At 72.5% G+C, this 55,387-nt stretch carries 52 protein-coding genes (2 of these 52 cut by a window edge); 28 read left to right on the forward strand and 24 right to left on the reverse strand.

Annotation, left to right across the window (positions count from 1 at the left end; translation table 11 throughout):
- The 4 genes from efeO to ACIRPK_RS17455 form a co-directional block, all read left to right on the forward strand.
- Window positions 1–231 carry the final stretch of an iron uptake system protein EfeO gene (efeO, locus tag ACIRPK_RS17440; protein WP_403039316.1) on the forward strand. It extends 909 nt beyond the left edge of the window, so only the last 231 of its 1,140 coding nucleotides appear in the window; its start codon lies off the left edge, out of view; it ends in the stop codon at window positions 229–231.
- A 16-nt stretch (window positions 232–247) separates the two neighbouring features.
- Window positions 248–1,534, forward strand: a complete 1,287-nt coding sequence (efeB, locus tag ACIRPK_RS17445) for an iron uptake transporter deferrochelatase/peroxidase subunit (protein ID WP_403039319.1) — start codon at window positions 248–250, stop codon at window positions 1,532–1,534.
- 37 nt (window positions 1,535–1,571) lie between these two features.
- Window positions 1,572–2,417, forward strand: coding sequence for an iron uptake transporter permease EfeU (gene efeU, locus ACIRPK_RS17450; RefSeq protein ID WP_403039322.1), 846 nt, complete (start codon window positions 1,572–1,574; stop codon window positions 2,415–2,417).
- A 77-nt stretch (window positions 2,418–2,494) separates the two neighbouring features.
- The gene (locus tag ACIRPK_RS17455) at window positions 2,495–3,652 is read left to right on the forward strand and encodes a magnesium and cobalt transport protein CorA (RefSeq protein WP_403039325.1); all 1,158 of its coding nucleotides are present in this window, start codon (window positions 2,495–2,497) and stop codon (window positions 3,650–3,652) included.
- Here ACIRPK_RS17455 and ACIRPK_RS17460 read toward each other — a convergent pair.
- The gene (locus ACIRPK_RS17460; protein ID WP_403039328.1) at window positions 3,619–3,933 is read right to left on the reverse strand and encodes an anthrone oxygenase family protein; all 315 of its coding nucleotides are present in this window, start codon (window positions 3,931–3,933) and stop codon (window positions 3,619–3,621) included. The genes ACIRPK_RS17455 and ACIRPK_RS17460 overlap by 34 nt on opposite strands.
- A 124-nt stretch (window positions 3,934–4,057) precedes the next feature.
- Here ACIRPK_RS17460 and ACIRPK_RS17465 point away from each other — a divergent pair, with 124 nt between their 5' ends.
- Together ACIRPK_RS17465 and ACIRPK_RS17470 are read left to right on the forward strand one after the other, a co-directional pair.
- Window positions 4,058–4,810, forward strand: coding sequence for a GntR family transcriptional regulator (locus tag ACIRPK_RS17465; protein ID WP_403039330.1), 753 nt, complete (start codon window positions 4,058–4,060; stop codon window positions 4,808–4,810).
- Window positions 4,811–4,985: 175 nt separating this feature from the next.
- Window positions 4,986–6,479, forward strand: a complete 1,494-nt coding sequence (locus tag ACIRPK_RS17470; protein WP_403039333.1) for an alkaline phosphatase family protein — start codon at window positions 4,986–4,988, stop codon at window positions 6,477–6,479.
- A gap of 48 nt (window positions 6,480–6,527) precedes the next feature.
- Here the strand turns inward: ACIRPK_RS17470 and ACIRPK_RS17475 are convergent, their stop codons facing one another.
- Window positions 6,528–8,009 (reverse strand): M1 family metallopeptidase, encoded by a 1,482-nt coding sequence (locus tag ACIRPK_RS17475; RefSeq protein ID WP_403039335.1) that lies wholly within the window; start codon window positions 8,007–8,009, stop codon window positions 6,528–6,530.
- Window positions 8,010–8,110: 101 nt separating this feature from the next.
- Window positions 8,111–8,620 (reverse strand): hypothetical protein, encoded by a 510-nt coding sequence (locus ACIRPK_RS17480; protein WP_403039338.1) that lies wholly within the window; start codon window positions 8,618–8,620, stop codon window positions 8,111–8,113.
- 320 nt (window positions 8,621–8,940) lie between these two features.
- Here ACIRPK_RS17480 and ACIRPK_RS17485 point away from each other — a divergent pair, with 320 nt between their 5' ends.
- Window positions 8,941–11,496, forward strand: a complete 2,556-nt coding sequence (locus ACIRPK_RS17485) for a collagenase (RefSeq protein ID WP_403039341.1) — start codon at window positions 8,941–8,943, stop codon at window positions 11,494–11,496.
- Window positions 11,497–11,715: 219 nt separating this feature from the next.
- Window positions 11,716–12,312, forward strand: coding sequence for an RICIN domain-containing protein (locus tag ACIRPK_RS17490; RefSeq protein ID WP_403039344.1), 597 nt, complete (start codon window positions 11,716–11,718; stop codon window positions 12,310–12,312).
- Between the two features lie 91 nt (window positions 12,313–12,403).
- Here ACIRPK_RS17490 and ACIRPK_RS17495 read toward each other — a convergent pair whose 3' ends face one another.
- The gene (locus tag ACIRPK_RS17495) at window positions 12,404–13,594 is read right to left on the reverse strand and encodes a PLP-dependent aminotransferase family protein (RefSeq protein WP_403039347.1); all 1,191 of its coding nucleotides are present in this window, start codon (window positions 13,592–13,594) and stop codon (window positions 12,404–12,406) included.
- 60 nt (window positions 13,595–13,654) lie between these two features.
- Window positions 13,655–14,701, reverse strand: a complete 1,047-nt coding sequence (locus tag ACIRPK_RS17500) for a phosphatidylinositol-specific phospholipase C domain-containing protein (protein WP_403039350.1) — start codon at window positions 14,699–14,701, stop codon at window positions 13,655–13,657.
- 207 nt (window positions 14,702–14,908) lie between these two features.
- Between ACIRPK_RS17500 and ACIRPK_RS17505 the strand changes: the two genes are divergently transcribed.
- Entirely contained in the window at window positions 14,909–16,255 is a 1,347-nt protein-coding gene (locus ACIRPK_RS17505) for a M14 family metallopeptidase (protein WP_403039353.1), read from the forward strand.
- A gap of 46 nt (window positions 16,256–16,301) precedes the next feature.
- Here ACIRPK_RS17505 and ACIRPK_RS17510 read toward each other — a convergent pair whose 3' ends face one another.
- Complete coding sequence (locus ACIRPK_RS17510; protein ID WP_403039355.1) at window positions 16,302–17,153, reverse strand: helix-turn-helix transcriptional regulator; 852 nt, start codon at window positions 17,151–17,153, stop codon at window positions 16,302–16,304.
- 136 nt (window positions 17,154–17,289) lie between these two features.
- On the opposite strand from ACIRPK_RS17510, the gene ACIRPK_RS17515 reads away from it, so the two are divergent.
- Both ACIRPK_RS17515 and ACIRPK_RS17520 read left to right on the forward strand, forming a co-directional pair.
- Entirely contained in the window at window positions 17,290–18,327 is a 1,038-nt protein-coding gene (locus ACIRPK_RS17515) for an NAD(P)-dependent alcohol dehydrogenase (protein ID WP_403039606.1), read from the forward strand.
- Window positions 18,328–18,337: 10 nt separating this feature from the next.
- Window positions 18,338–18,607 carry a putative quinol monooxygenase gene (locus tag ACIRPK_RS17520; protein WP_403039358.1) on the forward strand — a complete coding sequence of 90 codons (270 nt, stop codon included), beginning with the start codon at window positions 18,338–18,340 and terminating at the stop codon, window positions 18,605–18,607.
- Between the two features lie 4 nt (window positions 18,608–18,611).
- Here the strand turns inward: ACIRPK_RS17520 and ACIRPK_RS17525 are convergent, their stop codons facing one another.
- Window positions 18,612–19,481 (reverse strand): Fpg/Nei family DNA glycosylase, encoded by an 870-nt coding sequence (locus ACIRPK_RS17525; protein WP_403039361.1) that lies wholly within the window; start codon window positions 19,479–19,481, stop codon window positions 18,612–18,614.
- Between the two features lie 10 nt (window positions 19,482–19,491).
- Window positions 19,492–20,946, reverse strand: a complete 1,455-nt coding sequence (locus ACIRPK_RS17530) for a PLP-dependent aminotransferase family protein (protein ID WP_403039364.1) — start codon at window positions 20,944–20,946, stop codon at window positions 19,492–19,494.
- Between ACIRPK_RS17530 and ACIRPK_RS17535 the strand changes: the two genes are divergently transcribed.
- The gene (locus ACIRPK_RS17535) at window positions 20,945–21,841 is read left to right on the forward strand and encodes a DMT family transporter (RefSeq protein WP_403039367.1); all 897 of its coding nucleotides are present in this window, start codon (window positions 20,945–20,947) and stop codon (window positions 21,839–21,841) included. The two genes, ACIRPK_RS17530 and ACIRPK_RS17535, sit on opposite strands and share 2 nt — an antisense overlap.
- A 193-nt stretch (window positions 21,842–22,034) precedes the next feature.
- Here ACIRPK_RS17535 and ACIRPK_RS17540 read toward each other — a convergent pair whose 3' ends face one another.
- Together ACIRPK_RS17540 and ACIRPK_RS17545 are read right to left on the reverse strand one after the other, a co-directional pair.
- The gene (locus ACIRPK_RS17540) at window positions 22,035–23,117 is read right to left on the reverse strand and encodes a sugar ABC transporter substrate-binding protein (protein WP_403039369.1); all 1,083 of its coding nucleotides are present in this window, start codon (window positions 23,115–23,117) and stop codon (window positions 22,035–22,037) included.
- 206 nt (window positions 23,118–23,323) lie between these two features.
- Entirely contained in the window at window positions 23,324–24,277 is a 954-nt protein-coding gene (locus ACIRPK_RS17545) for an EamA family transporter (protein ID WP_403039372.1), read from the reverse strand.
- Between the two features lie 221 nt (window positions 24,278–24,498).
- On the opposite strand from ACIRPK_RS17545, the gene ACIRPK_RS17550 reads away from it, so the two are divergent.
- Together ACIRPK_RS17550 and ACIRPK_RS17555 are read left to right on the forward strand one after the other, a co-directional pair.
- Complete coding sequence (locus tag ACIRPK_RS17550) at window positions 24,499–25,926, forward strand: lipase maturation factor family protein (RefSeq protein WP_403039375.1); 1,428 nt, start codon at window positions 24,499–24,501, stop codon at window positions 25,924–25,926.
- Between the two features lie 170 nt (window positions 25,927–26,096).
- Window positions 26,097–27,632, forward strand: coding sequence for a hypothetical protein (locus ACIRPK_RS17555; RefSeq protein WP_403039378.1), 1,536 nt, complete (start codon window positions 26,097–26,099; stop codon window positions 27,630–27,632).
- Between the two features lie 76 nt (window positions 27,633–27,708).
- On the opposite strand, the gene ACIRPK_RS17560 is transcribed toward ACIRPK_RS17555, so the two are convergent.
- Window positions 27,709–28,197, reverse strand: a complete 489-nt coding sequence (locus ACIRPK_RS17560; protein ID WP_403039381.1) for a cupin domain-containing protein — start codon at window positions 28,195–28,197, stop codon at window positions 27,709–27,711.
- 139 nt (window positions 28,198–28,336) lie between these two features.
- On the opposite strand from ACIRPK_RS17560, the gene ACIRPK_RS17565 reads away from it, so the two are divergent.
- The 6 genes from ACIRPK_RS17565 to ACIRPK_RS17590 all read left to right on the forward strand — a co-directional run bounded on the left by ACIRPK_RS17565 (window position 28,337) and on the right by ACIRPK_RS17590 (window position 33,701).
- Window positions 28,337–28,738 carry a PPOX class F420-dependent oxidoreductase gene (locus ACIRPK_RS17565; protein ID WP_403039384.1) on the forward strand — a complete coding sequence of 134 codons (402 nt, stop codon included), beginning with the start codon at window positions 28,337–28,339 and terminating at the stop codon, window positions 28,736–28,738.
- Between the two features lie 171 nt (window positions 28,739–28,909).
- Window positions 28,910–30,439 (forward strand): alkaline phosphatase, encoded by a 1,530-nt coding sequence (locus ACIRPK_RS17570; RefSeq protein ID WP_403039387.1) that lies wholly within the window; start codon window positions 28,910–28,912, stop codon window positions 30,437–30,439.
- 105 nt (window positions 30,440–30,544) lie between these two features.
- Complete coding sequence (locus tag ACIRPK_RS17575; RefSeq protein ID WP_403039390.1) at window positions 30,545–31,063, forward strand: hypothetical protein; 519 nt, start codon at window positions 30,545–30,547, stop codon at window positions 31,061–31,063.
- A gap of 27 nt (window positions 31,064–31,090) precedes the next feature.
- Window positions 31,091–31,876 (forward strand): EI24 domain-containing protein, encoded by a 786-nt coding sequence (locus ACIRPK_RS17580; protein WP_403039393.1) that lies wholly within the window; start codon window positions 31,091–31,093, stop codon window positions 31,874–31,876.
- A 62-nt stretch (window positions 31,877–31,938) separates the two neighbouring features.
- Window positions 31,939–33,210: a cytochrome P450 gene (locus tag ACIRPK_RS17585; protein ID WP_403039396.1), complete on the forward strand. Its 1,272-nt coding sequence runs from the start codon at window positions 31,939–31,941 to the stop codon at window positions 33,208–33,210.
- A 23-nt stretch (window positions 33,211–33,233) separates the two neighbouring features.
- A complete protein-coding gene (locus ACIRPK_RS17590; RefSeq protein ID WP_403039398.1) occupies window positions 33,234–33,701 on the forward strand; it encodes a GNAT family N-acetyltransferase in 468 nt (155 codons plus the stop codon).
- A gap of 42 nt (window positions 33,702–33,743) precedes the next feature.
- Here the strand turns inward: ACIRPK_RS17590 and ACIRPK_RS17595 are convergent, their stop codons facing one another.
- Window positions 33,744–34,715, reverse strand: a complete 972-nt coding sequence (locus ACIRPK_RS17595) for an RICIN domain-containing protein (protein ID WP_403039401.1) — start codon at window positions 34,713–34,715, stop codon at window positions 33,744–33,746.
- Between the two features lie 295 nt (window positions 34,716–35,010).
- Between ACIRPK_RS17595 and ACIRPK_RS17600 the strand changes: the two genes are divergently transcribed.
- Window positions 35,011–36,276: an ATP-binding protein gene (locus ACIRPK_RS17600; RefSeq protein WP_403039404.1), complete on the forward strand. Its 1,266-nt coding sequence runs from the start codon at window positions 35,011–35,013 to the stop codon at window positions 36,274–36,276.
- Here the strand turns inward: ACIRPK_RS17600 and ACIRPK_RS17605 are convergent.
- Window positions 36,254–36,532: a Prokaryotic metallothionein gene (locus tag ACIRPK_RS17605; RefSeq protein WP_403039407.1), complete on the reverse strand. Its 279-nt coding sequence runs from the start codon at window positions 36,530–36,532 to the stop codon at window positions 36,254–36,256. The genes ACIRPK_RS17600 and ACIRPK_RS17605 overlap by 23 nt on opposite strands.
- Window positions 36,533–36,660: 128 nt before the next feature.
- On the opposite strand from ACIRPK_RS17605, the gene ACIRPK_RS17610 reads away from it, so the two are divergent.
- The gene (locus tag ACIRPK_RS17610; RefSeq protein WP_403039410.1) at window positions 36,661–37,011 is read left to right on the forward strand and encodes an antibiotic biosynthesis monooxygenase family protein; all 351 of its coding nucleotides are present in this window, start codon (window positions 36,661–36,663) and stop codon (window positions 37,009–37,011) included.
- On the opposite strand, the gene ACIRPK_RS17615 is transcribed toward ACIRPK_RS17610, so the two are convergent.
- Window positions 36,975–37,445 carry an Lrp/AsnC family transcriptional regulator gene (locus ACIRPK_RS17615; RefSeq protein WP_403039412.1) on the reverse strand — a complete coding sequence of 157 codons (471 nt, stop codon included), beginning with the start codon at window positions 37,443–37,445 and terminating at the stop codon, window positions 36,975–36,977. The genes ACIRPK_RS17610 and ACIRPK_RS17615 overlap by 37 nt on opposite strands.
- A gap of 118 nt (window positions 37,446–37,563) precedes the next feature.
- Between ACIRPK_RS17615 and ACIRPK_RS17620 the strand changes: the two genes are divergently transcribed.
- Together ACIRPK_RS17620 and ACIRPK_RS17625 are read left to right on the forward strand one after the other, a co-directional pair.
- Window positions 37,564–38,187 carry a LysE family translocator gene (locus ACIRPK_RS17620; protein ID WP_403039415.1) on the forward strand — a complete coding sequence of 208 codons (624 nt, stop codon included), beginning with the start codon at window positions 37,564–37,566 and terminating at the stop codon, window positions 38,185–38,187.
- 131 nt (window positions 38,188–38,318) lie between these two features.
- Complete coding sequence (locus tag ACIRPK_RS17625) at window positions 38,319–39,284, forward strand: hypothetical protein (RefSeq protein WP_403039418.1); 966 nt, start codon at window positions 38,319–38,321, stop codon at window positions 39,282–39,284.
- Between the two features lie 9 nt (window positions 39,285–39,293).
- On the opposite strand, the gene ACIRPK_RS17630 is transcribed toward ACIRPK_RS17625, so the two are convergent.
- Complete coding sequence (locus ACIRPK_RS17630; protein WP_403039421.1) at window positions 39,294–39,938, reverse strand: HdeD family acid-resistance protein; 645 nt, start codon at window positions 39,936–39,938, stop codon at window positions 39,294–39,296.
- Window positions 39,939–40,096: 158 nt separating this feature from the next.
- On the opposite strand from ACIRPK_RS17630, the gene ACIRPK_RS17635 reads away from it, so the two are divergent.
- A complete protein-coding gene (locus ACIRPK_RS17635) occupies window positions 40,097–41,833 on the forward strand; it encodes an NAD-binding protein (RefSeq protein ID WP_403039424.1) in 1,737 nt (578 codons plus the stop codon).
- A 70-nt stretch (window positions 41,834–41,903) separates the two neighbouring features.
- On the forward strand, window positions 41,904–43,307 hold the full coding sequence (locus ACIRPK_RS17640; RefSeq protein ID WP_403039426.1) for an amidase: 1,404 nt from the start codon (window positions 41,904–41,906) through the stop codon (window positions 43,305–43,307).
- Between the two features lie 66 nt (window positions 43,308–43,373).
- Here ACIRPK_RS17640 and ACIRPK_RS17645 read toward each other — a convergent pair whose 3' ends face one another.
- The 3 genes from ACIRPK_RS17645 to ACIRPK_RS17655 form a co-directional block, all read right to left on the reverse strand.
- Window positions 43,374–44,150, reverse strand: a complete 777-nt coding sequence (locus ACIRPK_RS17645) for an enoyl-CoA hydratase (protein WP_403039429.1) — start codon at window positions 44,148–44,150, stop codon at window positions 43,374–43,376.
- 94 nt (window positions 44,151–44,244) lie between these two features.
- Window positions 44,245–45,084: a hypothetical protein gene (locus ACIRPK_RS17650; protein ID WP_403039432.1), complete on the reverse strand. Its 840-nt coding sequence runs from the start codon at window positions 45,082–45,084 to the stop codon at window positions 44,245–44,247.
- A 97-nt stretch (window positions 45,085–45,181) separates the two neighbouring features.
- On the reverse strand, window positions 45,182–45,751 hold the full coding sequence (locus tag ACIRPK_RS17655) for a TetR/AcrR family transcriptional regulator (protein ID WP_403039435.1): 570 nt from the start codon (window positions 45,749–45,751) through the stop codon (window positions 45,182–45,184).
- A 70-nt stretch (window positions 45,752–45,821) separates the two neighbouring features.
- Here ACIRPK_RS17655 and ACIRPK_RS17660 point away from each other — a divergent pair, with 70 nt between their 5' ends.
- A complete protein-coding gene (locus tag ACIRPK_RS17660) occupies window positions 45,822–46,313 on the forward strand; it encodes an FBP domain-containing protein (RefSeq protein WP_403039438.1) in 492 nt (163 codons plus the stop codon).
- 13 nt (window positions 46,314–46,326) lie between these two features.
- Here the strand turns inward: ACIRPK_RS17660 and ACIRPK_RS17665 are convergent, their stop codons facing one another.
- On the reverse strand, window positions 46,327–47,364 hold the full coding sequence (locus ACIRPK_RS17665) for an enoyl-CoA hydratase/isomerase family protein (RefSeq protein WP_403039441.1): 1,038 nt from the start codon (window positions 47,362–47,364) through the stop codon (window positions 46,327–46,329).
- Window positions 47,365–47,436: 72 nt separating this feature from the next.
- Window positions 47,437–50,202, reverse strand: a complete 2,766-nt coding sequence (locus ACIRPK_RS17670; RefSeq protein WP_403039444.1) for a discoidin domain-containing protein — start codon at window positions 50,200–50,202, stop codon at window positions 47,437–47,439.
- A gap of 161 nt (window positions 50,203–50,363) precedes the next feature.
- Between ACIRPK_RS17670 and ACIRPK_RS17675 the strand changes: the two genes are divergently transcribed.
- Window positions 50,364–52,112 (forward strand): P-loop NTPase fold protein, encoded by a 1,749-nt coding sequence (locus tag ACIRPK_RS17675; RefSeq protein ID WP_403039447.1) that lies wholly within the window; start codon window positions 50,364–50,366, stop codon window positions 52,110–52,112.
- A gap of 56 nt (window positions 52,113–52,168) precedes the next feature.
- On the opposite strand, the gene fahA is transcribed toward ACIRPK_RS17675, so the two are convergent.
- The 4 genes in view from fahA to hppD are tightly spaced (at most 24 nt apart) and all read right to left on the reverse strand, a layout consistent with a single transcriptional unit that may run on beyond the window.
- Window positions 52,169–53,383: a fumarylacetoacetase gene (fahA, locus tag ACIRPK_RS17680; protein WP_403039450.1), complete on the reverse strand. Its 1,215-nt coding sequence runs from the start codon at window positions 53,381–53,383 to the stop codon at window positions 52,169–52,171.
- Entirely contained in the window at window positions 53,380–54,153 is a 774-nt protein-coding gene (locus ACIRPK_RS17685; RefSeq protein ID WP_403039453.1) for a hypothetical protein, read from the reverse strand. Before ACIRPK_RS17685 ends, fahA begins: the two co-directional genes overlap by 4 nt.
- Window positions 54,150–55,346: a homogentisate 1,2-dioxygenase gene (locus tag ACIRPK_RS17690; protein WP_403039456.1), complete on the reverse strand. Its 1,197-nt coding sequence runs from the start codon at window positions 55,344–55,346 to the stop codon at window positions 54,150–54,152. Before ACIRPK_RS17690 ends, ACIRPK_RS17685 begins: the two co-directional genes overlap by 4 nt.
- A 24-nt stretch (window positions 55,347–55,370) precedes the next feature.
- Window positions 55,371–55,387 carry the end of a 4-hydroxyphenylpyruvate dioxygenase gene (gene hppD / locus ACIRPK_RS17695; protein WP_369824411.1) on the reverse strand. 1,120 nt of this gene lie beyond the right edge of the window, so the window shows 17 of its 1,137 coding nt (coding positions 1,121–1,137); its start codon lies beyond the right edge, outside the window; it ends in the stop codon at window positions 55,371–55,373.

The raw sequence follows: 55,387 nt of genomic DNA on the forward strand, positions 1-55,387 counted from the left end.
GCGTACGAGCTGCTCAAGCCGGTCGCCGCCGAGAAGGACCCGGAGCTGGCCAAGACCCTGGAACAGGAGTTCGCCGCGCTGCAGGCCGTCGCCGCCAAGTACAAGCAGGCCGACGGCAGCTACACCTCGTACGACAAGGTCACCGAGCCGGAGCGGAAGACCTTCTCGGACGCGGTCAACGCGCTCGCCGAGCCGCTCTCCAAGCTCGCCGCCGCCGTCGTGGTCAAGTAAGACCTGAGGGAGAGTCATGGTCGAGCAGACGCAGGAGACCGGCGCGGAGCAGGGCCCGGAGCCGAAGGGCGCGGTCAGCCGACGCGCCGTCATCGGCTGGGCCGGGGCCGGGGTGGCGCTCGGCGCCGCCGCGGTCGGCACGGTGGCCGCGGCCACCCGCAGCTCCGACGAGGAGGCCGAGGCCGCCCTCAAGGCGGTCCCGGACATCGAGTTCTACGGCGAGCACCAGGCGGGCATCGCCACCCCGGTCCAGGACCGGCTGCACTTCGCCGCCTTCGACGTCTCCACCACCAGCCGGGACGCCCTGATCCGGGTGCTCAAGGAGTGGACCAAGGCGGCGGCCGTGATGACCGGCGGCCGCGAGGTCGGCACCGGGGCGACCGGCCTGGCCGAGGCCCCGCCGGACGACACCGGCGAGGCGCTGGGCCTGCCCGCGTCCCGGCTGACCCTGACCATCGGCTTCGGCCCGACCCTGTTCGAGAAGGACGGCAAGGACCGGTTCGGCCTCAAGGCCAAGCGGCCCGAGGGCCTGATCGACCTGCCCGCCTTCCCGCACGACAACCTGGACCCGGCCCGCAGCGGCGGCGACCTCTGCGTGCAGGCGTGCGCGGACGACCCGCAGGTGGCGGTGCACGCGATCCGCAACCTGGCCCGGATCGGGATGGGCGTGGTCACCGTGCGCTGGTCCCAGCTCGGCTTCGGCAAGACCTCCTCCACCACCCCGGAGGCGCAGACCCCGCGCAACCTGATGGGCTTCAAGGACGGCACCCACAACGTCTCGGGCCAGGACACCGCGACCCTGGACGAGCACATCTGGGCGGCGCCCGGCGACGGCCCGGAGTGGATGACCGGCGGCTCGTACCTGGTGGCCCGGCGGATCCGGATGCACATCGAGACCTGGGACCGCACCCCGCTCAAGGAGCAGGAGGACATCTTCGGGCGGACCAAGCGCGAGGGTGCCCCGTTCGGCAAGCAGAAGGAGCACGACGCTCCGGACCTGGCGGCGATGCCGAAGGACTCGCACGTCCGGCTGGCCCACCCCGACAGCAATAGCGGGGCCAAGCTGCTCCGCCGGGGCTTCTCCTTCACCGACGGCTCGGACGGTCTCGGCCGGCTGGAGGCCGGGCTGTTCTTCCTGGCGTACCAGCGCGACACCCGCAAGGCGTTCGTGCCGGTGCAGCGCAAGCTGGCCGCCACCGACGCCCTCAACGAGTACATCCAGCATGTCGGTTCGGCGCACTTCGCCTGCCCGCCGGGGGTCCGCAAGCCCGGCGAGTGGTGGGGTCAGTCGCTCTTCGGCTGACCTGCCCCGATCCCACAAGTACTGGAAGGACACCGCCGTGTTCGGCAATTACCTGATCGGCCTGCGCGAGGGGCTCGAAGCCAGCCTGGTGGTCTGCATCCTGATCGCCTACCTGGTCAAGACCGAGCGCCGGCAGGCGCTCGCCCCGGTCTGGACCGGCATCGGAGTGGCGGTCGCGCTGAGCATGGCGTTCGGCGCCGTGCTCCAGTTCGGCTCCAACCAGCTCACCTTCCAGGCCCAGGAGACCCTCGGCGGCACGCTGTCGATCATCGCGGTCGGGCTGGTCACCTGGATGGTGTTCTGGATGCGCCGGACGGCCCGTCACCTGAAGACCGAGCTGCACGGCAAGCTGGACGCGGCGGTCGCGATGGGCACCGGCGCGCTGGTGTTCACCGCCTTCCTGGCGGTCGGCCGGGAGGGCCTGGAGACCGCGCTGTTCATCTGGGCGGCGGTGCAGGCCACCAGCGACGGCGTCCGGCCGCTGGTCGGCGCCTGCCTGGGGCTGCTCACCGCGGTCTTCCTCGGCTGGCTGTTCTACCGGGGTGCCCTGAAGATCAACCTGGCCAAGTTCTTCACCTGGACCGGCGCGATGCTGGTCGTGGTGGCCGCCGGGGTGCTGGCCTACGGGTTGCACGACCTCCAGGAGGCCGACATCCTGCCGGGCCTGGCGAACCGCGCGTTCGACATCAGCAGCACCGTCCCCCGGGACAGCTGGTACGGCACCCTGCTCAAGGGCGTCTTCAACTTCCAGCCCGACCCGACGGTGCTCCAGGTCTCGGCCTGGACGCTGTACGTGGTGCCCACGCTGTTCCTGTTCCTGCGTCAGCCCGGCAAGGTGGCCGTGCCGCCGGCCCCCGCGAAGGCCCCGGCCGACGCGAGCTGACGCTCCGCCACCCGCCGCGTGTCCCTGGGTGCGCGGCGGGTCACCCGGCGGGAGACTGGGCGGCGGAGGTGCCTCCCATGTCCGACTGGCGTTCCCGCGCGGCCCGCGCGAGCAGGCGTCCGTTCGCCCGCCCGACGGGTCAGCAGCCCGATCCCGCCCCCGAACACTCGATGGACCCCCGCGCCGAGCTGCTGGACGACGGGGTGCGGCTGGAGCGCTCGGTGGTGGACGCCGCCGTGTACCGGGGCGGCCACCGGATCGCCGGTGCCGACAGCCTGGCCGAGGTGTACCGGCAGGTGCCCGGCGAGCCCGGCACGATGGCCTGGATCGGCCTCTACCGCCCGGCCGAGGAACAGCTGCTGGAGGCCGCCGAGCGGTTCGGCCTGCACGAGCTCGCGGTCGAGGACGCCATCGTCGCCCACCAGCGGCCCAAGCTGGAGCGCTACGGCGCCACCCTGTTCGTGGTGCTCCGGGCGGCCCGCTACCTGGACGAGAGCGAACAGGTCGACTTCGGCGAGATCCACCTCTTCGTCGGCCCGCAGTTCGTCCTGACGGTGCGCCACTCGCAGTCCCCGGACCTCTCGGTGGTCCGTCGCCGGCTGGAGGCCGACTCCGAGCTGCTGGCGCTCGGCCCGGAGGCGGTGCTGTACGCCGTGCTGGACGCGGTGGTGGACGGCTACGCTCCCGTGATCGCCGGGCTCCAGCACGACATCGACGAGATCGAGACCGAGGTCTTCAGCGGCGACCCGAAGGTCTCCCGACGGATCTACGAGCTCTCCCGCGAGGTGATCGAGTTCCAGCGCTCGACCCGCCCGCTGCTGCAGATCATGGCCAGCCTGGAGGCCGGCTTCGGCAAGTACGGCACCGACGAGGAGCTCCAGCGCAACCTGCGCGACGTGGCCGACCACGCCACCACCGCCGCCGAACGGGTGGACGGCTTCCGGCAGATGCTGCAGAACATCCTCACCGTCAACGCCACCCTGGTCTCGCAGGCGCAGAACGAGGAGATGAAGCAGCTCGCCGAGGCCGGGCACGCCCAGAACAACGAGATCAAGAAGATCTCCTCCTGGGCCGCCATCCTGTTCGCGCCGACCCTGATCGGCACCGTCTACGGGATGAACTTCGCCCACATGCCGGAGCTCGGCTGGGTGTTCGGCTACCCGTTCGCGATCGGGCTGATGGCGCTGGTCTGCGGCGGGCTCTACCTGGTCTTCAAGCGCCGGGACTGGCTCTGAGCTGGTGATCCGGCCGACAGGGCGAGCGCGATCAGCAGCGCGAACGCGAGGACGGCGGTGAACGTGCGCAGGTCGTTGAACAGCTCCCAGCGGTGCAGGACCTCCGCGTGGTCGGCCGGGGCCGAGGTGCGGGCCCACTCCTTGATCCGGCCGTTGACCGGTACGTGGCCGAACCGGGTGGTCAGGAACGGGACCAGGGTCAGCGCTCCCGCCGCGCCCGCGAGCAGCCGGGCCCGGCCCCGGGACAGCAGCGCGAGTCCGTGGAGGAGTCGGGTGCGCATGGTGGTGGCTCCAGTACGTGGGTGCGGGTGGGTGCGGTGGGTCGTCGGTCCGACGACGCGGGCCCGCGAGATGTGAGGCCGGGCCGCCCGGACGGGCCGCCGACCGGGCTGGGAGGATGGCGGGGTGAACGACGTCCCAGGCTCCCCGATCCGGTCCGGCATTCCCGAGCACGGCCGGGTGCCCAAGTACTACGCGGTGAAGGCGGAGCTGGAAGCCCTGCTGGACGAGCTCGGCGAGGGCGGTGCGCTGCCCACCGAACGGGAGTTGGCGGCCAGGTACGAGGTGTCCCGGGAGACCCTCCGGCAGGCGCTGCGCGACCTGCTGATCCAGGGCCGGGTCCGGCGCCGGGGCCGCAGCACGGTGGCGGCGGGCCCGAAGCTGGAACAGCCGCTCTCGCTGGCCAGCTACACCGAGGGCGTCCGCCGGCAGGGCCGGGTGCCGGGCCGGACCCTGATCGGCCTCGAACAGCTCGGCGCGGACGGACAGTTGGCGGACCAGCTGCGGCTGCCGGCCGGGGCGCCGGTCTGGCACCTGGAGCGGGTGCTGCTCGCCGACGGCGAGCGGGTCGGCCTGGAGAGCACCTATCTCGCGGTGGCCCGGATCCCTTCCCTGGAGCGGGAGTTCGACCCGGGGGCGTCGCTCTACGCCTTCCTGACCGAGAAGCTCGGCATCGGGTTCGGCGCGGCCGACGAACGGATCGAGACCGTGCTCGCCACCCCCCGGGAGGCCCTGCTGATCGGCACCCCGCCGGCCCTCCCGATGCTCCTGCTGCACCGGCTCACCCGGGACACCACCGGCACTCCGCTGGAGCGGGTCCGCTCGCTCTACCGGGGTGACCGCTTCAGCTTCACCACCCGCCTGGCGCCCGATTCCTGACTGCACGAAGGGCGTTCGGCCCGGGTGGGCTTTGGCCACGGAACGGTAACGGGTCTGGACCGAAGTTCGGACGCTGTTCACGCCGGGTACCGCAGCCGGGGGAGCTCGCGCCACCGGACGGCCCGAGTGTGGTCCGCGCCCCGCTCCAGCTCTGACGCTTCCTCAGGAGGACGACGTGACCGCAGGACTCCCCAGGCGCAGCCTGCTCCTCGGCACCGCCGCAGCCGCTCTCGTGACCGGCCCGCTCGCCCGCACCGCGCTCGCCGCCGCCGCCCGGACCCCCAAGGTGCTGGTGATCGGTCTGGACGGCACCATGCTCAACCGGATCAAGGACGCCGACGCGCCGAACCTGGACGCCCTGATGGCCGGCGGGCTGACCGCCGCGAGCAGCCTGTACGCCAACCCGATGGCCGAGACCTCCTCGGGTCCGGGCTGGACCACCATCGCCACCGGCGTCTGGCCGGACAAGCACAACGTCAAGGACAACAACTTCACCGCGCCCAACCTGGCCGCCTACCCGGACTGGCTGACCCGGGTGGAGCGGGCCGACTCGGCGCTCTCCACCTACGTGGTGGCCTCCTGGGCGTCGATCCCGAACACCATCTACTCGGCGACCGTGGACACCCGGGTGGCCACCCCGAGCGCCGAGTACGACGCCGGCACCACCTCCCGCGCGGTGGCCAGGCTGCGGGACGGCAACCCGGACGCGGTCTTCGTCCAGCTCGACAACGTCGACCACGCGGGTCACGCGAGCGGCTCGGCCAGCCAGGCGTACCTGGACGCGATCAAGGGCGTGGACGGCCAGGTCGGCCAGATCGTCGCGGCGGTCCGGGGCCGGGCCACCTACGCCCAGGAGGACTGGCTGATCATGGTGACGGCCGACCACGGCCACACCCCGACCGGCGGCCACGGCGGCTCGACCTGGGAGGAGCGGCAGACCTTCGTGATCGCCAACGGCGCTGGTCTGGTGGCGGGTTCGGTCCGCTATGACGTGCGGATGGTGGACATCGCGCCGACCGCGCTGGCCCACCTGGGCATCGCGATCGACCCGGCCTGGAGCCTGGACGGCGCCCCGATCGCGGGCCTCACCCCGGACGCCTTCGACGCGCTGCGTCCGCAGCTGACCGGCCGGGTGGACGAGACCGGCATCGCGGCGTGCGTGCTCGGATTCACCCACACCGCGCCGAGCGGCTGGTCGGTGGACAACTCGGCGATGGGCACCGGCGGGGTCACCGAGTGGCGCGGCTGGTCGTTCACCACCGACGAGTTCTGGACGAGGACCCAGCGCGACCAGTACCGCGAGCTCAACGTGCGCTCCCGGAACGTCTTCGCGGTCGCCGACTCCGACGAGTGGGCCGACAAGTCCTTCTCGGGCACCTACGACACCACCCTGGTCAGCCCGGCCTACCCGGTCTCCGGCCTGGCCACCGTCAAGGTCGAGTACACCAGCTACTACCAGCAGGACGGTGCCCAGACCGCCAAGGTGCTGGCCTCCTGGAACGGTGGCACGCCGGTCCAGCTGGCCTCGTACAGCAGCCTGGTGAACGGCCGTCAGACCCACACCCTGACCGTCCCGGCCGGCGCCGGCACCCTCCAACTGCGGTTCCGCTACACCGGCAGCAACAACTGGTACTGGGTGGTCGACAACGTCCGGGTCTACGGCGTCTGATGCCCGCCCGGGTGGCCCGCCGATCCGGCGGGCCACCCGGGGCCGGGGTCAGTGGGTGTCGTGCGCGCTGTCGGTGGCCTTGATCTCCGACCAGGACTTCGGCTCCTGAACGGCCTTGGCCCGCACGGCGGGTGAGGTACCGGCAGCCGGCTTGCCGCTGGTGTAGAGCCAGGTCTGCAGCAGGTCGCCGAGCGGCTTGCCGGAGACCCGCTCGGCGTACCGACGGAAGTCCGCGATGGAGGCGTTGCCGTACTTGCGCTCGGCCGGCCAGCCGCGCAGGATCGCGAAGAACGCCTGGTCGCCGACCGTGTTGCGGAGGGCCTGGACGGCGAGCGCGCCGCGGTCGTACACGGCGGCGTGGAACTGGTTGTCCGGGCCCGGATCGCCGGGCAGCACGGTCCAGAACGGGTCCTCGGCGGGCTTGCTCGCGTACGTCCAGTCCGCCAGCTCCTGGGCGGTGCCCTCGTTCTCGTGCTCGGACCAGAGCCACTGGGCGTACCGGGCGAAGCCCTCGTTCAGCCAGATCTCGCTCCAGTGGTCGAGCGAGACGCTGTCGCCGTACCACTGGTGCGCCAACTCGTGGACGACGATCGAGGTGTTGGAGCCGGCCGCGAAGATCCGCGGGCTGTAGTAAATCTGGCTCTGGGTCTCCAGGGCGTAGCCGGGGCGGGTGTTGGGGACGTAACCGCCGACGGTGTCGAAGGGGTACGGGCCGAGCAGGGTGCTGAGCCAGTCGGTGAGCTCGCCGGTCCGCTCCAGGCTGGCGCGGGCGGCGCCGGCGTTGGCGCCGAGGTCGCGGCTGTAGGCGGTGAACACCGGGATGCCGCCCGCGGTGACCGAGGTGCCGATCTCGAACCGGCCGACCGCCAGGGTGGCCAGGTAGGTGGCCTGCGGCTTGGTCTGCCGCCAGTTCCACCGGGTCCAGCCGAGGCGCGAACTCTGGGACACCAGGGCGCCGTTGCTGATCGCCTGGGTCCCGTCGGGGACCAGGACGGAGACGTCGAAGGTGGCCTTGTCGGAGGGGTGGTCGTTGCTCGGGAACCACCACCAGGCGGACTCCGGCTCGTTGGCGGCCACCCCGCCGTCCGGGGTGCGCTGCCAGGAGGTGAAGCCGTACGCCGTGACGGCGGACGGCACGCCGGAGTAGCGGACCACCACGGTGGCGTGCTCGCCCTTGCCGAGCGGGGTGGCCGGGGTGATCTCCAGTTCGTGCTCGCCGGTCCGGGCGAAGCCCGCCTTCCGCCCGTTGACCTGCACCTCCTCGACGGTGAGCGCGAAGTCGAGGTTGAACCGGGACAGCGCGGCCGTGGTGGTGGTCAGCAGCGTCGCGGTGCCTTCGAGCCGGTCGGTGGCGGGCTGGTACTTCAGGCGCAGGTCGTAGTGCGAGACCTGGTAGCCGCCGTTGCCGTACTGCGGGTAGTAGGAGTCGCCGAGGCCGGACGCGCCGACGGCGCCGGTGGCGGCGCCGGCCGGATCGGTCAGCAGCAGGGCGGCGGTCAGCGCCGCGGAGATGGTCAGCCTTTTGCGCACGGGTCCTCCGAAGTACCGGGGCGGTGAGCGGACTGATCGACCGTAGGACGCGCGGCGGGCCGCCGGGGGTGTCCCGGGGCAGCTGTTATGAAATGTTCACGCTAAGAAACGCCGGGCACCTGGGCCCGGGTCTCGGCCTGCGGGCGCCGGACGGGCTGCGGCGCCAGGCGCCGACGCACGGGCGGGTGCGGCAGCAGTCCGAGCACCCGGGTGACGGTGGCCCGGCCGGGCCGGAGCAGCAGGGTGCAGAGCACGGCGGCCAGCAGGTGGGCCAGGGCCAGCGCGACCGAGGGGCTGGGGACCGGCAGGCCCGGGTCGGTCAGGCCGAGCAGGTGGCTGGGCCGGGGGATCGGGGCGGGGGTGGCCGTGGTCCGGGCGAACAGGACGTAGAGGGCGATCTGAGTGGCCGTCATCCAGGCGCCGGTCAGGCCCAGGCCCGGGGTGCCCCGGGCCAGCAGCCCGTTGCAGAGGGTGGTGCCGGCCACGGCCAGGGCCAGTGCCGGGAGGTGCGGCCGGGCGCCTTCGAGGGCGAGGTGGGCGGTGGCGGTGAGGGCCACACAGAGGACGGACGGGACGGCGACGCGGAGGGTGCGGAGCTGCCAGGTCTTCACAGTCGGTCACTGTGACATCACCGCCTTGTGGCGGGCTTGGGCCACCGGATCACCGTCGGGCCCCGGGGGTGGCCGGCCGACGGACACCAACCAGCCAACCACCCGCTGGCCGAACCGGCCTGACGGTCGCTCAGTTCGAGTCATTGGGGCCGGACCTCTTCCCCAGCCATGTGATGTATGCAATGGTACATGTCACACTCCCCACCGTGTTCACGACAGAACCGGGTCCGAGCTCGACTCCCGGCGCTGCCACGGTCCGCAATCCCCCACTGTCGCGTGTCCCCAACACGCGGCCGCAGACCGGCCCGGAGGCCACCTTCATGCGTAGTTCCCCCACGACGAAAGACGTCGTCCGGCTGCTGATAGCCGCCCTGATCTGCTGTCTCGGGCTGACCCTGCTCGCGCCGGCCGGCCACGCCGCGGCCGTCGGCGCCAAGGGCCCGCAGCCCACCCCGGCCAACGCGCCGAGGTCCGGCCCGGCCCCGCAGCCGGCCACCGTGGTGGCCGCCGCTGACCTGCCCGCCGAGGAGAGCAAGCAGCCCGTCGCGATCTCCGAGCGCGCCCCGCTGCGGGCGGTCAAGGACAAGACGCAGCACGTCCCGAACCTCGCCAAGTCGCAGGCGGCGCCCGGTGCGGCCGGTGCCACGGCCACCTGCAACGTCGCCGACTTCACCTCGAAGACCGGCGCCGCGCTGGTCCAGCAGATCAAGGGCTCGGACCTGACCTGCGTGAACACGCTGTTCGGCCTGACCGGCCCGAACGCGCAGGCGCTGTTCCGCGAGGCGCAGATGGTCACGGTCTCCGACGCGCTGCGCAGCGCCGCGGCCAACTACCCGGGTGACAACAGCACTTCGACCGGGCAGCTGGTGCTGTTCCTGCGCGCCGGGTACTTCGTGCAGTGGTACAACGCGTCCACCGTCGGCAGCTACGGCCCGGCGCTGAAGAGCTCGATCCAGGGCGCCCTGGACACCTTCTTCGCCGCCCCGCGCGCCGCCGACGTCAACGACGCCAACGGCACCACGCTGTCCGAGGCGGTCATCCTGGTCGACAGCGCCCAGGAGAACGCCCGCTACCTGGGCCTGGTCAAGCGGCTGCTGACCAACTACAACAGCTCGTACGACAGTTCGTACTACATGGTGGCGGCGGTCAACAACGCCTACACCATCCTGTTCCGTGGCCACCAGACGGACGAGTTCCTGCCCGCCGTGCAGGCGGACCCGAGCATCCTCACCGTGCTGCGCGACTTCGCGGTCGCCCACGACAACCTGCTCGGCACCGACAAGTCCTACCTGACCGCGAACGCGGGTCGCGAGCTCGGCCGCTTCCTGGTCCACCCGGAGCTGAAGTCGGCCGTCAGCCCGCTGCTCAAGCAGCTGCTGGACCGGACCACGATGACCGGCCGGACCGCGTCCATCTGGGTCCCGATGGCGGACATGACCGCCGAGTACGACGCGGCCAACTGCGCGTACTACGGCACCTGCGACCTGTCGAACCGGGTGCGCGCCGCCGTGCTGACGATCAACCACACCTGCAGCCCGAGCATCAGGATCGTGGCCCAGGCGATGACCGCGGCCGACCTGGCCGCCACCTGCACCAGCCTGAACAACCAGGACGCCTACTTCCACGGCGTGGTCAAGGACACCGGGGCGGTGGCGAACGACAACAACAGCACCATCGAGGTCAACGCCTTCGACTCCAGCGCCGACTACCAGACCTACGCCGGCGTGATCTTCGGGATCAGCACCAACAACGGCGGCATGTACCTGGAGGGCAACCCGGCCGCCGCCGGGAACCAGCCGCGGTTCATCGCCTACGAGGCCGAGTGGGTGCGTCCGGACTTCCAGATCTGGAACCTCAACCACGAGTACACCCACTACCTCGACGGCCGGTTCGACATGTTCGGCGACTTCAACGCCGGCATGACCACCCCGACCGTGATGTGGGTCGAGGGCTTCGCCGAGTACATCTCCTACTCGTACCGGAACGTCACGTACACCGCCGCGCTGACCGAGGCGGGCAAGAACACCTACAAGCTCAGCACGCTGTTCGACACCACCTACGACAACGCGGACTCCACCCGGGTCTACAACTGGGGCTACCTGGCGGTCCGTTACCTGATCCAGCAGCACCCGGCGGACGTCACCACGCTGCTCGGGTACTACCGGGCCGGCAACTGGGCGGCCGCCCGCACCCTGCTCACCTCCACCATCGGCACCCGCTACGACGCGGACTTCGCCGCCTGGCTGGCGCGCTGCTCGACGGGAAGCTGCGACCCGACGCCGCCCGCCAACAAGCCGCCGGTGGCGGGCTTCACCGCGCTGGTGACCGGCCTCGCGGTGAACTTCACCGATGTCTCCACCGACCCGGACGGCACCATCGCCGCCCGCGCCTGGAACTTCGGTGACGGCACCACCTCGACCGCCGCCAACCCGGCCAAGACCTTCGCCGCGGCGGGCACCTACAGCGTCAAGCTCACGGTGACGGACGACAAGGGCGCCACCGCGACCACCACCCAGCCGATCACGGTGGCCGTGGCCGGCCTGCCGGAGTGCGCCCCGGCCGACGACACCCGGGTGCTCGGCAAGAACTGCCGCCGCACCAACGTGTCCAACACCGTGGCGAACTACAGCTACTTCTACCTGAACGTGCCGGCCGGCACCGCCTCGATCAAGGTCACCGTCGCCGGTGGCACGGGCAACGCCGACCTGTACTACAGCCCGACCAGCTGGGCCACCACCACCAACTTCACCCAGCGTTCGGTGAAGAACGGCAACAGCGAGACCCTGACCATCAAGAAGCCCCCGGCGGGCTACGTCTACCTGAGCCTGTTCGCCGCGGCCAACTTCGACAAGGTCAGCATCACGACCGAGTTCTGAGCCGTCCGATCCACGGGCCGCCGCACCTCTCCGGGGGTGCGGCGGTTCCGGCTTTTCCGGGCCGGAAGTGCGGGGCCGGGAATGCGCGGCCGGTTCACCACCGTACGCCGCTGATATCTGCTCCGATCACGAACTACCTTGATGGAGAACCCGACGGTCGGTCGGGTTCGGTCATGCGGTATTGGTGCGATATTTCAGTGCAGATGAAGTGAGGCGCAGATGAGCAGGTCCCGAATCGCTCTCGGTATCGCGACGGGTGCGAGTGTCCTCTCGCTGGCCCTGTCGGCCGGCACCACCGCCGGGGCGGTCGCCCCGACGGCCACCGACGGCCTCCGGGCGGTCAAGGCGGCACCGCCGGGCGTGGGCGCCCAGGCCGCGCCGTCGCTCGCCGCCAGCTACCGCACCACCCGCTTCACCAGCGGCCACGGCGGCCGGTGTCTGGACGCGGACCTCAACACCATCAACGGCAACGGCACCAAGGTGCAGCTCTGGGACTGTAACGGCTGGTCGAACCAGACCTGGATCTGGACCCCGGCACCAGGCCAGCCGGTCGGCTACTACAAGATCCAGACCGAGAAGAACTACCGGTGTCTGGACGCGGACCTGAACACCATCAACGGCAACGGCACCAAGGTGCAGCTCTGGGACTGCAACGGCTGGGACAACCAGATCTGGATCTGGGACGGCCAGACCCTGCAGACCAAGAAGAACGCCCGGGTCCTGGACGCGGACCTGAACACCATCAACGGCAACGGCACCAGGGTGCAGCTCTGGGACCGCAACGGCTGGGACAACCAGCGGTGGATCTTCGGCTGACGCACCGACCCCTGACCCACCGTCCCCTGACCCACCGTCGGTGAGCGGCCCGGCCCCACCCGTCCCCGGACGGGTGGGGCCGGTGCCGTGGTCAGCCCTCGGCGAAGGCGTCGGCCAGCCGGCGCAGGCCCTCGCCGATCTCCTCGGGGCCGTGCGTGGTGAAGGACATCCGCAGCGTCCGCCCGTCCGGCTCGGCGGCGTAGAACGGCGCGCCGGGGACGTACGCGACGTCGTGCCGGACGGCGGTCCGCAGCAGGGCGGTCGCGTCGTGGCCGTCCGGCAGCCGGACCCAGAGGAACATGCCCCCGGCCGGGTGGTTCCACCGGCTGCCCGCCGGCAGGGCCTTGGGCAGACCGGCGAGCAGCGCGTCCCGCCGCTCGCGGTAGGCGGTCCTGATCCGTCCGAGGTGCCCGTCCAGGTCGGCGTCGCGCAGGTAGCGGGCGGCGGCGGCCTGGTCGACGGTCGAGGTGTGCAGGTCGACCGACTGCTTGACGATCACACAGGCGCGGCGCAGCGCGGCGGGCGCGCGCAGGAAGCCCAGCCGCAGGCCGGGAGCGAGGATCTTCGAGAACGAGCCGAGCAGCACGGTCCGGTCGGCGGCCGCCGGGAGCCCGGCGATCCACGGCTCGGCCTCGCCGTCGTAGCGCAACTCGCCGTACGGGTCGTCCTCGACGATCCAGAAGCCGTGCCGTTCGGCGAGTTCGGCCACCGCCCGGCGGCGGGCGGTGGCCAGCGTGCGACCCGTCGGGTTCTGGAAGGTGGGCACCAGGTAGAGCAGCTTCGGCCGCTCGGTGGTTACCAACTCGGCCAGCGCGTCCGGGATCAGGCCGCCGTCGTCGGTCGGCACCGGCACCACCCGGGCGCCCGCCAGGGCGAAGCACTGCAGCGCGGCCAGGTAGCCAGGGTCCTCCACCAGCACCACGTCGCCGGGCTCCAGCAGTGCGGTGGCGAGCAGGGTCAGCCCCTGCTGGGAGCCGGTGGTGACCAGCAACCCGTCCGGCCCGGTGGCCAGTCCACGGCCCGTCAGCCGTTCGGCGATCGCGGTGCGCAGCTCAGGGTCGCCCTCGGTGGTGGAGTACTGCAGGGCCCGCTCCGGGATCTCGGTGAGCACCCGGTGATAGGCGGCCCGCAGGCCGGCCGCGTCGAAGAGTTCGGGAGCGGGCAGGCCGCCCGCGAACGAGATCACCTCGGGCCGTGCGGTCAGCGCGAGGATCTCCCGTACGGCGGACGGCCCGACGGTGGCGGCACGGGCGGCGAGGGGCGGCAGTTCGGCTCGGGTCATGGCCGGAGCCTACGAGCAGAGGGGCCGCCCGATCGAGCCCCTTCCACCATGTGACCGGGGTCAGCCCCGGGGCAGCACCAGGGACTGGATCTCCGGCAGCGAACGCCAGTCGCTGGTGGCGATGCTGGCGTGGGCGGCGGCCAGCTGGGTGACCCTGGCCCGGGCCTGGTCGGCGGTGGGGGCGGTGCCGGAGATGGCCGGGGCGACGTTGTGCGCGTCCGTCATCACCAGCAGGTAGTGCCGGGCCTGGTACCAGGAGGTGTCGATGTTCCCGGCCAGGTAGGCGGCGGCGTCGCCGTCGAAGACCACGAACCACGGGCGCAGGTCGGCCTCGCCGTACCTGCCCCGGGGGTCGCCCGCGGCCGCGCCGTGCACCACCGGGAAGACCTGGGCCTGGCCGACCCGGCCGGCCGCCGCCAGGTCGCGCAGGTAGCGTCCGTACTCGACGTCGGTGTGCAGGGTGTCGAACGGGTTCTGCTCCTCGACGGTGCCGGGGATGACGTCGACCAGTACCCGCCCGGCCAGTGCCGACCGGCTCGGCCAGTTGCCGGCCCGGGCGGCGTCGTCCAGGGTGGCGTACGAGCCCAGCAGGTCGGCCGGGCGGAACACCCGGCTGCCGAGGTGGGCGGCGATCAGCGCGTCGAGCTGGGCCGGGCCCATGCCCCGGTTCGCGGCGAAGCCGCCCTTCAGCTCCAACTTGACCACCAGCGGCCCGGACCGGGGGTGTGCGCCGAGCCAGAGCCGGATGTCGTCCAGGCAGTGTTCGAGGTTCTTGTTGGTGCCGCCGCCGTACAGCTGGGAGGCGTCGGTGGCCGCGACACAGTTGTTGCTGTTGCCCAGCGGGTTGGAGTGGCTGACCTTCCACTCCTTGGTGACGGTGTCGGTCCAGGCGTCCAGCTCGATCAGGCTGGTACCGGTGTCCAGCGAGCGGGCCAACTGGGCGAAGGCGGCCGGGTCGTAGGTGTTGTGCAGGCCGACCGTGGTGGACCCGGCGAACGGGAGGTCGGTGGTGGCGGCTGCCTGTGCCGGGGCGGTCGGCAGCAGGGTGGCGACTGCGACGGCGACGGTGGTGGCGAGCAGGGCGGCGGCGGTCCGGCGAAGGCTCAACGGTCTCTCCTGGTCGGGGGGTTGGCGGGGTGGCCAGCATCGGACAGTCGAGCGGACGTCAGGTGACATGACAAGTACATCTGGCAGAAGAGTTCGTCACGGATGGGCTTGACCCACGCATGACAGTGCCGCCACCATCGTGCTTGGCGCGCGCCGCAGTTCCTCCCGCCATCCGTCCTACCGGACAACCCCCACAGGAGGACAGTCATGCGACTGCTCAGTCGCGGAAGGCCCGCTGCGGCCGTTGCCGCCCTGCTCGCGATAGCGCTGGCGATGCCGCTGGCGTCCGAGGCCAGCGCCAAACCCGCACCGGCGAACGAGAGTTCGTCCGCCACCCTGGACGAGGCGATCGTCCAGTACGCCATCGACGGCCCGCGCACGCCGGCCGAGCGCACCGCCATCGCCGCCGTCGGCGTCTCGATCGACGAGGTGGACGCCCAGTCGGTGGTGGTCTCCGCCACCGCCGCCGAGGCCCGCCGACTCCGGTTCCAGGGCTGGAAGTTGACCGCCCTGCCCGGCCCGGAGCCGGAGACCGGACTGGGGGTCACGATCAACGACTTCCCGTCCAAGGACTCGATGTACCACAACTACGCCGAGGCCACCGCCGAGATCAACGCCGTGGTGGCGGCGCACCCGGCCATCATGAGCAAGCAGGTGATCGGCAAGTCCTACGAGGGCCGGGACCTGTTCGCGATCAAGATCAGCGACAACGTCGGCACCGACGAGGCCGAGCCCGAGGTGCTGTTCACCCACCACCAGCACGCCCGGGAGCACCTCACCGTCGAGATGGCGCTCTACCTGCTGCACGAGTTCGGTGACAAGTACGCCACCGACAGCCGGATCGCCGGGGTGGTGAACAGCCGGGAGATCTGGATCGTGCCGGACGTCAACCCGGACGGCGGCGAGTACGACGTGGCCACCGGCAACTACCGCAGCTGGCGGAAGAACCGGCAGCCCAACGCCGGCTCCAGCTACGTCGGCACCGACCAGAACCGCAACTGGGACTTCAAGTTCGGCTGCTGCGGCGGCTCTTCGGGCTCCACCTCCAGCGAGACCTACCGGGGCAGCGCCGCGGAGTCCGCCAAGGAGGTCAAGGTGGTGGCCGACTTCGTCCGCAGCCGGATCGTCGGCGGCAAGCAGCAGATCACCGCCGCGATCGACTTCCACACCTACAGCGAGCTGGTGCTCTGGCCGTTCGGCTGGACGTACAACAACACCGCCACCGGCATGACGGCGGACGAGTACAACACCTTCGCCACCTTCGGGAAGACCATGGCGAACAGCAACGGCTACACCCCCGAGCAGTCCAGTGACCTGTACATCACCGACGGGACGATCGACGACTGGCTGTGGGGCACCCAGCGGGTCTTCGCGTACACCTTCGAGATGTACCCGTCCGAGAGCGGCGGCGGGGGCGGGTTCTACCCGCCCGACGAGGTGATCGCCCGGGAGACCAGCCGGAACCGCGACGCCGTGCTGCGGCTGCTGGAGAACGCGGACTGCATGTACCGCGCGATCGGCAAGCAGCAGCAGTACTGCGGGATCGCGTCCTGAGCGCGCTCCGTCGGCCGGGCCTGCCCGGGTCCCGGCCGACGGAGCGTCAGAACCGGCCCGGGGCCGCCCCGGCCCGGGCGCCGTCCACCACCGCGCGGAGCGCGGGCTCGGCGGGCGAGCCGGCCTCGGCGGTGTAGACGACCAGCGCCTGGTCCGGGTCGTCCGGCAGCCGCAGGGTCTCGTAGGCGAGGGTGAAGGTGCCGGCCGCGGGGTGCCACACGGTGTACTCGCCGTGGGTCTTCTCACGGACCTCCTGGTTCTCCCAGAGCCGGGCGAACTCCGGGCTCCGGTCGGCCAGTCGGGCCACCAGGTCGGTGTACCCGGGGTCGCACTGGTGCCGGCCGAGGTCCATCCGCAGGATCGCCACCAGGTCGCGGGCCTTGCACTCCCAGTCCAGGTACCGGCTGCGCATCCGCTCGTCGCAGAAGTGCAGCCAGGTGAGGTTCCGCTGCTCCGGCGGCAGCCCGGCCAGGTCCACCAGCATCAGCGCGGCGAGCGCCTCGTTCCAGGCCAGCACGTCCGTCCGCCGTCCGACCACCAGGGCGGGGGTGTCCGGCATCGAGTCGAGCAGCCGCAGCAGCCCCGGGCGGACCTGCTGTGCGGGCCGGCGGCCGGTGGGGTCGGGGCGGACCAGGTGCAGCAGGTGCTGCCGCTCGGCCGGGTCGAGCCGCAGGGCGGTGGCCACCGCGTCGATCACGCTGTCCGAGACGTTCTCCGCCCGGCCCTGCTCGAACCGCACGTAGTAGTCGACGCTGACCCCGGCCAGCTGGGCCAGCTCCTCCCGGCGCAGGCCCGGCACCCGGCGGCGCTCGCCGTACTGCTGCAACCCGGCGTCGGCCGGCTGCAGCCGGGCCCGTCGTGACCGCAGGAAGGTCCCCAGTTCACCCTTTTTGCCCATGCCCCGATCCTAAGGGTGGTTCTCGCAGACCCAGGTCCGGTTGTTCCCAGGTGGCGTGGAGTGCTGGGTAACCCGTCCCGGCCCCGGCAGGATCGGTGCTGACAGCACGCCGGACCGAAAGGCACCGCTCATGAGCATCACCACCGTCGCCGCCTACGCCGCCCCCGCCCCGAAGGCCCCGCTGGAGCGCATCACCGTGCCGCGCCGCCCGGTCGGCGAGCACGACGTCCTGATCGACATCAAGTTCTCCGGCATCTGCCACTCCGACATCCACCAGGTCAACGAGGACTGGGGCCAGGCCCCGTTCCCGATGGTGCCGGGCCACGAGATCGCGGGCGTGGTCTCCGAGGTCGGCCCCGGGGTCACCCGGTACGCGGTCGGCGACCGGGTCGGGGTCGGCTGCTTCGTGGACTCCTGCCGGGAGTGCGACAACTGCCTGGCCGGGCACGAGCAGTACTGCACCGGCGGGCTGACCTTCACCTACCCGGCGGGCCCGGACGGGCAGCCCACCTACGGCGGCTACAGCACCCACGTCGTGGTGGACGAGAACTACGTGCTGGGCATCCCGGAGGGCATCGGCCTGGCCGAGGCGGCCCCGCTGCTCTGCGCCGGGATCACCCTCTACTCGCCGCTCAGCCACTGGGAGGCCGGCCCGGGCAAGAAGGTCGCCATCGTCGGCCTGGGCGGTCTCGGGCACATGGGCGTCAAGATCGCCCACGCGATGGGCGCCGAGGTCACCGTGCTCAGCCAGTCGCTGCGCAAGCAGGAGGACGGCCTGCGGCTGGGCGCGGACCACTTCCACGCCACCGCCGACCCGGCCACCTTCACCGAGCTGGCCGGCACCTTCGACCTGATCGTGAACACCGTCTCGGCCAACCTGCCGCTGGACGACTACCTCGGCCTGCTCCGCACCGGCGGCACCCTGGTCAACGTCGGCGCCCCGGCCGAGCCCGCCCCGGTCAACATGTTCTCGCTGATCGGCGGCCGCAAGCAGCTGGCAGGATCGATGATCGGCGGCATCCGGGAGACCCAGGAGATGCTGGACTTCTGCGCCCGGCACGGCCTCGGCGCGGAGATCGAGACCATCGCGGTGGACCAGATCAACGAGGCGTACGCCCGGGTGCTGGCCAGCGACGTGCGGTACCGCTTCGTCATCGACACCGGCACGTTCTGACGGTGCCCGAGTGCTCACCGTACTGGTCGGGTACGAGGCGGCCCCGGGCCGGCAGGACGAGCTGCGGACGGAGCTGGAGGCCCAGTTGGAACCGGCCGCCGAGCTGCCCGGCTGCCTGGCCTTCGAGCTCTACATCGACCCGAACTGCCGGGACCGGATGCTGACGGTGGAGCAGTGGACCTCGTTGGCCGGCTGGCGCCACCACCGGCCGGCGCGGCTCGGGCAGCTCGCTGAGCTGCTCGCCCGCCCAGCCACCGTCCGCTGCCTGACGGTGAGTTGAGCCGTCACTTGAGCAGTCTGGACAACCGGCGGTCGGCCAGCACCCGGCCGCCGGTCTGGCAGCTCGGGCAGTACTGCAGCGAGGAGTCGGCGAAGTTCACCGAGCGGACGGTGTCCCCACAGCGCGGGCAGCGTTCGCCGGCCCGGCCGTGCACCGCCAGGCCCGCCTTCTTCTCCGCCTTGAGCGCGTCGGCGGTGGTGGCGCGGGCCCGCTCGACCGCCGAGTCCAGCACCTGCCGGGTGGCGGCGTACAGCCGCCCGAGCTGCTCCCGGTCCAGCGCCGGGGCCAGCGCGTACGGGGAGAGCCGGGCCTCGTGCAGGATCTCGTCGGAGTAGGCGTTGCCGATGCCGGCCAGCCCGGTCTGGTCGGTGAGGAAGGTCTTCAGCCGGTGGCGCCGCGCGGCCGCCAGCTCGGCCAACCGCTGCTCGGTGAACTCCGGGCCGAGCGGGTCCAGCCCGAGCCGGGCGATGCCGGGCACCAGCTGAGGGTCGGTCACCACGTAGGCGGCCAGCCGCTTGGTGGTGCCCTGCTCGGTGACGTCGAAGCCGGAACCGTCGTCCAGCACCAGCCGCAACGCCCCTGGACCCCGGCCGGGGCGGGCGCCGCCCGGGCGGTCGGCGAAGGCGGCGCGGTGCCTGATCCAGCCCGCCCTGGCCAGGTGCAGCACCAGGTGCGGGCCGTCCCCGGCCAGCAGGTCGAGGAACTTCCCGTGCCGGGTGACCGAGCTGACGGGCTGTCCGTGCAGGGCGGTCACCGGCGGGTCGAAGGTCTTCAGCACCTGGATCGACAGCACGTCCACCCGCTCGACGGTCCGCCCCTCGGACGCCTCGGCGATCCGTTCGGCGAGCGCCTGAACTTCCGGCAATTCGGGCATACCGTCCAGTCTAGGCACTGTCGGGAGCGGGCCGTTCGTCCATGGTGCGGGCCAGCCGGGTGATGCCCTCGGTGAGATCGGCGAGATTGCGGGAGGCGGCGTAGCTGAGCCGCAGGTGCGGGGCGGGCGGCTCGGCGGCGAAGTACGGGCGGCCCGGGGTGACCGCCACCCCGTTGCGGCGGGCGGCGGCGACCAGTTCGCGGTCGTCGGTGCCGTCCGGCAGCCGCAGCCAGAGGTGGTAGCCGCCGGTCGGGATCCGCTCGCCGAGCAGCTCCGGCCGCAGCCGGGCCAGCGTGGCGACCGCCGACCGCCGACGCTCCGCCAGGGCGGCCGAGATGTCCCGGAGTTGGCGGGGCCAGGAGGGCGAGCCGACCAGTTCGAGGGCGGTCTCCTGGAGCGGCCGGGGGACGAAGAAGCTGTCCACCGCCTGCATCGCCCGCAGCCGCTCGAAGGCCGGGCCGCGGGCGGTCAGCCCGCCGATCCGCAGGCTCGGCGAGGTGGCCTTGGTCAGCGAGCGGACGTGCACCACCACCCCGTCCGGGTCGTCCGCCGCCAGTGCCGGGGCCGCCGGCGGGGCGTCGGCGTGCACCAGCAGCCGGGCGAAGTCGTCCTCCACCACGAACGCCCCGGCCGCCCGGGCGATCCGCAGCACCTCGGGCCGCCGCTCGGCGGAGAGCGCCGCGCCGGTCGGGTTGTGGAACAGCGGCTGGCAGACGAAGGCCCTGGCCCGGGTCGCGGCGAAGGCCGCAGCCAGCAGGTCGGTCCGTACCCCGTCCTGGTCGACCGGCACCGGGACCGGCCGCAGCCCGGCTCCCCGGGCCACCGCCAGGATGCCCGGGTAGCTCGGGGACTCCACCAGCACCGGCGCGCCGGGGGCGACCAGCGAACGCAGTGCGGTGCTCAGCCCGCCCTGCCCGCCCGCCGTGACCAGCACGTCCGAGGCGCTCAGCGTGCCGTCGGGGCCGCCGATCTCGCGGGCGAACCAGGCCCGCAGCTCAGGCAGTCCGGCCACCGGCGGACGGCCCCAGGCGCCCGGCCGCCGGCCGGCCCTGGCCAGCGCGGCGGCCAGCGCCCGCTCGGGCTGGAGCGAGGGGTGCAGGTAGCCGCTGTTCAGGTCCAGCACGTCGGCGGGCTGCATGGCGAGGGCGCCGAGCACCCCGCTGGCGTCGGTGCGCCGGTCCTGCCCGCCGAAGGTCTCGGCGCTCAGCGCCAGCTCCTGCCAGGAGACGTCCCCGGGCCGGGCCGGAGCCGCCCGCCGCTCGGCCCGGTACACCCCCGCGCCCGGCCGGGACACCACCAGGCCCTCCGCCACCAGTACGGCGATCGCCCGGGAGACGGTCACCGGGCTCACCTGGTGCCGCTCCACCAGGGCCCGGCTGGACGGCAGCTTCTCATGTGGTGAGTAGCGGTTCAGCTCGCTCCGGAGGATGGCGGCCAGCTCGGCCACACTGCTACGCTCGGTCATGACAGCGAACAATAGCGCTATCCGATCCAGCACGATAGCGGTCGGCGGTGGGACGGCCCTGGCCGCGCTGGCCGTGGTCTCCTTCTCGCTCAGCTTCCCGGCCACCGTCTGGGCGCTCGGCGGCTTCGGCCCCTGGACCTCCACCGGCCTGCGCGGGGTGCTCGCGGCGGTGGTCGCCGCGATCGCGCTGACCGTCGCCCGGGCCCCGCTGCCCGCCCGTCGGCACTGGCCCGGGCTGCTGGTGGTGGCGGGCGGCTGCGTGCTCGGCTTCCCGTTGCTCACCACGCTCGCGCTGGGCATCTCGTCCACCGCGCACACCGCCGTGGTGGTCGGGCTGCTGCCGCTGGCCACGGCCGGCTGCGCGGCGCTGCGCTCGGGCAACCGCCCGTCCCGGACCTTCTGGTACGCCGCGCTGGCCGGGGCGTCGGTGGTGCTCGGCTTCACCCTGCAGCAGAGCGGCGGGGCGCTGACCCTGGCGGACCTCTACCTGCTCGGTGCGCTGGCGGTCTGCGCGGCCGGGTACGCGGAGGGCGGGCGGCTGGCCCGGGAACTGCCCGGCTGGCAGGTGATCGCCTGGGGCGTACTGGCGGCCGCGCCCGTGATGGTGGTGACGGCGGCTGTCGCGGTGAGCTTCGAACCGATGCAGCTGACGGTCCGTTCGCTGACCGGGCTGGCCTACATCGCGGCGGTCTCGCAGTTCGGCGGCTTCGTGCTCTGGTACCGGGGGATGGCCGAGATCGGCATCCCGAAGGCCAGCCAACTGCAGCTCGCCCAGCCGCTGCTGACCCTCGGCTGGGCGGTCCTGCTGCTCGGCGAGACCCCGAGCCCGGCCGCCCCGCTGGCCGCGGTCGGAGTGCTCGCCTGCATCGCCGTCACCCAGCGGGCCCGGAGCTAGGGCCTGTCGTCAGACTCCCGCCTGCCCCACGACGCCCGGCACGCACCCTCGCCGCACCGGACGAAAGCCCAGGTACGACCCAGTACGAGGGCTCCCACCCGGCACGCCGGGCGCACGCACCGGACGCCGCAGGGCCGCCCTCCGGGCGACGCGGGAGTTCGACCACAGCCCCTGGGGCCGGGCCCGGTCGGTGCTACCTGACCCCGGCGTCCGCGCAGGCGGCCGCGTGCGCGGCGTCGCAGATCTCCTCGGCGGTGTACAGGCCGCCGGCCACGATGGTGTCGGCGACCTTGGCCTTGGTCACCACGATCGGGCTGAGCAGCATCGAGGGGATCTGCTCGCCGCCGCTGTCGGTCACCGAGGTGGCCACCGAGGTGATGCCGATGCCCTTGAGCAGGTAGACCGCGATGCTGGCGGCCGCGTCGGCCTCCGGGCGGTACGGCTTGTAGATGGTGTACGCCTGCTCGCCGGTCAGCAGGCGGCGGACGGCGTCGATCGAGGCGTCCTGGCCGCCGACCGGGACGTTCTTCATCCCGGCGGCCTTCAGGGTGGCGATGATCGAGGTGGCCATGCCGTCGTTGGCCGAGTAGACCGCCTGGATGTTGTCCTTGCCGAGGCTCTGGATCGCCTCGGTGGTCTTCTGGGCGGCGGTCTCGGGCTTCCACTCGCCGGACTGCTCGTAGCCGATCCGCTTGACCTTGCCGTCCAGCACCTTGTGCGCGCCGGCCTTGAACATCGCGGCGTTCGGGTCGGAGTCGGCGCCGTTGATCATCGCCACGGTGGCCTGCGCGGCCTTCGGGCCGAGCGCCTGGAGCAGCGCCTCGCCCTGGAGCTCACCGGTGCGCTGGTTGTCGAAGGAGACGTACGCGGTCACCTTGCCCGCCGCCAGCCGGTCGTACGCGATCACCTTCGCGCCCTGCTTGTCGGCCTGGTCGACCCAGTCCGCGGTGACCTTGGAGTTCACCGGGTCGAGCAGGATCACCTTGACGCCCTTGCCCAGCAGCTGGTCGAACTGCTGCCGCTGGAGGGTCTCGTCGCCGTCGGCGTTGGCGTAGTCCACCGTGCACTTGGTGCACAGGGCGGTGATCGCCGACTCGATCATCGGCTTGTCGAAGGTCTCGTACCGGGTGGACGAACTGCGCTCCGGCAGCAGCAGACCGACGGTCTTGCTGCCGGTCGAGTCGGAGCTCGGCGTGCCGTCCTGGCCACAGGCGGCCAGTGACAGCGTCATCGACACGGCGACCGCGGCGAGGAGGGTGCGGCGCGTTGCGTTCATGGTGGGTGGTGCCTCCCTGACTGCGTGCCGCAGCTTTGCGGCAGCGGGGGGAGTCAAGCTGTCGAGCCGATGTAACGTCAAGAATTTAACCATGGGGATGGCACAGGTATGCCAATCGTTACTTTCCCGAATCGAGCTGTCCCCCTTTGCTCGGTATATGCCAAGGGCCCGCCTTCAGAAAATGGCGGGCCCCGGCTGACGTTCGGTCACCGTTCCTTGCGCACCACCAGGCAGACGGCGGCGACCACGATCGCGCCGCCCAGCACGATCGGCCAGCTGAGCGGTTCGGCCAGGATCAGCCAGCCCAGCAGGACGGCCACCACCGGGTTCACGTAGGCGTAGGTGGCGACCAGCGGCAGCGGGGCGTTCTGCAGCAGCCAGGCGTACGCGGTGAAGGCGACCAGCGAGCCGAACACCACCAGCGCGGCCAGCGCGACCCAGGAGCGGGTGGAGACGGTGGCCAGGTCCAGGGCCTGCGGTTCGCCCCGGAGCGCGGCGACCGCCAGGCAGCCCAGGCCGCCGACGATCATCTCGTAGGCGCTGGTGGCGAAGACGTTCTCCGGCATCGGCAGCCGGGAGGTGAGGAAGGAGCCACCGGCCCAGGAGAGCGTCCCGACGATCACCAGCAGCACGCCGGCCAGCTTGACGTCACCGCTCAGCCCCGGCACCGTCAGCACCCCGAGCCCGGCCAGGCCGAGCAGCACGCCGGCCAGCCCCGCCTTCGAGGTCCGCTGCCCGGAGCCCGCCCGGAGCAGCACCAGCCAGAGCGGCACGGTGGCGACCAGCAGCGCGGCCAGCCCGGACGGGACGTCCTGCTCGGCCAGCACCACCATGCCGTTCCCGCCGAGCAGCAGCATCAGCCCGACCAGCCCGGCCGAGGCGAGCTGACGCCGGGTCACCTTCAACGCGGCCGGGCCCTGCCGCCAGGCCACCAGCCCGGCCAGCAACAGCCCGGCGGTGATGAAGCGGGTGGCGGCGGAGAGGAACGGCGGCATGGTCTCGACCGCGATCCGGATGCCCAGGTAGGTGGACCCCCAGACCACGTAGACGATGGCGAGCGCGCCCCAGACGGCGGGCGTGCTCCGGCCCGGACCGGTGCCGGGGACAAAGTCGTGGGGCGGTCGGGTCTTCGGCCGGCGGGACTGCTGAGGCGCGGTCATGGGTGTCTCCCGAGTTTGGTGCTGTCAGGCGAATGCCACCACATCGGGCCGGATCGCGCGAGCGCCTTTGCTGCCAACCACGGTCAACTTGCCGTCAGGGTCGGCCGAGTGGCTGACCCCGCCGGTGGTGTCGTCCGGGCACCGGCGCTTCCGGCGGCTTCGGTGGTAGGCATGGACGGTCCGGCGGGGGAGGAGCGACCCGGTGGGAGGAGCGGTCCGGCGTGGAGTGGTTCGCGGCACCCGAGTACTGGTGGGGTCGGCTGGTGTTCCAACGGCTGGTCGCCGCCGTGTACTTGCTCGCCTTCCTGGCGGCCGCCCGGCAGTTCCGGGCCCTGCTGGGCGAACACGGCATGCTGCCGGTGCCCCGGTTCCTCGCCCGGACCGACTGGCGGCAGGCGCCCAGCCTGTTCCGTTGGCACTACTCGGACCGGGCGTTCGCGGCCCTCGCCCGGACCGGCGCGCTGCTGGCCGCCGCCCTGCTGGCCGGCGTGGGTGAACTCATCCCGCTCTGGGCCGCGATGCTCGGCTGGGGCCTGCTCTGGCTGCTCTACCTCTCGATCGTCAACGTGGGCCAGACCTGGTACGCCTTCGGCTGGGAGTCGCTGCTGCTGGAGTCCGGCCTGCTGGCCGGCTTCCTCGGTAACGGCGAGGTGGCCCCGGCCGTGCCACTGCTCTGGCTGCTCCGCTGGCTGCTGTTCCGGGTCGAGTTCGGCGCCGGGCTGATCAAGCTCCGCGGCGACCGCTGCTGGCGCGAACTGACCTGCCTGCGCTACCACCACGAGACCCAGCCGATGCCCGGGCCGCTCAGCTGGTTCTTCCACCACCTGCCCGCCCCGCTGCACAAGGTCGAGGCGGCGGCCAACCACCTGGTCCAACTGGTGGTCCCGATCGGCCTGTTCCTGCCCCAGCCGGTGGCCGGGGGCTGCGCGGCGCTGATCCTGCTGACCCAGCTCTGGCTGGTGCTGTCCGGCAACTTCGCCTGGCTGAACTGGCTCACCGTCGCGCTGGCCTGCTCGGTCCTGCCGCTCGGCGGGGGCAGCCCGGCGACCGGGCCGTCCTGGTACCTCGGCCTGGTGGCGGCCTTCACCCTGCTGGTCCTGGCGCTGAGTTACCGCCCCGCCCGGAACCTGTTCTCGCACCACCAGGTGATGAACCGTTCGTTCGACCGGCTGCACCTGGTGAACGCCTACGGCGCGTTCGGCTCGGTCAACCGGCTCCGACTGGAGGTGGTGGTGCAGGGCACCGTGGACCGCCGGGTGACCGCGCGGTCGGCCTGGCAGGAGTACGGATTCCATGGCAAACCCGGTGAACTGCACCGGATGCCGCGTCAGTTTGCCCCCTACCACCTGCGGCTGGACTGGCTGATGTGGTTCGCCGGGATCTCCCCGGCGTACGCGCGGCCCTGGTTCAGGCCGTTCGTCCACCGGCTGCTCGCGGGGGACCGGGACACCCTGCGGCTGCTCCGGCACAACCCGTTCCCGGACGCGCCGCCCGAACACGTCCGCGCGCTGCTCTACCGTTATCGCTTCACGGACTGGCGCACCCTGCGCACGACCGGCGCGTGGTGGGAACGCACGCTGGTGCGTGAGTACCTGCCGCCGGTGCGACTGTCCGACTTCCGTCCCGTCGTCCGAGGTGATCCCCGCTGAACGGTACGTCCGGCGCGCCGGGCCCGAACCCGACCGGGTGCGTGCACGGCTCGAACGCCCACCCGTATCCTGGGCGTCCGCACCGGGCGTTCCGCTAGTCCCGCCCGTGCCGGCGGACCACACCGCCGCCACCGCCCCCCGTCCGCCCAGCCACGAACCGGACTTCACACATGACCGTGAACTATCTGAACGACGCCGACAACCCGGCGGTGGACGCATCTTCCTCCTCGGTGGGTGACCCGCGTGAGGATCTCGGCCGCTACGCCGAACTGGGCGGTTTCACCCTGACCGCCGAGGCCAACCCCTGGTACGCGGCGCAGGCAGTCGCCAGCTCCGAGGACGCCCGCGCCGCCTCCACCGCCCTGGCCGAGCTCCGCAGCCACGACCTGATCGCCACCCGGGACGGCCTCAGCGCGCTGCTCGGCGACGCGGCCGCCCACGCCACGCCCGCCACGCTGACCGAACTCACCCGGCTCACCGCCATCCTGCAGCGTGCCCAGGGCACGTCCGCCACGCTGCGCCGCGAGGTCTACGACGCCGACCTGGACGCGTTCACCGCGGCTCTCGCCCCGGCGCGCTGGCGGCGTGAGCAGGGCGTGAAGCTCGGCTGGGGGCGTCGGCGGGCGCTGCGCGCCGAGGCCAAGAGCTTCGCGCTGGACGGCCGGTCCCGCCGGGCCGACCTGCTCGACGCGGTCCGCGCCGCAGCCGCGACGCAGTCCGACTGGAGCGCCGCCGCCGGTGCCGCAGGCCGTCCCGTGGTGGCCGACGCCGCCGGGCTGTCCGCCGTCGCGCAGACGGTCGAGGAGCTCGGCCAGGCGGTCCGGACGCTGTCCGCCCTGCTGCCCGGCCAGTCCCTGGACACCCTGCCGCTGGCCGAACTCGCCGACCTGGTCGACCGCCTGGCCGCCGACGAGGGCACCCTCTACCGGCTCCCCGCCCTCCGCGCGCTGCACACCGCGCTGACGGACGGCGGCCTCACCGAGCTGCTCGCCGAGCTGGCGGAGCGTCAGGCCGATCGGGACGCCGCACTCGCGGCGTACGACCGGCTGAACGGCACCGCCACCGAGGCGGCCGCCATCAGCGCGCTGGCAGCCGGTCCGCGCGAGCCGGAGGCGGTCGCGGTCGTCGAGCCCGAGCCTGTGGTCGAGGTCGAGGTCGAGGCGGTCGTCGAGGCCGAGCCCGAGCTTGAGCCCGTGGCCGAGGTCGAGCCCGTGGCCGAGGTGACTCCTGAGCCCGAGGTCGTCGCTGAGGTGACCCCGGAGCCCGAGGTCGAGCCCGTGGCCGAGGTCGAGGTGGCCCCTGAGCCCGAGGTCGTCGCTGAGGTGACCCCTGAGCCTGAGGTCCTCGTCGAGGAAACCCCGGAGCCCGAGGCCGTGGCCGAAATCGCCGTCACCGAGCCCGAGGCGGCGACGGTCGTGGTCGAGCCCGTGGTTGAGGTCGAGCCCGAGCCCGTGGTCGAGGAGCCGGTCGTCGTGGAGTCGAAGCCGGCCCGTCGCCCGAAGAAGCCGGCCGTCACCGCCGGCCGCGCCGTGACCGCGTACGAGCCCGCCGAGCTGACCGCCCTGGTCCGCTGGATCGACAGCGACGGCACCGACCGCAGCGAGGACGAGCTGCTCCGCGCCGCCGTGAAGGAGCTCGGCTTCTCCCGGGTCGGCCCCCGCCTCAAGGAGGCGCTCGCCCCGGCGGTCGCCGAGGCCCGCGCCTGACCGAGGCACCGTCAGCACCGCGACGACCGAGGCGCCCCCGGACCACACAGGTCCGGGGGCGCCTCGGCGTCCGGCGTCAGCGGGCGGCGCGCCCGGCCCAGACCGGGCTCTCGAAGTAGTGGTTGTCGAAGTGCTGCCCGGACTCGCGGATCTCCTGCACGCTCGCCTCGCCCTTGTTCACCCGGTCGAGCAGGCGGTAGTAGTCGAAGCGGTCCATCCCGGGGGTGAACACCACCAGCACGTCGGCGGTGGAGTCGGCGGCCGGGGCGAAGGCGTGCGGGGTGCCGGGCGGCACCGCCAGGAAGTCGCCGCGGCCGAGGGTCTCGATCCGGTCGCCGATCAGGACGTCCAACTGCCCCTCCAGGCCGAAGAAGAACTCGGTGGCCCGGGTGTGGAAGTGCGGGGGAGCACCGATCGCGCCCTTCTCGAAGGTCGCCCGGTTGCTGGTGACCTTGCCGCCGGTCTGTGCGGAGTCGGCCAGCAGGGTGATCAGGCTGCCCGGTGCGTCCGCCAGGACCTCGGCATCGGCGGCGCGGACCAGGACGACATCGTGAGCGTTGGACATGGTGCGTTCCCCTCGAACTGCTGTGTGCTTGTCCTGACCACCCGTAATCTACCGAGCTGGCGGCCCATCAGTTCGGTTCATTCGCCCATGATTTCCTTGGGCCACTTCGCGCGCGGTCGTTGCCCGTACACTTCCCGCCATGGACGCGACGCCCGAGCAGCTCGAACGTATCCGCAGCCTGGCCGCCGGGAGCTACCTGCTGGTGACCACGTACAAGAAGGACGGCACCCCCGTCCCCACCCCGGTCTGGGTGGTGCGCGACGGCAACGCCCTCGGCATCTGGACCGTCACCGACTCCTGGAAGGTCAAGCGCATCCGCAACCGCGCGGACGTCCTGGTCGGCCCCTGTGACCTGCGCGGCAACCCGACCGGCGAATCGGTCCCGGCCACCGCCGAGCTCCTCGACGCCGAGCGGACCGCCGCCTACCGCACCCTGCTGCGCCGCAAGTACGGCCTGCTCGGCGTGGTCACCCTGCTCGGCAGCAAGCTCCGCCGCGGTGACCGCGGCACCGTCGGCATCCGGATCACCTTCGCGGACTGAACACCCCCAAGGGCGGAGCGGTGTCCGGTGGTTGAAGTGTTCGACCGGGGGTCTCCCCGACATGGGGGTGCGTTCATGTGCCACCCCTAGCTTGGCGACGCCCGGGTGAACCGGGCCCGCGCATGGCGTGAAGGCCGCGCGCGTCAAGACGCTTCGAGGAGACATCGCTCCATGCGACGCAGCCTTTGGCAGACCTCCGCGGTACTGCTCGCGGTCGGTGCGCTGGTGGGTGGCACTGCCGCCACCGCCAGTTCCGAGACGTACGAGAGCCGGCACGGGAACCAGGACCAGATCCGCAACGTGATCTACCTGCTCGGTGACGGCATGGGGCGTACCCACGTCACCGCCGGCCGGGAGCGCTTCTACGGCGCGGCCGGGAAGCTGGCGATGGAGCGGCTGCCGTACACCGGCGCCGTGTCCACCTACGCGGTGGAGAAGGGCGGCAAGCAGCCCGCGCTGGTCACCGACTCGGCCAGCTCGGCGACCGCCTGGTCCTCCGGCGTGAAGACCTACAACGCCGCGCTCGGCGTCGACAGCTACGAGAAGCGGGTCGTCACCCTGATGGAGCAGGCCCACGCGGCCGGCTTCGCCACGGGCAACGTGTCGACCGCCGAGATCACCGACGCCACCCCGGCCGGGCAGTTCAGCCACGCGCTGCTGCGCGGCTGCCAGGGTCCGGTCTACTCCGACGCCGCCTGCCTGCCGAAGAACGCCGACGGCAGCTACGAGGCCAAGCCGTCCGACGCCACGCTGATCACGCCGATCGCCGAGCAGATCGCCCGCAACGGCACGGCGGACGTGATCCTCGGTGGCGGCCTGGCCCGCTTCGAGCCGGACGACCAGCAGGCGCTCAAGGCGCAGGGCTACCAGGTGCTGGGCAGCTTCGGCGACCCGGCGCTGCCCGCGCAGACGGCCGCCAGCCAGAAGGTCGCCACCAAGGCCGACCTGGACGCCGTCAAGGGCAAGAAGGTCATCGGCCTGTTCAACCGGGGCAACCTGACGGTCGAGCGGGCGAAGGCCGGGCTCCCCGCCGGTGCGCCGGAGAAGCTGGAGCCGACCCTGGCGGACCTCACCCGCAAGTCGATCTCGCTGCTGAGCGGCCGCCGGGACGCGAAGGGCTTCGTGCTCCAGGTCGAGGGCGCGCAGATCGACAAGCGCTCGCACGCCAACGACGCCGACCAGACGCTCGGTGAGATCAAGGCGTTCGACGACGCGGTGGCCGCTGCGGTCGACTTCGCCAAGAAGGACGGCCACACCCTGGTGATCGTCACCGCCGACCACGAGTGCGCCGGCTTCAACATCATCGAGAAGAACAGCTTCACCAACGCCGAGGCCGCCGCCCCGCCGGTGAACAGCGACGCGGGCAACCCCGCCAACAACAGCACCCCGGCCCGCTCGGCCGGTGCCAACGTCAAGGACCCGGCCCGCTCCGGCGGCATCGTCAACGGGACCGGTTCGCAGGACCCGAAGAACTTCGCCCCGGCCACCTTCCGGACCCCGGACGACCCGGCCGGCGTGGTCGACGGCAGCCCGCAGGCCAGCCTCTGGCTGACCTACCTGTCCGGCAACCACACCGGCGCGGACGTGCCGATCTTCGCGTACGGCCCCGGCGGCGAGGCGTTCGCCGCCAGCCAGGACAACACCGAGCTCTACACCAAGATGTACCGCTCGCTGTTCCGCAAGGCGCCCCACCAGCACTGACCCACCGTCAGCAGCGACGTCCGGAAGCACCGCGCCGGGCAGTCGTGCACGTACCGGGGCCGGGAGGATCTCCTCCCGGCCCCGCACCCGCCTCAGGAGTTGGCCATGAACCCCGTCACCCGCGCCGCGGCGGCCGCCCTCGCCGCCCTGGTCCTGACCCTCGCGGTCGGCTGCTCGGCCTCGTCGGACGACGCCCCCGTGCGGACGCCCCCGGTCGCCGCCGTCGCGCTGCCCGCCCCGCGTGAGGCGCCCGCCCCGGCCGCCGTCCTCGCCAGTCCGGCGGCCGCCGGCCAAGTCCGGCTGGAGGAGGGACCGTTCACCGACCGGATCACGTTCACCGGCCTGGCGCTGGCCCCGCAGGCCACCGCCGTCACCGGCCACCTGGCCATCACCTCGGACGTCAGCGACGTGCTGGTGCTGGAGGTGCGGGCGGCCTTCTACGACGCGGCCGGCCGGCTGCTGGGCGCCGGCAGCTTCCACTACCAGGAGGAGGAGGCGACCGGTACCAGCCACGACGACCGCCGGGCCGAGGGTGCGGGCATCGACTTCACGGTCCCCGCCACCGGCGTCACCGGGACCCCGGCCAGTGCGGTGCTCACGGTGCCGGTCCTGGTCAACGAGTAGCGGCCACCGGATCGTAGGCTTCCCCGCATGCGAGATTTTGTGGCGGGGCTCGGCTATCTGTTCAAGGGTCAGAAGTGGGTGGCGCGGCACGGGCGCTGGTGGGGCTTCGGGATGATCCCGGCGCTGATCGCCCTGGCCGGGTACGTGGCGGTGCTGGCCGCCCTGGTGGTCTGGTCGGGGGACGTGACCGACTGGGCCACCCCGTTCGCGGACGGCTGGGGATCGCCTTGGCAGGGCCTGGTCCGGGGCGCGGTGCTGGTCGCCCTGCTCGGCTCCGGGGTGGCGCTCTCGGTGGTGACCTTCACGGCGGCGACGCTGCTGATCGGGCAGCCCTTCTACGAGTCGCTCTGCGAGCGGGTGGACGAGAGCGAGGGCGGCGCCCCGGCGAAGCCGGAACTCCCGCTCTGGCGGGAGCTGCTGATCTCGGCCCGGGACAGCCTGTACGTGCTGGTGCGGGTGCTGGCGTTCGGGATCGTGCTGTTCCTCTGCGGGTTCGTCCCGGTGGTCGGGCAGACCGTGGTGCCGGTGGTCGCGCTCGCCGTCTCCGGCTACTTCATGGCGGCCGAACTGTCCGCCGTCGGCCTCCAGCGGCGCGGTGTTGCGCAGCGCGAGCGGCTGCGGCTGCTGCGCGGGCGGCTCGGTCTGGCGCTCGGCTTCGGCATGCCGCTGATGCTGCTCATGCTGGTGCCGTTCGTCACCGTGCTGGCGATGCCCGGTGCGGTCGCGGGCGCCACCCTGCTGGCGCGTGATCTGGCGCCGGTCGAGGAGCAGCCGGTGGAGGAGGACGACGAAGTGGAATTGCCATATCAGTAGGTACATATGAGATACCGGTGGGAATTTGACTTACCGTCCGAAGCTGAACGATAACTGCCGACATGAGCGCAACGGCGGATATCGGTTCACGGCGGACGGACCTCGGAATTCCCACCGGCATCGACCTGGCGGACCCGGAGTTCTGGCGGCGCCCGCTACCGGAGAGAGCCGCCGCCTTCGCCCGGCTGCGCTCGCTCGGCGGCCCGGTGTACTTCACCGACCTGCGCACCGGCAAGGGCTTCCACGCGCTGGTCCGGCACGCCGACGTGGTGGCCGCCAGCCGGACGCCCGAGGTGTTCATCAGCGGCCCCGGCGTCACCACACCCGAACCGGCGCGCTGGGTACGGACCCTGTTCGGCGACTCGATGGTGAACCTGGACGACCCCCGGCACGCCGACCTGCGCCGGATCGTCTCCCGGGCCTTCACCCCCCGGCTGATCGCCAAGGTCGAGGACGACATCCGGGCGGTGGCGCGGGAGCTGGTGGACGAGCTGATCGCTTGCCGGCCCACCGACTTCGTCAGCGCGGTGGCCGCCGAGCTGCCCTATCGGGTGATCTGCAACATGATGGGCATCCCCGAGCCGCAGCGGAACCGCATCCTGGCCCAGGTCAACCGGGCCTCCGAGCACACCGGCGTGGCCCGCAGCCGGATCCGGGTCCCCGGCAAGGGGCTGCGGGCGCTAGCCCGGATGCAGGGCGTGATCGCCGCGCTCGGCCGGGAGCGCCGCCGCCGCCCGACCGACGACCTGATCTCCGCGCTGGTGACCGCCGACGTGGACGGCCGCCGGCTCAACTCCCGGGAGCTGGGCGCCTTCTTCTCGCTGCTGCTGGTCGCCGGGGTGGAGACCACCCGGAACGCGCTCGCCCACGGGCTGCACCTGCTCACCGAACACCCGGACCAGCGCGCGCTGTTGCTCGCCGACCCGGACGCCCACCTGGGCGGCGCGGTGGAGGAGATGGTCCGGCACTCGACCCCGATCATCCAGTTCCGCCGCACCGTCGCCGTCGACCACCGGCTGAACGGCACCGACCTCGCCAAGGGCGAGAAGGTGGTGCTGTTCTTCGGCTCCGCCAACCGGGACGAGGCGGTCTTCACCGACCCGGACGCCTTCGACATCACCCGCTCGCCCAATCCGCACCTGGGCTTCGGCGGCGGCGGCCCGCACTTCTGCCTGGGCGCCTACCTGGCCCGCCAGGAGATGAGGGTGCTGTTCCGGGAACTGCTCACCCGGCTGCCCGACATCCACTCGATCGGTGCGCCGGAGCTGATCCACTCCAACTTCGACAACCGGGTCAGGGCGCTGCGCTTCGGATACACGGTTCCGTCGAGCTGATCAGTTCGATTACGGTGCGCGGTATGACGACTTCACCCCGCCTCGTACCCGTGACCGCCGACAACCTCGACGCCGTACTCGGGGTGCAGGTGCACCCCGAGCAGGAGGTCGCGGTCAGCCCGGTCGTCAAGTCCCTGGCCGAGGCGTACGTGCACCCGGGGGTGGCCTGGCCGCGCGCGATCGTCGACGGTGACCGGGTGGTCGGTTTCGTGATGGCCTTCCTCGACCTCGACTGGGCCGGGGACGGCCGGGGCACCGACCTCCGCTCGGGCCTGTGGCGGCTCAACATCGGGGCGGGTGAACAGGGCCACGGCTACGGGCGGTTCGCGGTGCACGCGGTGGCCGAGGAGATCCGCCGCCGGGGCGGCACCCGGCTGACCGTCACCTGGCACCCGGGCGAGCACGGCCCCGAGGGCTTCTACCTCGGGCTCGGCTTCCGCCCCACCGGCGAGCAGAGCGGTGGTCAGACGGTCGCCGCCCTCGAGCTGTGACCGCGCGGGGCGGGCACCCGCCCCGCGCGGTCGGACGGGCCGTCAGCTCCAGGGATTGGCCGGCTGGTCGTTGATCGCGGTCCAGAACCGGACCCCGGTCGGCAGCGTGCCGTTGGCCCAGAACCCCCAGCCCGAGGCGTCGTGGAACTCCGCCATCCGCCAGCCCGCGCCGAAGGTGTTCGCGCAGGTCTGGTCCGCCACGGCCCGGCTGGTCAGCAGGGTGCCGGGCAGCGGGGCGGTCGCCTTGACCTGACCGCCGACCCAGCTGTGGTACCCGCTGGTCGGGATCCCCGCGGGCGCCGGCCGGCCGTCCTGGCTGAGGCAGAGCAGCGGCAGCGCGGTCACCGGGGTGGTGTCGCCGTTGTACGGGTCACTGGCGCTGTCGTACCCGACGTGCACCAGGTTGCCGGGCCGCTGCTCCAGGTTGGCCCAGGTCATGCCCGGGTGGCCGCCGGTGAGCGCCTTGAAGGCGGGCTTGGTGATGTTCCACTGCTGGTAGGGACCGTTGTTGCAGCCGAAGATGTAGAGCCGCCAGCCGCCGCCGATCCGGTGCTCGGTGTTGTCCAGGCACTGGCTGCTCTGCACGTTCAGCAGGCGCACCCCGACCAGGTCGTACAGCGGGGTGCTGCCGGGGTCGGACTGGTAGGCGGTGACCCGCCACTGCTGGTTGGTGGTGCCGTTGCAGGCCTTGACGGTGGTGCCGCCGTCGAAGGTGCCCAGGCAGGCGGCGGTGTTCAGGTGGTTGTTGATGGTCACCACGCCGGCGAAGCCGGGCACGGGGGTGAACTCCCACTTGCCCGGGCTGTGGGCGTCGTCGCACACGACCAGGGTGGGCGGGCCGTCCTGCGGTCCGCTCGGACAGCGTGCGGACGCCTGGTTGAACAGCACGGTCTCGGGCGAGGTGGCCGAGGCGGAGCTCGGTGCCAGGCCCAGGGCGGTCAGGACCAGGACGATCCCCAGGACGAGGCGTTTCAGGGACGGGAGCAAGGCTTCCTCCGGATGCGTGGTGGACATGACGGCGGGAAAAGCCCCGGGCGGACCGTTCGGGTGCGCCGGATCGGGGTCGCCGTCAGTGTGTCAGCGCGGGATTCGCCGCCGATATCCCAGAAATCTGGGGACTTCCGGTGCGGTGAAGCAGAACTGACGGTGCGTCACATCAGCGGCGGCCGGTACCCCGCGCGGTCGGTCGGCCGCCGACAAGCGGCGGACCGTACGGTTCGGCGGCTCCGGTTGTCCGTTCCGGCGTACGGCATGGACGGCGGCGGGGTTCTAGCGTTCCGGGACACGCAGAGGAGAGGCGGGCCCCGGCATGAACGAGTGGCTGATCCACGACTACCGCGAGGACGACCTGGCGGCGGTGGTGCACCTGATCGACAGCACGGCCGAGCTGGGCCAGGAGTCGGTGTACTCGCTGGCCGAGTGCATCACCGCGCTGACCTCCCGTCAGCCCGCCGTGGTGGCGGTCAGCCGGGGCGTGCCGATCGGGGCGGCGCTGGCGCACCTGGCGGGCGACCGGGCCTGGGTGATGCGGATCGCGATCGCCCCCGCCTGGCGGGGCCGGGGCCTGGCCAGCGGGCTGCTCCGGGAGCTGGAACGGCGGCTGCTGGAGCGCCGGGTGCGCCGGATCGCGTACGTGCTGCCGGGGGAGGAGCTGCTCGGCGAGGGCCTGCGCAATGCCGGGTACACCCGGCGGCCGGCCGTCGCGTACTTCGAGAAGGCCGAACCGGCCGGCCCGGGCGGCAACGCGCTGGAGGAGCTGGGCGGCCGGCTGCTGCCCGGTGACCTGTGGGGCAAGGTGGCCGGGATGGCGGCCGAGAAGGACCTGATCGAGCGTCGGGTGGTGCAGCCGCTGGCCGAGCCGGAGCGGGCCGCCCGGCACGGGGTGCGGCCGCCCCGGGCGATCGCGCTGTTCGGCCCGCCCGGCACCGGCAAGACCACCTTCGCCCGGGCGGTGGCCTCCCGGCTGGGCTGGCCGTTCGTCGAGCTGCTGCCGTCCCGGCTGGCCGATGAGGGCAACCTCGCGGCGGCGCTGCGGACCGCCTTCGGGCGGATCGCCGAGCTGGAGCGGGTGCTGGTCTTCATCGACGAGGTGGAGGAGATCGCGCCGGTCCGGGGCGAGGGGGTGCCGTCGGGGCTGCACGGGGTGACCAACGAGCTGCTCAAGCTGATCCCCGGCTTCCGGGAGGGCGAGGAGCGGCTGCTGGTCTGCGCGACCAACTCGATCCGCTCGCTCGACCCGGCGTTCCTGCGGCACGGCCGGTTCGACTACCTGATCCCGATCGGCACCCCCGACCCGGTGGCCCGGGAGGCGATCTGGTCCCGGTACGCCGAGGGCCGGACCGGGGTCGAGCTGGACCGGCTGGTCGAGCGGAGCGAGCTGTTCACCCCGGCCGACATCGAGCACGCGGCCCGGAGCGCGGCCCAGGCCGCCTTCGAACGCGACCTGGCCGGCGACGGCCCGGCGGGCGCCACCACCGGGGACTACCTGGCGGCGATCGACCAGTGCCGCCCGACCGTCACCCCGGCGATGATCGAGGACTTCGCCGCCGACATCACCTCGCACGCTCGGACGTGACGCCGGGGTGGGTGCCGACCGCGTCGCGGATCTGCTCGCCGAGGCCGCCGTCACGGCGGGCGCAGTGGGCACAGCAGAAGAACTTGCCGGAGACCTCGACGCCGTGGCCGACGATCCGGACCTCGCAGTACTCGCAGCGCGGCGCCAGCTTCTCCATCGCGCACTCGAAGCTGTCGAAGGTGTAGCTGTCGCCGGTGATCGTCCTGATCTCGAAGGACAGCCAGTAGTCGTTGCCACAGGTCGCGCAGACCGCCATCGGGGAGCTCCGTCTCTCGGGGGCGGCCGGGCTCGGCCGCCTGCCTCCAATCTCCGGGCGGCGGCCAGGACCGGCAATCGGCACGCGGCCGAACGGATACTGGAGACAGTGGCTCGGAGGTGGTCGAGATGATCGTCCGGATCTGGGAGGCCAAGGTGGCACCCCGACGGGTGGACGAGTTCTGCACCAGGCTGTGCGACGAGGTGCTCCCCGTACTGCGGGAGACCGGCGGGTTCGAGGGTGCCGAACTGCTCAGGTCGGTGACCGAGCCGGACCACCGGGTGCTGCTGGTGACCCGCTGGCGGGACGAGGCGGCGGTGCGGGCGTACGCGGGGCCGATGTGGCGGATCAGGCCGGTCTGGGCGGAGGGCGAGTTCGGCTACCTGGAGCACCCGCCGACCGTCTCGCACTTCCGCCCGACCCCGCTGCTGCCGGAGGGGCCTCAGCGGGAACGGACGGCGCCCGTCGGCAGCCCCTGATCGGCCTTCACCTGCTTCATCGTCAGATGCGAGTTCACCTGCGCGATCCCGGGCAGGCCGGACAGCACGTCGGTGATGAACCGCTCGTACGCGGCGATGTCCGCCACCGCGATCCGCAGCAGGTAGTCGGGGTCGCCGAACAGGCGGTGCGCCTCGACCACCTCGGGCAGCTCGGCGACCTGGCGCTCGAACGCGGCCACCGTGGCCTTGTCCTCGTGCCGCATCACGATGGTGACGAAGGGCTGGAAGCCCCGGTCCAGCGCCGCCCCGTCGAGCAGGGCGCGGTAGCCGCGGATCACCCCGTCCTGCTCCAGCTGCCGGACCCGGCGCAGGCAGGGGGAGGGCGTCAGGTCCACCCGGGCGGCGAGTTCGGCGTTGGTCAGCCGGCCGTCCTGCTGGAGCTCGTGCAGGATTCTGCGGTCGATGCGGTCCATGGCGCAACATTGTGCCACTCCGCCGCCGGAACGAGCACGAAGTGGCCATCGGCTGCCGGGGCCTTCCGCCTACCTTCGGAGATCGACCCCCCGATCGACCGAGGAGCCCCACCGCACCATGGCCCCGCACACCCTGCTGCTCTTCCTCGGCGTGGACCTGCTGCTCGTCCTCACCCCCGGCCCCGACTGGCTCTACATCGCCGCGCGCGGCCTCGGCCAGGGCCGCCGGGCCGCCCTGCTCGCGGTGGCCGGGGTCTGCGCCGGGTACGCGGTGCACACCGCGCTCTCCTCCGCCGGGCTGGCCGCCGCGCTGCGCGCGGTGCCCGCCGTGCTGCCCGCGCTGCGCTGGGCCGGGGCGGCGTACCTCGCGGTGCTGGCCGTCACCATGCTGGTCGGCCTGCGCCGGACGGGGGGTCAGCTGCGGCCCGCCCCGGCCCAGTCCACCGGCACGGTGCTCCGGCAGAGCATGCTGACCGCGCTGCTCAACCCGAAGGGGCTGCTGCTCTACCTGTCGCTGGTGCCGCAGTTCGTCCAGCCGGACAGCGGGATGCCGGTCGGTGGCCAGGTGCTCGCGCTGGGCTGCCTGAACGTGCTCTGCTGCGCGGCGGTGTACGGCGCGGTCGCCGTGACGGCGGCCCGGCTCGGCGGTTCGCTGGCGGGCACGCCGGTGGCGGCCCGCCGGCTGACGGCGGTCTCGGCGGTGCTGCTCCTGCTGGTGGCCGGGGCCACCGCGTCGGCCTGACCCGGGGCGCGCGGGCCCGGTCGAGTGCTCCGGTGCGACCGTTGACGCTCCGTCGGACCGGCTGGGACGCTCGGACCCGGCCCGGGGGGTGCCCGGCCGTGCCACGCACACCGCCGATACCGGGGGGTCCGATGAGTTCGCCTGCCATCTTCAAGAACACCTGTCGACTGGAGTACACCCTGACCTTCGTCGGGGCGGCCGAGCTGACCGGCCGGATCGACACCGAATCGCACCAGGCACTGGTGTGGTCGTACTACCACGGGCTGCCCGAGCCCACGGGCAGCACGCTCACCGGCCACCAGCACGACCTGGACGCCGAGAAGCAGGCGATGAACATCCTGGCCAACCGGATCTACCGGCACCTCGCCTGCACCACCGACGACGAGTACCGGGCCCGGATCGGCCAGATCCGCCGGGGCGAGGTGACGCTGTTCTCCGCGCTCGGCCCGTGCCACTCCTGCCGGGAGGTGCTCCGGCTGCTGCGCGCGGACCTGCCCACCGTCAGCTTCGAGGTCACCTACCGGAACAGCACCAGGGACGGCGGGAGCGCCCGGCTGCTGTCGGCGGGCGACGGGCTGAGCGGTGCGTACGGCTTCGGCGACGCGGAGCAGGTGCAGCCCGGCGGGCAGTGGCGCAAGAGCTTCCCCGGCGTGCCGGTCCCGGCCGCCACCGCGGCCTTTTGGATGCAGTTCACCGCCGGCCCCAGGGTGACGGGTGCGGAGGCGGCCGTGGCCGGGCAGCCGTACACCTCCCGCCGGTACCCGAGGGCCCGGCAGAGCGGGACCCCCGACGAGGTGACCGCCGTGGTCGACCAGGTGGCGGCGGCGGTCTGGGACGGCATCGCCCCCGGGCAGCAGTTCAACGACCGGACGTTCCCGCAGTTCGTCCGCAACGTCGGCTCCGGTGAGCTGCTGCTCGCCTGCGAGCAGGGGCCGTCGGCGGCCGGGCAGGCCACGGTCGCCGCCTTCGTCGCGGACTTCCCGAAGGTCCGGGTCCAGGTGGACTACCCGGGCGCCGCCGCCCGGGGCGGTGGTTTCGGCTACGCCGACGCGGTGCAGGCGGGCGGCGGCTGGCGGAAGGTGTTCCCGGCCCGGTAGCGGGCGGGGTCAGACCCCGGTCGGGAGCTCCCTGGCCCGGCGGCGGACCTGCAGCGCGGTGGCGATCTCGATCACGCCCAGCACCAGCAGGCCGCAGCCGGCCAGGACGGTCAGCGCGGTGACCGAGTGGGCCGGCCACACCATCAGCAGCACGCCGGCCAGGGTGTTGACCACGCCGCCGAAGATCTGCCAGCCCCGGGCCGGCATCGCCGGGTCGGTGGCGGCCGCGATCTGGGTGATGCCCCGGAACAGCCAGCCGATGCCGATCCAGATCGCCAGCAGCAGCACCGACTGCACGGCGCTGCGGAAGCACAGCAGGCCCAGCAGCACGCAGATCGCGCCGCTGATGAAGGCCAGCACCCGCATCGCGGTCGAGGCGTGGGTGCCGAACGCGGCGACCAGCTGGACCACGCCGATGATCAGCAGGTAGAGGCCGAACAGCACGCCGACCACGAACAGGGTCTGCTTCGGCCAGACGAAGACGATCACGCCGAGGATCAGCGAGGCGATGCCCGCCGCGAGCAACGCCTGCCACGCGGCGTGCGCCAGCCGCTGCATCGGGCCGGTCATGATCTGCCCCTCCAGCGGAGGGCGCGCGGTGGGGTCGTACGGGTCGGCCATGGCGGTCTCCTGACGGGCAGTGGTGTTGATCATCCCCACTCTTCCGGCGGGTGCAGGGGCCCGCCGGGTGAGCGCGGCCGTTCGGGGGATGCGAACTGATGCCCCTCAGTCGCCCCGGCGCCACCTGCCGGACACCCGGCTCGATATGATCGAGGTCGGAGGACTGCTGAACAGCATGGGTCGGGGGGCCGTTGAGTCACTACGTCGTGTGCGGTGGCAACGCTCTCGCCCACCGGTTGATCCGGGAGCTGATCGAGCAGTACGAGGTCCCGGTGGTGGCCCTGGTACCGGATCTGACCCAGGATCACGGGCCGCAGATCAGCCAGATCCCCGGCCTGTCCGCCGTGCACGAGTACCCCACCGTCTCAGCCGAGGCGCTGCGGGCCTGCGGGGTGGAGACGGCGGGCGGCATCGCCCTGGTGGACGGCACCGACGAGGGGAACATCCACGCCGCGCTGGCCGCCGCCAACCGCAACCCCGGCATCCGGATCGTGCTGCGGATGTTCAACCAGCGCCTCGGCGAGCACCTGGAACGGCTGCTGCCGAACTGCGCCGCGCTCTCCGGCTCGGCCACCGCCGCGCCCGCCTTCGCCAACGGCGCGCTGAGCCGGCCCAACTCGGTCCGGGTGGGCAGCCGGTACCTGTACGTCGCGTACGACGGCGAGATCCAGGACAACCAGCTCTGCGTGGTGGCCGACCGGATCGACCCGCAGGACCTGGGCCGGATGCGGCTGCTGCCGCAGACCGCCGGGCGGGCGGCCGAGTTCATCGCGCTGGCCCGCCGGTTCGGCGACGAGGGTGAGTACGGGCCGAGGTCGTTGGAGGAGCACGAGCAGCGCGGCGGGATCGCCGCGCTGCAGGCGCTCACGGCGGAGCCGCCGGTCCGGATCGGCTGGTGGGCCCGGATCCGCTGGTGGCTGCTGGACACCCTGCGGTTCTTCACCAGTGCCCGGCTGCGGCTGCTGCTCACCATCGCGGTGGTGGCGGTGCTGCTCAGCGGCGCGGTGATCTGGTACTCCACCGGGCACCTGGGCTGGGCGCTCTACTTCACCCTGCTGGACATGGCGGGCGCGGCCAGCCCGGACCAGCCGGGGCAGACCGTGCCGGGCGGCAGTTGGCAGCGGGTGGCCCAGGTGGTGATCACCTTCTGCGGCATCACCTTCGTACCGGTGGCCACCGCGATCGCGGTGGAGGCGCTGGCCAGCGGGCGGCGCGGGCTGCCCCGGGCGCCCGGCGCGGGCACCAGGGACCACGTGGTGGTGGTCGGGCTGAACCACCTCGGCACCCGGGTGGCGGGCATGGTGCGGGAGTCCGGGGTGCCGGTGGTCTGCATCGAGCGCGACCCGCAGGCCAGGGGCGTGGCGGCGATGCGGGCGCTCGGCGTCCCGGTGCTGGTCGGTGAGGCCCCGTTGGCCGGTCAGCTGCTCCGGGCCAGGGCCCAGTACGCCCGCGCGGTGGTCTCGGTGACCCGGGACGACGCGGCCAACCTGGAGGCGGCGCTGGAGGCCAGGGCGCTGCAGCCGGACGTGCTGATGATCCTGCGGTTGTTCGACGACGACTTCGCGCACCAGGTGTACGCCACCTTCGGCAACGTGGTGTCGCGCTCGACCTCGTACCTCTCGGCGCCGGGCTTCGCCTCCGCCCTGATGGGTCGTGAGGTGCTCGGGACGCTCTCGGTCTACCGCCGGGTGCTGCTGGTCGCCGAGCTGACGGCCGAGCCGGGCTCCGGCCTGGTCGGCCGCAGCGTCCACGACCTGGAGGAGCCCGGCGGCGTCCGGGTGGTGGCCGTCCGGCTGGCCCGGCTGCCCGCCGAGTACCAGTGGAACTACCCCGACCGGGCCCGCCTGCTGGCCGAGGGCGACCGCATCCTGGTGGCCACCACCCGGAGCGGGCTGGCCCGGCTGAACAACGATCAGGACGCGGCCTGATGCGAACGGTCCGTCAGCCCTAGACTGCTGAACTCGCAGGGCTACTGGCCGGTAGGACAGGGGAGTTCGGATGACGGGCGAGCGGGTGCACGCGTTCGGGGACGACGCGTTGGGCGAGCACGACGCGGTGGCGCTGGCGGCGGCGGTCCGGGCCGGTGAGGTGAGCGCCGGGGAGCTGGCGGCGGCCGCCGTCGAGCGGGCCGGGAAGGTGGCCGGGCGGCTGGCACCGGTGGCCTTCGAGGCGTACCGCAGCCCTCGGACCGGCCGGTCCGGCCCCGGGGCGGCGCTGGCCGGGGTGCCGACCTTCCTGAAGGACAACGTCGACCTGCGGGGGATGCCGACCGGCCAGGGCAGCGCGGCCTTCACGGCCCGCCCCGCCCGCCGGACGGCGGGCTTCGCCGAGCAGCTGCTCGGCACCGGGGTCACCGTGCTGGGCAAGACCCGGCTGCCCGAGTTCGGCCTGAACGCCTCCACCGAGTACGCCGACGCCGAGCCGGTGCGCAACCCCTGGCGGCCCTCGCACTCGCCGGGCGCCTCCTCCGGCGGCGCGGCCGCGCTGGTGGCCGCCGGGGTGGTGCCGATCGCGCACGCCAACGACGGCGGCGGCTCGATCCGGATCCCGGCGGCCTGCTGCGGACTGGTCGGCCTGAAGCCGACCCGGGGGCGGCTGGTGCTCAACGAGCAGGGCCGTCGGCTGCCGATCGACCTGGTCACCGACGGCGTGCTGACCCGGACGGTCCGGGACACCGCCGCCTTCTTCGGGGCGGCCGAGCAGCACTACCGCAATCCGGCGCTGCCGCCGCTCGGCCTGGTGGCCGGCCCCGGCGACCGGCGGCTGCGGATCGGCCTGGTGCTGGACTCGCCGATCGCGGTCACCGACGGGCAGACCCGGCACGCGGTCGAGCGGACCGCCGCCCGGCTGGAGGCGCTCGGGCACCGGGTCGAGCCGACCGTGCTGCCGTTCGGCGAGCAGTTCGCCCATGACTTCACCCTGTACTGGGGCTACATCGCGTTCCTGATCGCCGCCACCGGCAAGCTGCTGCTGGACCGGGGCTTCCAGGCCCGTCGGCTGGACGGCCTCACCCTGGGCCTGCGGCGCGGCTACCGGCGCGAGTTCCTGCGCACCCCGGGGGTGCTGCGCCGGCTGCGGCAGGCGGAGCGGACGTACGCGGGGATGTTCGGGGCGTACGACCTGATCCTCTGTCCGGTGCTGGCCCACGTCGCGCCGCCGATCGGCCACCTGAGCCCGAACGTGCCGTTCGAGGAGCTGATCGAGCGGCTCCGCCGGTACGTCGCCTTCACCCCGGTGAACAACGTGACCGGCGCGCCCGCCCTCTCGCTGCCGACCGGTGAGACCACCGACGGCCGCCCGATCGGGGTGCACCTGCTGGCCCCGCACGGCGGCGAGCGGCTGCTGCTCGAGCTGGCCTTCGAGCTGGAGCAGGACCGGCCCTGGCGGCGGATCCAGGACTGAGCGACGGCCGCTGCCGGGGCTCACCCGGACGGGCCCCGGCAGCACCGGGGCCCGTCCGACGGTGGGTCAGCGGTTCTCGAAGGACGGCTTGCGCTTCTCCGCGAAGGCGGCCATGCCTTCCTTCTGGTCGGCGGTGGCGAAGACGGCGTGGAAGAGCCGGCGTTCGAAGCGGACGCCTTCGGCGAGGGTGGTCTCGAAGGCGCGGTTGACGCTCTCCTTCATCATCACGGCGGCGGGGGCGGACATCGCGGCGACGGTCTCGGCGGTCGCCAGTGCCTCGGTGAGCAGGTCGGCGGCGGGGACGATGCGGGAGACGAGTCCGGCGCGCTCGGCCTCCTCGGCACCCATGGTGCGGCCGGTCAGACAGAGGTCCATGGCCTTGGCCTTGCCGACGGCACGGGTCAGCCGCTGGGAGCCGCCGATGCCGGGGATCACCCCGAGCTTGATCTCCGGCTGGCCGAACTTCGCGGTGTCGGCGGCGATCAGGATGTCGCAGAGCATCGCCAACTCACAGCCGCCGCCCAGCGCGTAGCCCGCCACCGCGGCCACCACCGGCTTCCGCAGCCGTCCCAACTCGTCCCAGGGGCCGAGCCAGTCGTCCAGGTAGACCTGGGGGAAGGCGTTGCCCTGCATCTCCTTGATGTCGGCCCCGGCCGCGAACGCCTTCTCCGAGCCGGTGATCACCAGCGCACCGATCCCCGGATCGCGGTCGAAGGCGGTCGCCGCCGCCACCACCTCGCGCATCAGCTGGTTGTTCAGCGCGTTCAGCGCCTCCGGCCGGTTGAGCGTGATCAGCCCGACCCGGCCCCGCTGCTCCACCAGGATCGTCTGGTACTCGGTCATCGCCGTTGACTCCCTCGGTACGTGGGTTCCGTGACGAGGGACACCCTTCCCGACCGACCCGCCTCCGCGCCAGTCTCGGGATCCGAGACGACGATCACGTGTCGGCGCGCAGCAGCGCCGCCAGCGGCCTGGCCCGCACCTGCGGGGCGGGCCGGGAGACGTACAGCTCGGCGTGGAACCAACCCTCGCTCTCCAGGCCGGCCGGGTCCAGGCCCGCGTCGAGCACCGCGCTCAGGGCGCCGGCCCGTTCCTCGGTGCCGGTGAAGCGGCGCTGCCGGAAGGTCCGCGGCAGCCGCTCGGTGACCAGCCCGTACTCGGCCAGCACCTCGGCGATCGGGCCGTACGGGACGGCGCGCAGCACGAAGGCGCCCACCCAGGGCGGGGAGTCGGCGCAGGCCAGCAGGCGGTCGAAGCTGACGGCGGAGACGTAGCCGACGCCGCCGGTGACGGTGACCAGGCCGGTGTCGGCGACGGCGGCCCGCAGGGCGGCGGAGGGGGCGGCCCGCTCCAGGTTCTCGGCGAACCCGGCGGTCAGCAGGCCGGCCCGGCGGGCGTACTCGACCGGGCCGCTCGCCACGTCCACGCCGACCACCGGGACCGCCTCGGGGCGGCGCCGGGCGGCGTAGAACTGCCGGTCCCGGAGCGAGAGTTCGGGGGTGGAGAGGTCGTCCAGGGCCCGGTCGGTGTACCGGTGGTACAGCTCCGTCAGGGTCACCTGGTGGTTGAGCAGCGCCGCGTTGATCCCGTACGAGCAGCACAGGTCCACCACCGTGCGCGGCTCCCGGGCGGCGGTGAGCAGGCGGAACACCCGCTGGGCGTGGTGGGGGGTGACGTACTCGTACGGGCCCAGGGCGCGGAAGTAGCCACGCGGGTCGGGCTGCTCGTAGGCCTCGGCGAAGTCGGCCTTGCCCGGGACGGAGTGGCCGCTGGTCATGGTGCACACTCCTCGGTGCGAAGCCGGTGCCGGTGCTCGCGCGGGCGGACCGGCACCTTCCAGTCAAACGCTCCGGGGCCCGCCGGGCAACGGCTGGTCAGGCGGCCGGCCAGGTGCGCAGCAAGGAGTCGAGGGCGTCGAGGATCCGGGTCCAGCTCGCCTGCGAGTCGCGGGCGGTGTGGCCGAAGGCGCCGGCCTGCTCCAGCGTGACGTAACCGTGGAAGGTGCTGCCGAGCAGCCGGATCGCGTCGGTCTCGTCCGGCTCGGCCAGGTCGTAGCCGCGCAGGATGGCCCGGGTCAGCGCGGAGTGCTTGCCGGCCGCGCTGGCCAGCGCGGCTTCCGGGTCGAGCGGGAACTGGGCGGCGGCGTACCGGCCGGGGTGCTCGCGGGCGTAGTCGCGGTAGGCGTCGGCGAAGGCGGCCAGCGCGTCCTTGCCGGACCGGCCGGCCAGTGCGGCGGCGACCCGGTCGGCGAGTTCGGCCAGTGCGAGCAGGGCGATCCGGGTCTTCAGGTCCTGGGAGTTCCGGACGTGCGAGTACAGGCTGGCGTCCTTGACCCCGAACCGGCGGGCGATCGCCGACAGGGTCACCTGGTCGAAGCCGACCTCGTCCGCGAGCTCGGCCCCGGCCAGGGCCAGCACTTCCTTGGTCAGCCCGGCTCTCGCCATGTCATCCCACTCTTTCCCTGGGTCGATTATCCATTTGCCTAATGCTCCTAGGTATTTTAGCGTACGTCCCATGAAGCCGTTGACCGAGCAAGAGATCCGAGCCGCGTTCCTGAACTGCACCAAGGGCGAGGCCAAGCGTCTGAACGTGCCGCGCGGGCTGCCCGAGCTGCCCTGGGAGGAGTTGGACTTCCTCGGCTGGCGGGACCCACAGGCACCCGAACGGGCCTATCTGGTGGCCGAGTTGGACGGCCGGCTGGCCGCGGTCGCGCTGCGCCTGTCGACCGGTGGGGCCGGTCAGGCCCGCCGCAGCATGTGCTCGCTGTGCCTGACCACGCACAGCGGGGGCGTCTCGCTGATGGTGGCCCCGCTGGCCGGCAAGGCCGGGCAGCAGGGCAACTCGGTGGGCGCCTACATGTGCACCGACCTGGCCTGCTCGCTGTACGTGCGCGGCAAGCGGGAGGCCGGGGCCGGCGGGCGGCTGCACGAGTCGCTCACCCTGGCGGAGAAGAGCGAGCGGACGCTCGCCAACCTGGCGGCCTTCGTCGCGAAGGTGACGGTGTGACGCCTGGGGCTCTTCAGCGGGCCAGCCCGAGCTCCCGCTCGCCCAGGTGGGTGAAGAAGCCGGCCACCTGGTCCTCCGTCACCTCGGCCAGGGTGACGGGGGACCAGTGCGGGTCGCGGTCCTTGTCGACCACCTGCGCCCGGATGCCCTCGACCAGGTCGGGGGCGTCCAGGGCGGCGCAGGAGATCCGGAACTCCTGGTCCAGCGTCTCGGCCAGGGTGCGGTGCGTCCGGGCCCGGCGCAGCGCGGCCAGGGTGACCTTGAGCGAGGTCGGTGACTTGGCCCTGATCTGCTCGGCGGCCTCCTTGGCCTCGGTGATCCCGGCCGCGTCCAGCCGGGTCAGGATCTCCTCCACCGTGTCGGCCGCGTAGCAGGCGTCGATCCACTCCCGCTGCCCCGCGAGCGCGGCCTCCGGCACCTCGGCGGCGTACCGCGCCAGTGCCTCGGCCGGCGTCGCCTCGGCCAGTGCGGCGGTGAAGCCGGCCAGCGCGGCCACCGGGACGAAGTGGTCGGCGAAGCCGCAGAGCAGCGCGTCGCCCGGGCCCATCGAGGCGGCGGTCAGACCCAGGTGGGTGCCGAGCTCGCCCGGCGCCCGCGCCAGCAGCCGGCTGCCGCCGACGTCCGGCACCAGGCCGATCCTGGTCTCCGGCATCGCCACCGTGGACCGCTCGGTGACCACCCGGACGCTCCCGTGCGCCGACAGGCCGACCCCGCCGCCCATGGTGATCCCGTCCATCAGCGCGACGTACGGCTTCGGGTAACGGGAGATCAGGTGGTTCAGCCGGTACTCGTCCCGGAAGAACCGCCGGGCGCCCGCGCCGCCCAGCTTGGCGTCGTCGTGCAGCGCCCTGATGTCGGCACCGGCGCACAGCCCGCGCTCCCCGGCGCCGGTCAGCAGCACGGCCCCGACGCCGTCGTCCGCCGCCCAGTCGGTGAGCCGCCGCTCGATCGCCAGCAGCATCTCGTGGGTCAGCGCGTTCAGCGCCCGGGGCCGGTCCAGCGTGATCCGGCCCAGCCGGCCGACCTGCTCCAGCACCACATCCGTCGTCATCGGGGCCCCACTTCGTCCGCGTACGTCTGTCGGGAGAACCCCGTCACCGTACCCGTCCGGGGTGGTTCCGGGTCAGGGGCTCCAGACCTGGAACTCGGAGAGCTGCCCGGCGGGCCAGCCGGTGTTCGCGGTGACCGTGACCCGGAGGAAGCGTTGGGCGGAGGCGGGGAGGCCGATGGAGACGGTGTTGTCGGTGGCTGGGTCCCAGGTGTAGGAGGCGGTGGCCTTCAGGGTGCTGAAGACGGCGCCGTCGGTGGAGCCCTGGACGGTCAGGGTCTGGGTCCGGGCGCCCCAGCCGGCGGGGAGCCGGAGGACCACCCGGCCGATGCTCCGGGCCGACCCCAGGTCGACCTGGGCCCACTGCGGGAAGCTGTTGTCGGCGCTCTCCCAGTAGCTGTTCCGGTTGCCGTCGGTGAGGTTCGAGGCCGGGTAGCCGTTGGTGTGGCTGGACTCGCCGGTGGGCCGGCCCGCGGCCAGGTCGGTCGGGGCGGGGTTGCCGCCCGAGGCGGTGAAGGTGAGCTGGTTGAGGTTCCAGCCGCCGCTGTCCTGCCGGATCGTCAGCACCTGGCGGCCGGCCGGCAGCGTGACGTTCGCGGTCACCGTGGTCCAGCTCTGCCAGCCGCCGGTGGCGGGGACGTTCACCGCGCCGCTGAGGTCGGCACCCGAGGCGTCGGAGAGGTGCAGCGCCCCGGTCACGGCGGCGGGGGCGGCCAGCCGCAGGCCGACGGAGTAGCGGCCCGCGGCGGCGACGTCCACGGTGTGGCGGAACCACTGCCCCGCGCCGGTCCAGCCCAGGTTCCAGCCCCCGCCGGTGTCCGAGGTGGCCTCCAGGTCGACGCCGTCCGAGCGGTAGGCGGTGCCGTTGCCGTTGACGGAGCCGACGTTGTACGCGACGCCCTGGCCGCCGGTGTCGTAGTTCTCCGCCTGCACGGTGCCGGGCACGGCGGCGGGCGTGCCGCCGTACGGGCCGGTCGGGGTGGTGCCGCCCTCCCAGCTGTTGCCGCTGAGCGAGGCGGTGAAGCCGGCGGAGTTGTTGGCGTACGCGGTCGCCCCGGGCTTCAGCCCGGTCAGGGTGTTGCCGGTGATGGTGGCCGATCCGGTGGGTGCCGGGTAGAAGGGCGGCGCGATCACGACGCCGTTGCGGCCGGGGGTGGTGACGGTGTTGTTCCGCAGCAGGGTGTTGGTCGAGGCGGAGAAGCCGATCGCGTCGTAGAGCGAGTCGCTGACGGTGTTTCCGGTCACCGTCACCTGGTCGACGATCCCGGTGTTCTGCCCGTCACCGCCGTTGCCGACGTGCAGCGCGGGCTGCCCCTGGCTGTAGGCGTTGCCACCGGAGCGGAGCACGGTGTTGCCCGTGACGGTCGCGGACCGCAGGTCGTCGCCGTTGACGCCGAACCGGCCGGCCCCCAGGCCGATGTAGCGGGCGGTGTCGCTGACGTGGTTGCCGGTGACCTGGTGGCCGCTGCCCCCGTAGACGGCCACGCCCTTGCCGCCCCACGGCGCGATCGAGGTGTTGTTGCGGACCGTGGCGCCGGTCATCGGGTGGTAGTACGTCCGGGAGCCGTCGCCGTTGGTGTTGTAGGCCACCGAGTTGACCGCGATCGCGTCGTCCCCGGTGCCCCGGACGAAGTTGTCGGTGACGGTCAGGTTGTTCCCGGTGTCGGCGCCGAGTGCGACGTTGTTGACGTTGATGCCGTCGGCCCAGATGGACGTCAGCCGGCTGTTGCGCACGGTGCCGCCGGTGCCCGAGGCCCAGAACCCGGACATGGTGTGCTGGCTCCAGATGCCGCTGGCCGACCAGTTGGTGCCGGTGGTGTCCATCGCGCCGCCGTCACCGCCGACGGTGCTGCGGCTGACCGAGTTGGCGTCGATGTGGAAGTCCCGCACGGTGCAGGAGGTCACCGAGAACAGCGCGGCCAGCGGGGTGGAGTTGGGCACCGGTACGTCCCGGTAGACGGTGCTGTACCACTGCCCGGCGCCGGCGATGGTGATGCCCTGGGCGTGCAGGCCGGCGGTGCCCTTCACGTAGAAGGTGCCCGGCGGGATCCAGAGCACCCGGCCCTGCGCCTGGGCCTGGTCGATGCAGTTCTGGATGGCGGGGCCGCTGTCCGGTGCCTGGCCGGAGCCGGAGCCGTTGGTCGGGGTGTTGTCCGCGACCGCCCCGCAGCTGGTGATGGAGATCGAGTCGGCCGGCTGGGCGAGCGGGGCCGGCGGGTTCTCCGCGTCGATCACGTCGAGGTCGTAGAACGAGGCGCTGTTGGCGGCGTCCTTCTGGAGCGAGAAGGAGGCCCCGGCCGGGATCGGGGTGCCGGTGACGAAGGTGTGCGCCTCGTCCCAGAAGACCCGGGGGTTGCCGTCGGCCGGGTTCTGGTTGTCGCTGGTGTTGTAGTTGTTGTTGCCCTCGTACACCCAGCTCTGCTTGGAGTTGAGGTTCAGCGCCTGACGGAACGTGCCGTCGACGTACAGGTTCAGGGTGGCCGTGAGGCCGCCGCCGGACGGGGCGTCGGGGATGCTGGCGCGCACGTTCAGGAAGCTGATGGGCCGTCCGGTGGTGTTGGTCCACCGGACCGACTGCCCGGTGGAGCCGAGCCGGACGTGGGCGTGGCCGGAGGCCTCCAGCTCGGGGCTGGAGTACGGGGTGGCCGGCGCCGAGGTCACCGAGGTGACGGCCGCGCCGCCGCCGAGGGTGCCGGACTCGGCCTCGTAGCTGGTGAAACCGGTGGCGGCGCCCACCGCCGGGCTCGCGGCGGTGGAGCTGACCGCCGGGACGACGGCCAGCAGCGCCAGGGTGGTGACGGCAACGGCCGCGCCACGGAGGGACCTTGGGAACTCCAGCATCTGACACTCCTTCAGCGGGACCGTGGCGCCGGGCTCCGACCGTACAGAGCACCCCGGGGGCTTGCAAGGTTCAGATCAAAAGGAGCAAAAATTTCACAGATCGGTGAAAGGTGCGCCGGGCACTAGGATGAGACGGCTGATCACCATGGGGGGTGTGCGCGTTGAACTTCTCGCTGCTCAACGATGAACCGGTGCACGGCGCCGCCGCCGACGAGGACGTGCTCGGGACGGTCGAGGCGGCCGGGTCGCTGGCGGCACTGATCCAGGCCTCGCGGGCGGCGACGCCGTTCACCATCGCGATCGACGCGGACTGGGGCATGGGCAAGAGCAGCCTGATGCACCAGATCGAGGCGGCGCTCGGGACGGACCCCGACACCGAGTGCGTCTGGTTCAACGCCTGGACGGCGGACGGTGCCGACGCCCTGGAAGGGGTCATCAAGTCGGTGCTGCAGCGCTTCGACCGCAACCTGCTGCGCCGGGTCTGGTACCGGACCAGTCGGCACGGCTGGCTGGTCTCGGCGCTGCGGATGACGGTCACCCTGCTGGCGGGGGTGTTCCGGGTGGACCGGATCGTCGACGAGCTCTGGGAGCGGATGGCGGCGGACGCGGCGGCGCGGAACGAGATCCGCCGGCTGATCTCCGACGCGGCCACCGAGTGGGCTGCGGCGCCCGGCAGTTGGCACCAGCGGCGGCTGCTGGTGGTCTTCGTGGACGACCTGGACCGCTGCTCGGACGAGACCATCCTGGCGGTCTGCGAGGCGGTCAAGGTCTACCTGGACGTGCCCGGTCTTGCCTTCGTGCTGGGCTGCGACCAGAGCCGGATCGCGGACGTGGCGGAGGCCTCCGGGCGCGCCCTCAGTGCGGAGTACCTGCAGAAGATCGTGCAGGTCAACTTCCGGATCCCGCCGATCGACCCGGCCCAGGCGCTCCGGCTGGTCCGGGCCTACGCGGCCCGGTCCGGCACGGTGGGGCTGCTGACGCCGCCGTTGCAGACGCTGGTGGCGGAGCGGACCGGCCGCAACCCCCGGCGGATCAAGCGGCTGATCAACAGCTTCGTGATGGCGCATCAGATCGACGCGCACTGGCACCGGTTCGGCGCGGAGGGGCTGCTCAGGTCGGTGCTGCTCCAGCAGCTCTACCCGGACTTCCACCGGGCGCTGGTCCAGCCCGGCGGCCCGGACCGGGTGGCCGAGTTCGTCACCTACTACGAGCTGCGCGGGCTGGTCCGCCGGGGTGGTTCGGAGCTGGGCGAGGAGCTGTCGGCGCGGCTGGTGCCGCTGGCGGACCGGCTGGACCTGCGCCCGTCGGACGACTGGCCGCACTTCCTGGAGCAGTTGGAGCGGGCGCTCCCGGCGGAGTACCCGCTGCTGGCGGCCGACCGGGGGTTCGTCCGGCTGGTGCTGGAACTGGCCGAACTGCCGGACTCCGCCGCACTGCTGAGCCGGCTGCGCCGGAGCGTGGCGCTGGAGCCGCCCGCGCCGCAGACGGTGACCCATCAGGGTGCTCCGCCGCAGACGGTGACCTACCAGGGTGCTCCGCCGCTCGACCTGCGCGGGGCCCGGGTGCTCTGGGTGGACGACAATCCGGGGAACAACGCCAACCTGGTGAGACTGCTGCTGGGTTCGGGCGCGGAGGTCCGGCAGGTGGTGGGCACGGCCGAGGCCCTGGCGGGGCTGGTCTGGCAGCCGCACGTGGTGATCACCGACCTGAAGCGCGACGACGACCCGAGGGCGGGGGTCGACGGGATCAGGGACATCAGGGCGCGGGGCTTCACCGGGCGGGTGATCGTCTACGCGCAGAGCCGCAACACGAACCTGCGGGCCGAGGCGGAGGCACTGAACGCGGTCTCGGTCCGCTCGGAGACGGACCTGGTGGACCTGATCGAGGAGGCGGTGGCGGCCGCCCGCTGACGCGGCACCGCCGCCCCGCTCGGACGGGAGCGGGGCGGCGGTGCGTCAGGTCAGGGTCAGGGCACGATCCGCCCGGTGACCTCGCCGAACGAGATCAGCGTGCCGTCCGGGCCCGGTGCGGTGGCCGTGATGGTGACGGTGTCGCCGTCCTCCAGGAAGGTGCGGGTGGTGCCGTCCGGGAGCTTGACCGGGTTCTCGCCGTTCCAGGTCAGCTCGATCAGCGCGCCCCGGGTCTCCACCTCCGGGCCGCTGACGGTGCCGGAGGCGTACAGGTCGCCGGGGCGCAGTGAGGCGCCGTTGGCGGTCAGGTGGGCGAGCTGCTGGGCGGCCGTCCAGTACATCGAGGCGAACGGCGGCCGGGAGATCGGGTGGCCGTTCAGCCGGACCGTCAGGGTGAGGTCCAGGCCCCAGGGTTCGCCGCCCCGGTCGTCCAGGTAGGGCAGCGGCTCGACGTCGCGCGGCGGCGGGCTGACCCGGGCCTGCTCCAGGGCGTCCAGCGGCACCACCCAGGGCGACAGCGAGGTGGCGAAGGACTTGCCGAGGAACGGGCCGAGCGGCACGTACTCCCAGGCCTGCAGGTCGCGGGCGGACCAGTCGTTGAGCAGGCAGACGCCGAACACGTGCTCGCGGAAGTCGGCCAGGGCGACCGGCCTGCCGAGTTCGCTGCCCGCGCCGACCACGAAGGCCACCTCGGCCTCGATGTCCAGCCGGCGGCTCGGGCCGAACGAGGGGACGGCGTCGGTGGGCGCCTTGCGCTGGCCGTGCGGGCGGACGATCTCGGTGCCTGAGGTGACGATCGTCCCGGCCCGGCCGTGGTAACCGATCGGCAGGTGCTTCCAGTTGGGGGTGAGCGGCTCGGTGCCCGGGCGGAACAGCCTGCCCAGATTGGTGGCGTGGTGCTCGGAGGCGTAGAAGTCGACGTAGTCGGCCACCTCGAACGGCAGGTGCAGGGTGACCTCGTCGACCGGGTACAGGTGCGGGGAGAGCGCGGCGCGGTGCTCGGCCCCGCTCAGCCAGCCGGTCAGCGCGGCGCGGACCTCGGTCCAGGTCGGCCGGCCCGCCGCCAGCAGCGGGTTGAGGGTGTCGGCGTCCAGCAGCACCGAGGGCGCGCCGACCGCACGGGCGGCGGCGCCCGCGTCCAGCACGAAGTCGCCGACGGCGACGCCGATCCGGCGGCGGTCCGGCTGCTCGGCGGTGGAGAAGACGCCGTACGGCAGGTTGTGCAGGCCGAACGGGGAGTCCTGCGCGGACTCGAGCCAGCTGGTGGTCAACGGTTCTCCTGGTGCAGTAGGCCGAGTTCGGCCAGGTCGGCGAGCGGCTCCGCGATGCTGCAGGTGCCGAAGGCGGTGAACGAGGCCCGTGCGGTGGCCACCTGAGTATCCGTCAGAGCGCTTACGGCGGCGGCGACCACGGGGTCGGAGCGTTCGGCCAGCGCCTCGGCGGCCCGGCTCGGGTCGGCGGCGGCCAGCAGCACGTTGAGGAAGCCGTGGTGCTCGAAGCCGGTCACCGGGTCGGTGTGCCGCAGGGCGTTGTGCAGGCCGGCCGTGCACTTGTACGGCACCCCGCGCTCGGCGCAGGCGGTCAGCAGGGCGGCGAGCTCCGCCTCGGTCGGGAAGGCGTCGGCGGTCAGTCCGCCGGTGCGGAACTTGGCCCGGTGCGGTGTCCCGGCCAGCCGGTCGAGCCGCTTCACCAGCAGTTCGTCACGCGGGAGTTCGAGCGAGACGGTGACGCCCTCGGGCAGTCCGGCGGGCACCTCGGTACCGACCAGTTCGACCCCGACCACGTCCAGCCCGTGGAGGGGGACCGGGCCGGGCCGGTCACTGCCCCCCGGCAGCACCAACCCGACCCGGAGTCCCTGGGTGGCCAGCGCGGCCAGTTCACCGGCCCGGCCCGCCCCGCAGAGGAACGGGCCGACCGCGTCGGCGTACCAGGCCGAGCGGTGCCCCCGGTGTGCGGGCACCGCCTCGGCCAGCGGCAGGTCACCGGGCGGGAAGACCGCGGCGTCGTCGAACAGCCCTCGGAACAGCGCCGGTACGGTCATCGCCGACCGCCCGACCAGGTCCAGGCGTAGTTGCCGTCCTCGCTCGCGGCCGCGCCCTCGCCCAGCTCCAGCGGGCGGAAGGTGTCCACCATGACGGCGAGTTCGTCGAAGAACTCGGCGCCGATCGAGCGCTCGTACGCGCCCGGCTGCGGGCCGTGGGTGTGGCCGCCCGGGTGCAGCGAGATCGATCCCTGGGCGATGCCGGAGCCCTTCCGCGCCTCGTAGTTGCCGCCGCAGTAGAACATCACCTCGTCGCTGTCCACGTTCGAGTGGTAGTACGGCACCGGGATGGACAGCGGGTGGTAGTCCACCTTCCGCGGCACGAAGTTGCAGATCACGAAGTTGCCGCCCTCGAAGACCTGGTGGGCCGGCGGCGGCTGGTGGATCCGACCGGTGAGCGGCTCGAAGTCGGCGATGTTCAGCGCGTACGGGTAGAGGCAGCCGTCCCAGCCGACCACGTCGAACGGGTGGTGCGGCACCGTGTACCTGGTGCCGGCCACGCCGCCCGGGCCCCGGTGCTTGACCAGCACGTCGACCTCGGCCGGGTCCTCGACCAGCAGCGGGCCGACCGGCCCGCGCAGGTCCCGCTCGCAGTACGGCGCGTGTTCCAGCAGCTGGCCGAACCGGGAGAGGTAGCGCTTGGGCGGGGTGATGTGGCTGTTCGCCTCGATGCAGTACGCGCGCAGCGGCGCGTCCGGGCCCGGCACCCAGCGGTGCGTGGTGGCCCGGGGGATGATCACGTAGTCGCCCTCGCCGACCGCCAGCGAGCCGAACACCGTCTCCAGCACGGCGGTGCCGGACTCGATGTACACGCACTCGTCGCCGAGCCCGTTGCGGTAGAGCTCGCTCGGCGCGCCGGCCACCACGTAGGACAGCCGGACGTCACCGTTGCCGAGCAGCAGCCGCCGCCCGGCGACCACGTCGGTGTCCTGCCACTCCTCGCCCTTGAACAGCTCGTGCAGCTTCAGGTGACGGGGGATCAGCGGGTGGTTGGGGGTGGTGCGCTGATCGGGCAGCTCCCACGGCACGGCGGCGGTGATCGCCGACGGGATGCCCCGGTGGTAGAGCAGCGAGGAGTCCGAGGTGAAACCCTCCTCGCCCATCAACTCCTCGTAGTACAGCCCGCCTTCGGGCGTGCGGTGCTGGGTGTGCCGCTTGGGCGGGATGCTGCCCAGCTGCCGGTAGTGCGCCATGTCCGTGATCCTCCCGAGCCGGTCTCAGAGGTTGCCGCGCT

The sequence above is a fragment of the Kitasatospora sp. NPDC101801 genome (assembly GCF_044766665.1).
In the GTDB taxonomy this organism is placed as follows: domain Bacteria; phylum Actinomycetota; class Actinomycetes; order Streptomycetales; family Streptomycetaceae; genus Kitasatospora.

Coding starts and splice junctions, on each gene's coding strand:
- ACIRPK_RS17490 (WP_403039344.1), top strand. CDS start 11,716: ATGAGCAGGTCCCGAATCGCTCTCGGTATCGCGACGGGTGCGAGTGTC.
- ACIRPK_RS17570 (WP_403039387.1), top strand. CDS start 28,910: ATGCGACGCAGCCTTTGGCAGACCTCCGCGGTACTGCTCGCGGTCGGT.
- ACIRPK_RS17485 (WP_403039341.1), top strand. CDS start 8,941: ATGCGTAGTTCCCCCACGACGAAAGACGTCGTCCGGCTGCTGATAGCC.
- ACIRPK_RS17460 (WP_403039328.1), bottom strand. CDS start 3,933: ATGCGCACCCGACTCCTCCACGGACTCGCGCTGCTGTCCCGGGGCCGG.
- ACIRPK_RS17595 (WP_403039401.1), bottom strand. CDS start 34,715: ATGTCCACCACGCATCCGGAGGAAGCCTTGCTCCCGTCCCTGAAACGC.
- ACIRPK_RS17575 (WP_403039390.1), top strand. CDS start 30,545: ATGAACCCCGTCACCCGCGCCGCGGCGGCCGCCCTCGCCGCCCTGGTC.
- ACIRPK_RS17665 (WP_403039441.1), bottom strand. CDS start 47,364: ATGACGACGGATGTGGTGCTGGAGCAGGTCGGCCGGCTGGGCCGGATC.
- ACIRPK_RS17495 (WP_403039347.1), bottom strand. CDS start 13,594: ATGACCCGAGCCGAACTGCCGCCCCTCGCCGCCCGTGCCGCCACCGTC.
- ACIRPK_RS17535 (WP_403039367.1), top strand. CDS start 20,945: ATGACAGCGAACAATAGCGCTATCCGATCCAGCACGATAGCGGTCGGC.
- ACIRPK_RS17600 (WP_403039404.1), top strand. CDS start 35,011: ATGAACGAGTGGCTGATCCACGACTACCGCGAGGACGACCTGGCGGCG.
- ACIRPK_RS17660 (WP_403039438.1), top strand. CDS start 45,822: ATGAAGCCGTTGACCGAGCAAGAGATCCGAGCCGCGTTCCTGAACTGC.
- ACIRPK_RS17630 (WP_403039421.1), bottom strand. CDS start 39,938: ATGATCAACACCACTGCCCGTCAGGAGACCGCCATGGCCGACCCGTAC.
- ACIRPK_RS17565 (WP_403039384.1), top strand. CDS start 28,337: ATGGACGCGACGCCCGAGCAGCTCGAACGTATCCGCAGCCTGGCCGCC.
- ACIRPK_RS17530 (WP_403039364.1), bottom strand. CDS start 20,946: ATGACCGAGCGTAGCAGTGTGGCCGAGCTGGCCGCCATCCTCCGGAGC.
- ACIRPK_RS17540 (WP_403039369.1), bottom strand. CDS start 23,117: ATGAACGCAACGCGCCGCACCCTCCTCGCCGCGGTCGCCGTGTCGATG.
- ACIRPK_RS17555 (WP_403039378.1), top strand. CDS start 26,097: ATGACCGTGAACTATCTGAACGACGCCGACAACCCGGCGGTGGACGCA.
- ACIRPK_RS17645 (WP_403039429.1), bottom strand. CDS start 44,150: ATGACCGAGTACCAGACGATCCTGGTGGAGCAGCGGGGCCGGGTCGGG.
- ACIRPK_RS17580 (WP_403039393.1), top strand. CDS start 31,091: ATGCGAGATTTTGTGGCGGGGCTCGGCTATCTGTTCAAGGGTCAGAAG.
- ACIRPK_RS17625 (WP_403039418.1), top strand. CDS start 38,319: ATGAGTTCGCCTGCCATCTTCAAGAACACCTGTCGACTGGAGTACACC.
- ACIRPK_RS17525 (WP_403039361.1), bottom strand. CDS start 19,481: ATGCCCGAATTGCCGGAAGTTCAGGCGCTCGCCGAACGGATCGCCGAG.
- ACIRPK_RS17455 (WP_403039325.1), top strand. CDS start 2,495: ATGTCCGACTGGCGTTCCCGCGCGGCCCGCGCGAGCAGGCGTCCGTTC.
- ACIRPK_RS17655 (WP_403039435.1), bottom strand. CDS start 45,751: ATGGCGAGAGCCGGGCTGACCAAGGAAGTGCTGGCCCTGGCCGGGGCC.
- ACIRPK_RS17650 (WP_403039432.1), bottom strand. CDS start 45,084: ATGACCAGCGGCCACTCCGTCCCGGGCAAGGCCGACTTCGCCGAGGCC.
- ACIRPK_RS17690 (WP_403039456.1), bottom strand. CDS start 55,346: ATGGCGCACTACCGGCAGCTGGGCAGCATCCCGCCCAAGCGGCACACC.
- ACIRPK_RS17560 (WP_403039381.1), bottom strand. CDS start 28,197: ATGTCCAACGCTCACGATGTCGTCCTGGTCCGCGCCGCCGATGCCGAG.
- ACIRPK_RS17620 (WP_403039415.1), top strand. CDS start 37,564: ATGGCCCCGCACACCCTGCTGCTCTTCCTCGGCGTGGACCTGCTGCTC.
- ACIRPK_RS17610 (WP_403039410.1), top strand. CDS start 36,661: ATGATCGTCCGGATCTGGGAGGCCAAGGTGGCACCCCGACGGGTGGAC.
- ACIRPK_RS17585 (WP_403039396.1), top strand. CDS start 31,939: ATGAGCGCAACGGCGGATATCGGTTCACGGCGGACGGACCTCGGAATT.
- ACIRPK_RS17685 (WP_403039453.1), bottom strand. CDS start 54,153: ATGACCGTACCGGCGCTGTTCCGAGGGCTGTTCGACGACGCCGCGGTC.
- ACIRPK_RS17640 (WP_403039426.1), top strand. CDS start 41,904: ATGACGGGCGAGCGGGTGCACGCGTTCGGGGACGACGCGTTGGGCGAG.
- ACIRPK_RS17510 (WP_403039355.1), bottom strand. CDS start 17,153: ATGGGCAAAAAGGGTGAACTGGGGACCTTCCTGCGGTCACGACGGGCC.
- ACIRPK_RS17505 (WP_403039353.1), top strand. CDS start 14,909: ATGCGACTGCTCAGTCGCGGAAGGCCCGCTGCGGCCGTTGCCGCCCTG.
- ACIRPK_RS17590 (WP_403039398.1), top strand. CDS start 33,234: ATGACGACTTCACCCCGCCTCGTACCCGTGACCGCCGACAACCTCGAC.
- efeB (WP_403039319.1), top strand. CDS start 248: ATGGTCGAGCAGACGCAGGAGACCGGCGCGGAGCAGGGCCCGGAGCCG.
- ACIRPK_RS17670 (WP_403039444.1), bottom strand. CDS start 50,202: ATGCTGGAGTTCCCAAGGTCCCTCCGTGGCGCGGCCGTTGCCGTCACC.
- ACIRPK_RS17615 (WP_403039412.1), bottom strand. CDS start 37,445: ATGGACCGCATCGACCGCAGAATCCTGCACGAGCTCCAGCAGGACGGC.
- ACIRPK_RS17545 (WP_403039372.1), bottom strand. CDS start 24,277: ATGACCGCGCCTCAGCAGTCCCGCCGGCCGAAGACCCGACCGCCCCAC.
- ACIRPK_RS17605 (WP_403039407.1), bottom strand. CDS start 36,532: ATGGCGGTCTGCGCGACCTGTGGCAACGACTACTGGCTGTCCTTCGAG.